This window comes from Microbacterium sp. NPDC059771, assembly GCF_042732495.1.
GTDB lineage: Bacteria > Actinomycetota > Actinomycetes > Actinomycetales > Microbacteriaceae > Microbacterium > Microbacterium sufflavum.
The window spans coordinates 1632562-1690232 of sequence record NZ_JBHWHK010000001.1; the positions used below are offsets into that span (position 1 = coordinate 1632562).

The 57671-nt window shown below is 71.1% G+C and carries 44 protein-coding genes and 1 tRNA gene (2 of these 45 only partly in view); 27 read left to right on the forward strand and 18 right to left on the reverse strand.

What is annotated here, in order from left to right; genetic code table 11:
* Positions 1 to 516: the start of a DEAD/DEAH box helicase gene (locus ACFV3I_RS07775; protein ID WP_247638580.1), read on the reverse strand. Its footprint begins 1008 nt before the window's first position; 516 of the gene's 1524 nt are visible here — the first part of the coding sequence; it begins with the start codon at positions 514 to 516; its stop codon lies off the left edge, out of view.
* Positions 517 to 711: 195 nt separating this feature from the next.
* Here ACFV3I_RS07775 and ACFV3I_RS07780 point away from each other — a divergent pair, with 195 nt between their 5' ends.
* Positions 712 to 1425: a ferritin-like fold-containing protein gene (locus ACFV3I_RS07780; protein ID WP_136029975.1), complete on the forward strand. Its 714-nt coding sequence runs from the start codon at positions 712 to 714 to the stop codon at positions 1423 to 1425.
* An 18-nt stretch (positions 1426 to 1443) separates the two neighbouring features.
* On the opposite strand, the gene ACFV3I_RS07785 is transcribed toward ACFV3I_RS07780, so the two are convergent.
* Together ACFV3I_RS07785 and ACFV3I_RS07790 are read right to left on the reverse strand one after the other, a co-directional pair.
* On the reverse strand, positions 1444 to 1731 hold the full coding sequence (locus tag ACFV3I_RS07785) for a hypothetical protein (protein WP_136029973.1): 288 nt from the start codon (positions 1729 to 1731) through the stop codon (positions 1444 to 1446).
* Between the two features lie 6 nt (positions 1732 to 1737).
* A complete protein-coding gene (locus tag ACFV3I_RS07790; protein ID WP_136029971.1) occupies positions 1738 to 1962 on the reverse strand; it encodes a DUF3107 domain-containing protein in 225 nt (74 codons plus the stop codon).
* 151 nt (positions 1963 to 2113) lie between these two features.
* Here ACFV3I_RS07790 and ACFV3I_RS07795 point away from each other — a divergent pair, with 151 nt between their 5' ends.
* Both ACFV3I_RS07795 and ACFV3I_RS07800 read left to right on the forward strand, forming a co-directional pair.
* Entirely contained in the window at positions 2114 to 5326 is a 3213-nt protein-coding gene (locus tag ACFV3I_RS07795) for an ATP-dependent helicase (RefSeq protein WP_378822658.1), read from the forward strand.
* Positions 5290 to 8814 carry a UvrD-helicase domain-containing protein gene (locus tag ACFV3I_RS07800; RefSeq protein ID WP_378822659.1) on the forward strand — a complete coding sequence of 1175 codons (3525 nt, stop codon included), beginning with the start codon at positions 5290 to 5292 and terminating at the stop codon, positions 8812 to 8814. Before ACFV3I_RS07795 ends, ACFV3I_RS07800 begins: the two co-directional genes overlap by 37 nt.
* Here ACFV3I_RS07800 and ACFV3I_RS07805 read toward each other — a convergent pair.
* A complete protein-coding gene (locus tag ACFV3I_RS07805) occupies positions 8760 to 10139 on the reverse strand; it encodes a hypothetical protein (protein WP_378822660.1) in 1380 nt (459 codons plus the stop codon). The two genes, ACFV3I_RS07800 and ACFV3I_RS07805, sit on opposite strands and share 55 nt — an antisense overlap.
* A 64-nt stretch (positions 10140 to 10203) precedes the next feature.
* Between ACFV3I_RS07805 and nudC the strand changes: the two genes are divergently transcribed.
* Positions 10204 to 11085, forward strand: coding sequence for an NAD(+) diphosphatase (nudC, locus tag ACFV3I_RS07810; RefSeq protein ID WP_378822661.1), 882 nt, complete (start codon positions 10204 to 10206; stop codon positions 11083 to 11085).
* The gene (locus tag ACFV3I_RS07815) at positions 11082 to 12803 is read left to right on the forward strand and encodes an ATP-dependent helicase (RefSeq protein ID WP_136035435.1); all 1722 of its coding nucleotides are present in this window, start codon (positions 11082 to 11084) and stop codon (positions 12801 to 12803) included. Before nudC ends, ACFV3I_RS07815 begins: the two co-directional genes overlap by 4 nt.
* Before the next feature lie 822 nt (positions 12804 to 13625).
* Here ACFV3I_RS07815 and ACFV3I_RS07820 read toward each other — a convergent pair.
* Positions 13626 to 15059: a zinc-dependent metalloprotease gene (locus ACFV3I_RS07820; RefSeq protein ID WP_378822662.1), complete on the reverse strand. Its 1434-nt coding sequence runs from the start codon at positions 15057 to 15059 to the stop codon at positions 13626 to 13628.
* Positions 15060 to 15177: 118 nt separating this feature from the next.
* On the opposite strand from ACFV3I_RS07820, the gene ACFV3I_RS07825 reads away from it, so the two are divergent.
* On the forward strand, positions 15178 to 16269 hold the full coding sequence (locus ACFV3I_RS07825; protein ID WP_136035596.1) for a PDZ domain-containing protein: 1092 nt from the start codon (positions 15178 to 15180) through the stop codon (positions 16267 to 16269).
* Between the two features lie 81 nt (positions 16270 to 16350).
* Positions 16351 to 19272: a UPF0182 family protein gene (locus ACFV3I_RS07830; protein WP_378822663.1), complete on the forward strand. Its 2922-nt coding sequence runs from the start codon at positions 16351 to 16353 to the stop codon at positions 19270 to 19272.
* 1255 nt (positions 19273 to 20527) lie between these two features.
* Here the strand turns inward: ACFV3I_RS07830 and ACFV3I_RS07835 are convergent.
* A tRNA-Met gene (locus ACFV3I_RS07835) sits at positions 20528 to 20601 on the reverse strand.
* A gap of 80 nt (positions 20602 to 20681) precedes the next feature.
* On the opposite strand from ACFV3I_RS07835, the gene ACFV3I_RS07840 reads away from it, so the two are divergent.
* Positions 20682 to 21488: a carbon-nitrogen hydrolase family protein gene (locus ACFV3I_RS07840; protein WP_136044825.1), complete on the forward strand. Its 807-nt coding sequence runs from the start codon at positions 20682 to 20684 to the stop codon at positions 21486 to 21488.
* Positions 21489 to 21497: 9 nt separating this feature from the next.
* Here the strand turns inward: ACFV3I_RS07840 and ACFV3I_RS07845 are convergent, their stop codons facing one another.
* Entirely contained in the window at positions 21498 to 22694 is a 1197-nt protein-coding gene (locus ACFV3I_RS07845) for an aminotransferase class I/II-fold pyridoxal phosphate-dependent enzyme (RefSeq protein ID WP_136035597.1), read from the reverse strand.
* Positions 22695 to 22791: 97 nt separating this feature from the next.
* Between ACFV3I_RS07845 and ACFV3I_RS07850 the strand changes: the two genes are divergently transcribed.
* From ACFV3I_RS07850 to ACFV3I_RS07860, 3 genes are read left to right on the forward strand one after another with little or no spacing between them, the layout of a single operon-like run.
* Entirely contained in the window at positions 22792 to 24333 is a 1542-nt protein-coding gene (locus tag ACFV3I_RS07850; RefSeq protein WP_378803568.1) for a trypsin-like peptidase domain-containing protein, read from the forward strand.
* A gap of 51 nt (positions 24334 to 24384) precedes the next feature.
* Positions 24385 to 25638, forward strand: coding sequence for a CDP-glycerol glycerophosphotransferase family protein (locus ACFV3I_RS07855; RefSeq protein ID WP_378822664.1), 1254 nt, complete (start codon positions 24385 to 24387; stop codon positions 25636 to 25638).
* Complete coding sequence (locus tag ACFV3I_RS07860) at positions 25635 to 27071, forward strand: CDP-glycerol glycerophosphotransferase family protein (protein ID WP_378822665.1); 1437 nt, start codon at positions 25635 to 25637, stop codon at positions 27069 to 27071. The genes ACFV3I_RS07855 and ACFV3I_RS07860 overlap by 4 nt, the downstream gene beginning before the upstream one ends.
* Before the next feature lie 12 nt (positions 27072 to 27083).
* Here the strand turns inward: ACFV3I_RS07860 and ACFV3I_RS07865 are convergent, their stop codons facing one another.
* Complete coding sequence (locus ACFV3I_RS07865) at positions 27084 to 28109, reverse strand: glycosyltransferase family 2 protein (RefSeq protein WP_378823213.1); 1026 nt, start codon at positions 28107 to 28109, stop codon at positions 27084 to 27086.
* Positions 28110 to 28257: 148 nt separating this feature from the next.
* Here ACFV3I_RS07865 and ACFV3I_RS07870 point away from each other — a divergent pair, with 148 nt between their 5' ends.
* The 6 genes from ACFV3I_RS07870 to ACFV3I_RS07895 all read left to right on the forward strand — a co-directional run bounded on the left by ACFV3I_RS07870 (position 28258) and on the right by ACFV3I_RS07895 (position 34150).
* Positions 28258 to 29541 (forward strand): CDP-glycerol glycerophosphotransferase family protein, encoded by a 1284-nt coding sequence (locus ACFV3I_RS07870; RefSeq protein WP_136035935.1) that lies wholly within the window; start codon positions 28258 to 28260, stop codon positions 29539 to 29541.
* Complete coding sequence (locus ACFV3I_RS07875) at positions 29538 to 30308, forward strand: biotin--[acetyl-CoA-carboxylase] ligase (RefSeq protein ID WP_378822666.1); 771 nt, start codon at positions 29538 to 29540, stop codon at positions 30306 to 30308. Before ACFV3I_RS07870 ends, ACFV3I_RS07875 begins: the two co-directional genes overlap by 4 nt.
* 58 nt (positions 30309 to 30366) lie before the next feature.
* Positions 30367 to 30921 (forward strand): PH domain-containing protein, encoded by a 555-nt coding sequence (locus tag ACFV3I_RS07880; RefSeq protein ID WP_378822667.1) that lies wholly within the window; start codon positions 30367 to 30369, stop codon positions 30919 to 30921.
* Between the two features lie 61 nt (positions 30922 to 30982).
* Complete coding sequence (locus tag ACFV3I_RS07885) at positions 30983 to 32107, forward strand: 5-(carboxyamino)imidazole ribonucleotide synthase (protein WP_378822668.1); 1125 nt, start codon at positions 30983 to 30985, stop codon at positions 32105 to 32107.
* A 124-nt stretch (positions 32108 to 32231) separates the two neighbouring features.
* Positions 32232 to 32699 carry a 5-(carboxyamino)imidazole ribonucleotide mutase gene (gene purE / locus ACFV3I_RS07890; protein WP_136029996.1) on the forward strand — a complete coding sequence of 156 codons (468 nt, stop codon included), beginning with the start codon at positions 32232 to 32234 and terminating at the stop codon, positions 32697 to 32699.
* Positions 32696 to 34150 (forward strand): LCP family protein, encoded by a 1455-nt coding sequence (locus ACFV3I_RS07895; RefSeq protein ID WP_136029939.1) that lies wholly within the window; start codon positions 32696 to 32698, stop codon positions 34148 to 34150. Before purE ends, ACFV3I_RS07895 begins: the two co-directional genes overlap by 4 nt.
* A gap of 166 nt (positions 34151 to 34316) precedes the next feature.
* On the opposite strand, the gene ACFV3I_RS07900 is transcribed toward ACFV3I_RS07895, so the two are convergent.
* Positions 34317 to 34901 (reverse strand): hypothetical protein, encoded by a 585-nt coding sequence (locus ACFV3I_RS07900; RefSeq protein ID WP_136029937.1) that lies wholly within the window; start codon positions 34899 to 34901, stop codon positions 34317 to 34319.
* Between the two features lie 143 nt (positions 34902 to 35044).
* Positions 35045 to 36808, reverse strand: coding sequence for a DUF4012 domain-containing protein (locus ACFV3I_RS07905; RefSeq protein ID WP_378822670.1), 1764 nt, complete (start codon positions 36806 to 36808; stop codon positions 35045 to 35047).
* Positions 36809 to 36950: 142 nt separating this feature from the next.
* On the opposite strand from ACFV3I_RS07905, the gene ACFV3I_RS07910 reads away from it, so the two are divergent.
* The 5 genes from ACFV3I_RS07910 to ACFV3I_RS07930 all read left to right on the forward strand — a co-directional run bounded on the left by ACFV3I_RS07910 (position 36951) and on the right by ACFV3I_RS07930 (position 44243).
* Positions 36951 to 38024 carry a glycosyltransferase gene (locus ACFV3I_RS07910; RefSeq protein WP_206251498.1) on the forward strand — a complete coding sequence of 358 codons (1074 nt, stop codon included), beginning with the start codon at positions 36951 to 36953 and terminating at the stop codon, positions 38022 to 38024.
* Between the two features lie 101 nt (positions 38025 to 38125).
* Entirely contained in the window at positions 38126 to 40567 is a 2442-nt protein-coding gene (locus ACFV3I_RS07915) for a VCBS repeat-containing protein (RefSeq protein ID WP_136029931.1), read from the forward strand.
* Between the two features lie 75 nt (positions 40568 to 40642).
* Positions 40643 to 41557 (forward strand): ABC transporter permease, encoded by a 915-nt coding sequence (locus ACFV3I_RS07920; RefSeq protein WP_378822671.1) that lies wholly within the window; start codon positions 40643 to 40645, stop codon positions 41555 to 41557.
* Positions 41554 to 42291 carry an ABC transporter ATP-binding protein gene (locus tag ACFV3I_RS07925; protein WP_136029927.1) on the forward strand — a complete coding sequence of 246 codons (738 nt, stop codon included), beginning with the start codon at positions 41554 to 41556 and terminating at the stop codon, positions 42289 to 42291. Before ACFV3I_RS07920 ends, ACFV3I_RS07925 begins: the two co-directional genes overlap by 4 nt.
* The gene (locus ACFV3I_RS07930) at positions 42288 to 44243 is read left to right on the forward strand and encodes a DUF6541 family protein (RefSeq protein ID WP_378822672.1); all 1956 of its coding nucleotides are present in this window, start codon (positions 42288 to 42290) and stop codon (positions 44241 to 44243) included. Before ACFV3I_RS07925 ends, ACFV3I_RS07930 begins: the two co-directional genes overlap by 4 nt.
* Here ACFV3I_RS07930 and ACFV3I_RS07935 read toward each other — a convergent pair.
* Both ACFV3I_RS07935 and ACFV3I_RS07940 read right to left on the reverse strand, forming a co-directional pair.
* Positions 44240 to 44620 (reverse strand): DUF2304 domain-containing protein, encoded by a 381-nt coding sequence (locus ACFV3I_RS07935; RefSeq protein ID WP_378822673.1) that lies wholly within the window; start codon positions 44618 to 44620, stop codon positions 44240 to 44242. The genes ACFV3I_RS07930 and ACFV3I_RS07935 overlap by 4 nt on opposite strands.
* A gap of 5 nt (positions 44621 to 44625) precedes the next feature.
* A complete protein-coding gene (locus ACFV3I_RS07940; RefSeq protein WP_378822674.1) occupies positions 44626 to 45312 on the reverse strand; it encodes a glycosyltransferase family 2 protein in 687 nt (228 codons plus the stop codon).
* Between the two features lie 80 nt (positions 45313 to 45392).
* Between ACFV3I_RS07940 and ACFV3I_RS07945 the strand changes: the two genes are divergently transcribed.
* The 4 genes from ACFV3I_RS07945 to ACFV3I_RS07960 are packed head-to-tail and all read left to right on the forward strand — an operon-like array spanning position 45393 to position 49900.
* On the forward strand, positions 45393 to 46004 hold the full coding sequence (locus ACFV3I_RS07945; RefSeq protein ID WP_136029919.1) for an acyltransferase: 612 nt from the start codon (positions 45393 to 45395) through the stop codon (positions 46002 to 46004).
* Positions 46001 to 47098, forward strand: a complete 1098-nt coding sequence (locus ACFV3I_RS07950) for a DegT/DnrJ/EryC1/StrS aminotransferase family protein (protein WP_136029917.1) — start codon at positions 46001 to 46003, stop codon at positions 47096 to 47098. Before ACFV3I_RS07945 ends, ACFV3I_RS07950 begins: the two co-directional genes overlap by 4 nt.
* Complete coding sequence (locus ACFV3I_RS07955) at positions 47098 to 48087, forward strand: Gfo/Idh/MocA family protein (RefSeq protein ID WP_136029915.1); 990 nt, start codon at positions 47098 to 47100, stop codon at positions 48085 to 48087. The genes ACFV3I_RS07950 and ACFV3I_RS07955 overlap by 1 nt, the downstream gene beginning before the upstream one ends.
* A gap of 10 nt (positions 48088 to 48097) precedes the next feature.
* Positions 48098 to 49900 (forward strand): ABC transporter ATP-binding protein, encoded by a 1803-nt coding sequence (locus tag ACFV3I_RS07960; protein WP_136029914.1) that lies wholly within the window; start codon positions 48098 to 48100, stop codon positions 49898 to 49900.
* Between the two features lie 22 nt (positions 49901 to 49922).
* On the opposite strand, the gene ACFV3I_RS07965 is transcribed toward ACFV3I_RS07960, so the two are convergent.
* Genes ACFV3I_RS07965 through ACFV3I_RS07975 form a run of 3 tightly spaced genes read right to left on the reverse strand, consistent with a single transcriptional unit; the run spans position 49923 to position 53171 of the window.
* Positions 49923 to 51008, reverse strand: a complete 1086-nt coding sequence (locus tag ACFV3I_RS07965; RefSeq protein ID WP_136029913.1) for a glycosyltransferase — start codon at positions 51006 to 51008, stop codon at positions 49923 to 49925.
* Positions 51005 to 52090 carry a glycosyltransferase gene (locus ACFV3I_RS07970; protein ID WP_136029911.1) on the reverse strand — a complete coding sequence of 362 codons (1086 nt, stop codon included), beginning with the start codon at positions 52088 to 52090 and terminating at the stop codon, positions 51005 to 51007. Before ACFV3I_RS07970 ends, ACFV3I_RS07965 begins: the two co-directional genes overlap by 4 nt.
* A gap of 25 nt (positions 52091 to 52115) precedes the next feature.
* A complete protein-coding gene (locus ACFV3I_RS07975) occupies positions 52116 to 53171 on the reverse strand; it encodes a glycosyltransferase family 2 protein (protein WP_378822675.1) in 1056 nt (351 codons plus the stop codon).
* A 100-nt stretch (positions 53172 to 53271) separates the two neighbouring features.
* Between ACFV3I_RS07975 and ACFV3I_RS07980 the strand changes: the two genes are divergently transcribed.
* Positions 53272 to 54420, forward strand: coding sequence for an acyltransferase family protein (locus ACFV3I_RS07980; protein WP_378822676.1), 1149 nt, complete (start codon positions 53272 to 53274; stop codon positions 54418 to 54420).
* On the opposite strand, the gene ACFV3I_RS07985 is transcribed toward ACFV3I_RS07980, so the two are convergent.
* The 3 genes in view from ACFV3I_RS07985 to ACFV3I_RS07995 are tightly spaced (at most 1 nt apart) and all read right to left on the reverse strand, a layout consistent with a single transcriptional unit that may run on beyond the window.
* Complete coding sequence (locus ACFV3I_RS07985; protein ID WP_378822677.1) at positions 54412 to 55632, reverse strand: hypothetical protein; 1221 nt, start codon at positions 55630 to 55632, stop codon at positions 54412 to 54414. The genes ACFV3I_RS07980 and ACFV3I_RS07985 overlap by 9 nt on opposite strands.
* Position 55633: 1 nt before the next feature.
* On the reverse strand, positions 55634 to 56836 hold the full coding sequence (locus tag ACFV3I_RS07990) for a glycosyltransferase (RefSeq protein WP_378822678.1): 1203 nt from the start codon (positions 56834 to 56836) through the stop codon (positions 55634 to 55636).
* On the reverse strand, positions 56833 to 57671 hold the 3' portion of the coding sequence (locus tag ACFV3I_RS07995) for a hypothetical protein (protein ID WP_247638597.1). 337 nt of this gene lie beyond the right edge of the window; 839 of the gene's 1176 nt are visible here — the last part of the coding sequence; its start codon lies beyond the right edge, outside the window; the stop codon is at positions 56833 to 56835. Before ACFV3I_RS07995 ends, ACFV3I_RS07990 begins: the two co-directional genes overlap by 4 nt.

The window sequence follows — 57671 nt, forward strand, 5'->3', positions numbered from 1 at the left end:
CTTCTGGAAGATCTTCTCGATGTCGGCGAGGAAGCCCAGATCGAGCATCTTGTCGGCCTCGTCGAGCACGACCTCGGTCGCGTTCGACAGGTCGAGCAGGCGCTGACCGGCCAGGTCGATCAGACGGCCGGGGGTGCCGACGACGATCTGCGCGCCCGCCTTGAGCTGGTCGATCTGACCCTCGTAGGCCTTGCCGCCGTAGATGGCGACGACGCTGGTCGAGCGGTTGCTGGTGAGCAGGTCGATGTCTTCGTACACCTGCACCGCGAGCTCGCGGGTGGGGACGACGATCAGCGCCTTGACGCCGTGCTCCGGGTCCTTCCCGAGCCGCTGCACGACGGGGATGCCGAAGCCGAAGGTCTTCCCGGTACCGGTCTTGGCCTGGCCGATGATGTCCTGGCCAGGCAGGCCGAGGGGGATGGTCTGCTCCTGGATCGGGAAGGCATCCACGATGCCCTTCGCGGCCAGTGCGTCGACGATGTCCTGATCGATGCCGAGATCGGCGAAAGTTGTCACTGTTTTCAGATTGCCTGTCCGGCGACCCGCGGGGATCGCCACGTAAACGGAGCCACGCCGTCTCTTGTGCCACAGGCGCGGGGCCCCGCTCCGACGGCGGGGACAGGGACAGCCTACCGGAGCCCCTCTCTCCGCCAGGAAGAAGCGCGGGCCCGAGTATTGTGAACGACGTGGTGGACTCGGGAGGACGGCCTCGTGGTTAAGTGGTTCTGGCAGCGCGACCGTGCGCCGCGGCGCGCCCTCGCACTGCGCAGTCGCGGCGAGCAGGGCGATGCGACCCGGGTCGATTTCGCCGAGCTGGCGCCCGAGCTTCCGCGCTTCCTCGGTCAGGCCGCCTACCTGCAGCTCGGCTACTTCGAGACGCTGACGCGACTCATCCGCGCGACACCCGAGCTGTCCGAGAAGGAGGCCCTGTCGCGCGCGGCGGGTGCCGCACTCACCAAGCACCGCGGCATCGTCGACCTGATCGCCGAGCGCGGAGACGACCCCACGCAGCTGATGCTCCCCTTCCGCGAACACCTCGACGCGTTCCGCCGCAAGACCATCGGCGCGCGCCCCCGGGAGACGCTCCTCGCCGTGTACATCACCGCGGGCATGCTCGACGACTTCTATCTCGCCCTCGCGTCCAGCTACGGAGAGCCGGGGCGGCGCGTCGCCGAGATCCTGCGCGAGGACGACGCCAGGCACGAGATCGTCGCGATCATCCAGGAGACGATCGAGAGCGACGAGGAGTGGCGGTCGCTGCTGTCGATGTGGGCGCGGCGCCTCGTGGGCGACACGATCCTCGTGTGCCGTGCCGCGCTGCGACCCGAACTGCTCGCCGTCGAGGAGGAGCGCATCGAGCCGGTCTACACCGAGCTCATGGGCGCGCATGCTCGACGCATGGACGCGATGGGCCTCGCCTCCTGAGCGGGCGGGCCCGCCGGGTCAGATCCCGAGCGCGGCCTTCGTCTCGGCGTCCGAGCGCCGGCGCAGGGCGGTGACCCCGACCGCGACCGCGGCCGAGACCACCACGGAGCCGAGGATGCTCGCGAGCCAGAGCCACGGGCTGTCCTCGCCGACGCCCGCCCACTGGAGCACGGTGTAGAGGAGCGCCGCGGTGGCGGTGGCGACGGCCGGAGCCAGGGCCACGCCCCGGAGCTCACGGCCGCCGACGACGTAGTGCACGGCGATGCCGAGCGCGCACGCCGCGATCAGGGCGAGGAGGATGTACATCGGCGGTCAGGCGACGAAGCCGACGCGGCGCGACTCCTCGGTGCCCAGCTCGATGAAGGCGAGGTTCGCGGTCGGCACGATGTAGGAGTTGCCCTTCACATCGGCGAAGCTCAGGTGGCTCGCGCTCTGCTCCAGCGCCGCGGAGACCTGGGTGCGGACCTCGTCCGCCGAGGCGGCGGTGTCGAAGCTCAGCTCGCGGCCGGTGTTGATGATGCCGATGCGGATTTCCACGCGTGCTCCTTGAAGTTCGTCGGACTCGCCAACTCTATCGCGCGGCACCGGGGCCGGATCGGCCGTCGCCGCCGGTTTCGCCAGCAGCGCACAGCGCGCCCGCGCGGGGCGGGCGACGCCCATGTCGGCCGCTCCCGTTAGCGTGGAGGACATGACTTCGGATGCCGCTCAACGTGCCGTGATCATGGCGCCGCCGACCGCGTCCGGCGTCATCATCGGTGCCCCGGGCACCGGCAAGACGACGGTGCTGGTCGACCGCATCGTGCGGCTCGTCGACGAGGAGGGGCTGCGGCCGGAAGAGGTGCTCGCGCTCACCCCGAGTCGACAGGCCGCGACGGCGCTGCGCGATCGCATCGGCGTGCGCGTGGGACAGGCGACCCCCGGCCCGCTCGCCCGCTCGCTCGGTTCGTTCGCCTTCCAGCTCGTCCGCGGGGCGATGGTGCGCGAGGGCGCCGAGCCGCCCGCGCTGCTGACGGGCGCCGACCAGGACCGCATCATCGCGGAGCTGCTCGCTGGAGACACGGAGGACGGCCGCATCGCCTGGCCCGAGTCGCTCAGCGCCTCCGTGCGGGCGTCGAGAGGATTCCGGTCGGAGCTGCGCGCGTTCCTGGCCGAGTGCACCGAGCTGGGCGTGCACCCCGAGGAACTGCGGTCGTCGGGCAACGAGGTGTGGGCGGCCGCTGCGGAGTTCCTGGTGGAGTACCGCACGGTGCTCGACGCCCTGCGGTCGGCCCACCGCGACGCGGCCGACCTGCTCAGCGAGGCGAGCGCGATCCTGCGCACGGCCGATGCCGCCACCCTCGGCCCGCTCGCGCCCGTGCGCGCGGTGCTGATCGACGATGCGCAGGAGCTCACGCGCGGGGGCATCGCGGTCGTCCGGGCCCTGCTCGACCGCGGGGTCGCGGTGCTGGCCTTCGGCGACCCCGACATCTCGTCCGGGGCGTTCCGTGGCGCGAGCCCCGAGCTCTTCTCGCAGCTGGCGGGGGCGCTCGGCGACGTGCACGTGCTCGACGGGGCGCACCGACAGCACGCCGCGCTCACCGCGCTCACCCGCACCGTGACGCAGGCGATCGGGGTGTCGGGGCGCGTGGAGCATCGGCGGGCGCCCGCGCCGCTCGCGGGGGAGGACGAGGCCGCCGTCGTGTCCACCTTCCTCGCGCCGTCGCCCTACGAGGAGTTCGACCGCATCGCGGGGGTGATGCGCGACTGGCACCTGAGCGACGGAGTGCCGTGGGATCGGATGGCGGTGATCGCCCACGACACCCGTCAGGTCACTGCCCTGGAGACCGAACTGGCGGCGCGGGAGATCCCCACGCGAGCCGCCGGGGTGCAGCGACCGCTCGGCAGCGAGGGGATCGTGCGCGACATCGTCGGGATCGTCCGTCTCGCGCTGACCCCCGACGAGGAGCGGACGGTACAGGCGTGGGAGGACGCACTGCGGACGCCGTTCGGGGGCATGGGTGCGATCGCCCTCCGCCGACTCAGGGCGCGGCTGCGGCATCTCGAACTCGCCGACGGGGGATCGACGCCCGCGCGCGAACTGCTGCGTCAGGCTCTGTCGCAGCCCGCGACCCTCACCCTCATCGACGCCCCCGAGTCGCGCACGGCGGAGCGCTTCGCGGAGACGGTCGAGGCGGTCGCCAGGGCCGCCGCGGAGGGCGAGACCATCCACGATCTGCTGTGGCGCGTGTGGGAGCAGGCCAGGGCGGTGGACGGTCGCCGGCTGTCGGTGGCGTGGCGGGAGATCTCGCTGCTGCCGACCGGGGCGGAGACCGCGCGCTCGCTCGACGCGCTGGTGGCCCTGTTCGACGCGGCCAAGCGGTTCGTGGAGCGCACGCCGAACGAGAAGCCCGAAGTGTTCGTGCGCGACATCCTCGACAGCGAGGTCCCGGAGGACACGCTGTCGACGCCGGAGCGTCCCGGCACGGTCACCCTGCTCACCCCCGCGACCGCATTGGGCACGGAGTTCGACGCGGTCGTTGTCGCCGGGGTGCAGGACGGCGTCTGGCCCAACGTACGGCTGCGCGGCGGGCTCCTGCAGACGTGGCGGCTGCCCGGGGCGCTCGCCGCCGCCCGCACCGGTGTGCCCGACGAGCCGCCCGGTGTGCTCGACCGCCGACGGGCGGCCCTGCACGACGAGCTCCGTCTGTTCGTGCGGGCGATCTCGCGCGCCCGCGGCCGACTGCTGATCACGGCGGTCGACGACGACGACCTCACCCCCAGCCCGTTCTTCGGCTTCCTTCCGCCCCCGGAGCCCCCGGAAAGGCATGCGTCCGCGGAGCACCCGCTCACCCTGCGGGGCCTGGTCGCGCGCCACCGGCGCACGCTCACCACGGTGACGGCCGAGCCGCTGCGGCGCGAAGCCGCAGCGCAATTGGCGGTGCTGGCGCGGGAGGGCGTGCCGGGAGCCGACCCGGCCGAGTGGTACGGCGTGCGGCCGGCATCCACGCGGGCTCCGCTGCGCGACCTCGCGACCTCGGGTGCCCGCGTGTCGCCGTCGGCGGTCGAGTCGTTCGAGGAGTGCGGCCTGAACTGGGTGGTCTCGGCCCTCGGCGGCGACACCGTCATGCCCCCGACGGCGGGAATCGGCACGATCGTGCACGAGGCCATGGAGCGCGTGCCCGACGGCGACCTCGAGCGCATGCGGGCGATCGTCGCCGAGCACTGGCCGGAACTCGACTTCGAGACGGAGTGGATCGGACGCAAGGAGCGTCGTCGTGCCGACCTCTTCGTCGACCGGCTGCACACGTATCTCGGCGATGTCGCGCGCGACGGAGGCCGGGTGCTCGGCAGCGAGGTCGAGTTCCGGTTCGCGGTCGATGCCCGGGAGGGCGCGGAGGAGCCGACCGTGCATCCGGTCGACGAGGAGCGGGCACACCGGGCGATCGTGCACGGGTACATCGATCGGGTGGAGTCGTATCCCACCGGTGCGGGTGACCACCCGCACGCGCGAGGACGGGGATGGGAGCGCATGACCGGCGACGCCGAGGGCACGACCGTGGTCGTCGACCTCAAGACGGGCAAGACCGACCCGGAGACCGACGGTGCGGTGCGGGAGCATGCGCAGCTCGCGGCGTACCAGATCGCCGTGCAACAGGGGCTGGTGCCGGGTGCGACCCCGGGGTCGCTCGGCGGCGCGCGACTCGTGATCGTCTCCAAGACCCTGGCGAAGAGCGACTACCGCATCGCCCATCAGCACGCGCTCGACGGCGATGCGCGGCGGCAGTTCCTGCAGCGCGTGGCGGAGGTGGCGCGGGGCATGTCGGCCGCGGGGTTCACGGCCCAGGTCGAGTCGCACTGCGCCGACACGCAGCGCCGCGTGCACCCGTGCCGCATCCACACGGTCCCGGCGGTGAGCTCGTGACCGTGGCGGCGTCCGAGGTGGTGCTCTCGGCGACCGACATCGCCGCGGCGCTCGGCCTGCCCACGCCGACTCCCGCCCAGCAGGAGGTGATCGAGGCCCCGCTCGAGCCGGCGCTCGTGGTGGCCGGGGCCGGCAGCGGCAAGACCGAGACGATGTCGGCGCGCGTGGTGTGGCTCGTGGCGACGGGTCGCGCGCGGCGCGACGAGATCCTCGGGCTGACCTTCACCCGCAAGGCCGCCGGCGAGCTGGCGGAGCGGATCGGTGCGCGTCTCGCGGTCGTCGACGAGTACGGCCGACGGGGACTGCTGCCGCACCTGCCCGCGATCGTCCGCAGCGACGCCCTCGACCGGGTGGCGGAGGCGGCGTCGGGACGGCAGCGCGACCTGGTGCGCGCCACGGTCCTCGACGACCTCGCCCGTCGGTTCGACACGGGTTGGGACCCGGCAGCGCCGCGGACGGCGGAAGACCTGATGATCCGACCGCGCGTGTCGACGTACAACGCGTTCGCGGACGGGATCGTGCGCGAGCATGCCGCCCGGATCGGCCGTGATCCCGATGTCGCCATGCTCAGCCAGGCGGCGTCCTGGATGCTGGCGCGGGAGGTGGTGCTCCGCAGCGACCTGCCGCAGCTGGAGGAGATCGACTACGCGCTCGGCACGGTCATCGACGCGGTGCAGCGCCTGGCCGGTGACGCGCTGGACCACCGGGTCGACCTCGCGCTGGCCGAGCGCATCGCGGTGGAGCAGGCGCGCGCGTTCGAGCCGTACCGGAGCAACGCGGACGTCGAGAAGGCGGCGATCAACCTGCTGAGCCTGCCCACGCTCACCGCCCTGGTGCGCGAGTACATCGCGGAGAAGCAGCGCCGGGGGGTGCTGGACTTCGCGGATCAGGTCGGCGGCGCCTACGACATCGTGGAGTCGGCCCCTGATGTGCGGGCCGAACTGCGCGAGCAGCACCGCGTCGTGCTCCTCGACGAGTACCAGGACACCTCGGTCATCCAGACCCGCTTCCTCGCCGAGCTGTTCCGCGATACGGCCGTCATGGCGGTGGGCGACCCGCATCAGTCGATCTACGGCTGGCGTGGAGCCAGCGCCGACAACCTCTACGCGTTCTCCCGGTCGTTCGCGAGCGCGGGGGCGGTGCGCACGTACAGCCTGATGACGAGCTGGCGCAACGATCGGGGCATCCTCGACATCGCGAACCGGGTGCTGGAGCCGCTGCAGCGCCCCGGACTGGACGTGCCGCCGCTGGAGGCGCGTCCCGGGGCGGGTGACGGCGGCGTGGAGGTGCGCTTCCCGCTCACGGTCGATGAGGAGGCGGCGGCGGTGGCGGACTGGTTCGTGCAGCGCCGCGCCGCACACGACGCGGGGGAGGGGGCACGGGCCGGATCCCCGCACACGGGCGCGATCCTGTTCCGCTCGAAGCGTCACATGCAGACGTTCGCAGGGGCGCTGGCGGCCCGAGGGGTGCCGCACCGCATTCTCGGGCTGGGCGGCCTGCTCGCCACGCCGGAGGTGGTCGACGTGGTGTCCACGCTGCGGGTCGTGCACGATCCCACTGCCGGTTCGGCCCTCATCCGGCTGCTGACCGGACCGCGTTTCGGCGTGGGAGTCGCCGACATGGCGGCGCTGTACGACCTCGGCCGCACGCTGGCCGAGCGCGACACGACGATGCTCCCGCTCCCGGACGAGGTGCGGGTGCGGCTGCGTTCGTCGCGCGGAGCGGACGAGGCCGTGTCGATCGTGGACGCGGTCGACGTGGTGCGCGCGGTGCGAGACGACTACCGCCTGCTCGAGGCCATCACCCCGGAGGGCAGGGCGCGGATCCGCGCCGCGGGGGAGATGCTGGAGCGGTTGCGCCGCGCGTCGTCGCAACCGATCCCCGAGCTGATCCGTCTGATCGAACTGGAGCTCCGCCTCGACATCGAGCTCGCCGCGAACGAGACCCGCGGACCGGCGCGGATCGCGGCGACGCAGTTGCGAGCCTTCGCCGACGAGGTACGTGCGTTCCTCGCCGCCGACGACCGCGGCACGATCGGCAGCCTCCTCGCGTGGCTCGACAAGGCGGAGAGCACGGACGAACTGATGCCGCGTCCCGAGCCGCCGGAGCCGGGCGTGGTGCAGCTGCTCACGATCCACGGCTCCAAGGGGCTCGAATGGGATGCGGTGGCGGTGGTGCGACTCGTGGTGGACGAACTGCCCGGTCGCATCGCCGACACGTCGGGCTGGTTCGGGTTCGGCGTGGTGCCGTTCGAGCTGCGCGGCGACCGTGACGCGCTGCCGAGGTTCACGTGGGACCCGGAGGACGCGGTGGGTGCCGAGACCGATCCGGTCAAGCGGCAGAAGCTCGCGCAGGCCTCGCTGTCGGGCGGCGCCACCCAGGCGAACCCTCAGGGCGGCGCACTCAAGCGCTTCAAGGACGCCTACCGCGAGTACCAGCGCCAGGAGGAGCGGCGCCTGGCGTATGTCGCGATCACCCGCGCCCGGAGCGACCTGCTGCTGACCGGGGCGCACTGGGCGGGGCAGAAGGCGCCGCGCACTCCGAGCCCGTATCTGCTGGAGGCGATCGAGGTGCGGGGCCTCGCGCCGATCGATGGCGTGGACCCCGACGAGAACCCGTACGACGGTCCGGGTGCGACCCTGCACTGGCCGCTCGACCCGCTCGGCGCACGGCGACCCGTGGTGATGCCTGCCGCGGCGGCGGTCGAGGAGGAGCTGCGATCGGGCACCGCGACCCCCACGCCCGAGCTGCAGCGAATGCTGGCGGAGCGCGAGGCCCGCCAGCGGGGCACTGCGGCGGACGCTCCGACCCGTGTCCCTGCGTCGCGCTTCAAGGACTACGTCACCGACTACGCGGGAACGCTCGCGTCGATCGTGCGCCCCATGCCGGAGCGTCCCTATCGGCAGACGCGCCTGGGCACGCTGTTCCACGCCTGGGTCGAGCAGCGCTCCGAACTGGTGGGGGTCGGCTCCCGCGTCGATGAGGCGCTGTGGGAGCAGGACGAGGACGAGCCGTTCGCCGACGCCGTGTTCGACGGCGCCGGCCCCGGCGCGGTGGCCGACGCCGCCGACCTCGCGGTGCTGCAGCGCACGTTCGAGCAAAGCGAGTGGGGGTCGTTGCAGCCCCTGGCGGTCGAGATCGAGATCGACTTCGCGCTCGGTGCGGGCGGGGAAGGGTACGAGGACGAGCGCGGACACATCGTGATCTGCAAACTCGATGCCGTGTACCGCCGCGCGGACCGTGGGGGCCGCCTCGAGATCGTCGACTGGAAGACCGGTCGCGCGCCCCGGACGGCCGAGGAGCGGGAGGAGCGGATGCTGCAGCTCGCGCTGTACCGCCTCGCGTACCACCGGCGCTTCGGGGTGCCGCTCGACGAGATCGACGTGGCGCTGTACTACGTCGCAGACGACCTCGTGATCCGCGGGGACCGGGTCTATTCGGAGGAGGAGCTCTTCCAGCGCTGGAGTGCCGCGCGCGCCGCCCGCTGAGCCTCTTCGGAGTCGTCCCCGTCGTCCGCGCCTCCGTCGTGGCCGCCCGGGGTGGGCGCCGCGTCGGCGTCACGCGAGCCGTGCGTCCCCGCGAACCCGGAGCGCACGCCGGAGAGGTCCTCGGTGTCGAGCTCGACGGCGCTGAAGCGCGGGGCGTCGCCCGCCGGAGCCTCGGCGTCGCTCCGCGTCGCACGGCTCCACGGCCTGGGCGCGTCCGCTTCTGCCGGAGTGGAGCCGGGCTCCGCGTCGTCCCGCGCCTCGGCGTCCGCGACCCACAGGTCGTCGGGGTTGTAGGCGTCGGTCTGCATGGACGTGTCGACCTCGGGCGCGCGGGCGACCGGGACCCGGTCGAGTGCCTCCATCGCGGAGTCCACGCCGCTGCGGCGCTCGGCGGTCGCGATCCCGCGGTCGTTCAGGCCCTCCGCGAGAGCGGTGAGCAGTGCGGCGGCGTCGTCGACGATGTCGGGGCGGTGCAGCGCGTCGCCGTGAACCAGCCAGCGCGCGAACTCGAGCTCGGCGAGCAGCCGGGCACGGGCGTCGAGCCCGGCGTCGGGGCCACGGTCGACGGTGCGGGCATAGGCGGCCTGCACATCGGTGGCGGCATCCGGCGCGGCCGACAGCCAGGAGAGGTCGACCGCGGGGTCGCCCACCGCGAGCCCGTGCCAGCCCACGAGCCCGGTGACCCGGGGGCCCTCGTGCGGGTCGTCGTCGAACAGGAAGGAGGTCGCCTGCACCCCGCCGAGGACGACGGTGGACTCGAAGCGCCACAGCTCGTCGTCCGCGATCGCGTCGCGCCAGCGCACGGTGAGCCGCGCGGGGACGCGGCCGGTGGCGGCGGCGGTGTCGACGAGTCGTTCGAGCTCGGCGCGGCTCTCGTCGGCGCTGCGCGTGGGGAGCCCCGCGCCGCGGACGACGGAGGTGGGCATGCCGTGCACGGCGGCGATCGCGGCACCCATCGACTCGGCGGCACCGCGGCCGGCGGGCACCATCGGCGCCTCGATCTGGAAGCCGGGCAGCAGCTCGGTCACCAGTGCGCGTCCGTCGCCCAGGCGCGTCTCGCCCACGTATGCCGGGGCGCGGAAGGGCAGCATGGCGCGGGCGCCGTCGGTGAGCGCGCGCAAGGCGATGGCCTCGGCCGCGAGCTCGCGCGCCGCATCGTCGTCGTCGGCCACGCGGATCGCCAGTTCCCTGCCGTCGGCGAGAGAGGCGACGGCGGAGTCGAAGCGGCCGTCGCCGTCGGCGGTGAGCGCTCGGGTGCCCGTGACCTCAGCGCCGGGAAGTGCGGCCGTCACCGCCGCGGCTAGAGTGAATGGAGAGCGTCCCATGCCCCCAGGGTAGGTGGGCTCAGGGGCGGTCCCGCCTCCGCCACGCCCGTGAAAGGGGGAGTCGATGAGCATTCCGCGTCCGTTCTTCGACCGCGCAGCGGAGCTCCGTGAGGAGCCCGGCGTGATCGACCGTCTGCGCGACGATCCCCGGTCACGGGTGATCGTGGTGCGCGAGGGCCGCGTGCGCGTGCTCGACTCCGCCCTCGTCCGCGTCGCTCCCGACGCCGTGGGGGAGGTGACCTGGGCGCTGCTCGGCCGCGACGCCGACGGCGCGGTGCTGCTCCTCGCCGCCGCGCCGCCGGAGACCGACGCCGTCGACGCCGCTCCGGACGAGATCTGGCTCGGGCTGCGCGACCTGGGGGGCCGCATCGACGCCGGGGAGTCGGAGGTGCTGGTGGGAGCCGTCGCGCTCGCCGGCTGGTTGCGCGACGCGCCGTTCTGCCCGACCTGCGGCGGCGGTACCGAGCTGCGTCAGGCCGGCTGGTCGCGCCGCTGCCTGGTGTGCGGGCGCGAGCACTTCCCCCGGACGGATCCCGCGGTGATCGTCGCGGTCGAGAGCGCCGACGGTGAGCGGCTGCTGCTCGGGGCGAACGCCAACTGGGGCGGCCGCATGTACTCGTGCTTCGCGGGCTTCACGGAGGCGGGCGAGTCGCTCGAGTCCACGGTGCACCGGGAGATCGAGGAGGAGTCGGGCGTGCGTCTCTCCGACGTGCGGTACGTCTCCTCGCAGGCGTGGCCGTTCCCCCGCTCGCTCATGGTCGGATTCCGGGCCGTCGTCGAGGACGAGGCGGCCGCCCGCGCGGACGGCGAGGAGATCATCGACGTGCGCTGGTTCACGCGCGAGGAGATCGGTTCCGCGCTCGCGGGGGAGGGGCCGGTCGGTCTCCCCGGCCCCGCGTCGATCGCGCGCGCCCTGGTCGTGCAGTGGTACGAGGAGCGCGCGTGAGCGCACTCGACGCCCTGGACGAGCGGCAGCGGGCAGCGGCCTCCGTCCTGCGGGGCCCCGTCGCCGTGCTCGCGGGGGCCGGGACGGGCAAGACCCGTGTGATCACGCACCGCATCGCCCACGGCGTCGACACCGGCGCGTACTCGCCGTCGCGCGTGATGGCGGTGACGTTCACGGCGAAGGCGGCCGGCGAGCTGCGCGGACGCCTTCGTGCCCTGGGCGTGGAGGGTGTCGCTGCTCGCACGTTCCATGCGGCGGCGCTCGCGCAGTTGAACTTCTTCTGGCCCACGCTGGCTGGCTCGCCCGCGCCGTCGATCATCGACAACAAGGTGCGCATGCTCGGGCAGGCGGCCGACGCGCTGCGCCTGCGACCGAGCACGGCGACCCTGCGCGACATCGCCTCCGAGATCGAGTGGCGCAAGGTGTCGATGCTGTCGATCGACCGGTACGCGGAGCTCGGCCGACCCGTCAGCGGGATCGACGCGGGACAGCTCGTCGAGCTGATGCGCGGCTACGAGGCGCTGAAGGACGAGCGGCATCAGCTCGACTTCGAGGATGTGCTGCTCGCGTGCGCCGGGATGCTCGAGGCGGAGCCGCGGGTCGCGGCCTCGGTGCACGAGCAGTACCGCCACTTCACGGTCGACGAGTTCCAGGACGTCTCCCCGTTGCAGAACCGACTGCTCGAGCTGTGGCTGGGCGACCGCCGCGATATCTGCGTGGTGGGCGACGCAAGCCAGACGATCTACTCCTTCGCGGGCGCCGAGCAGCGGTTCCTGCTCGAGTTCGAGCGCCGCCACCCGGATGCCACGGTTGTGCGACTGGAGACCAACTACCGCTCGCAGGAGCCCATCCTGACGGCGGCCAATGCGTTGATGCGGGGTCGACCCGGCGCACTCGAGCTCGTCCCGGCCCGCGAGCAGTTCACTGCGGACGCCCCGACCGTCACGGCGTACGACTCGGAGTCCGATGAGGCGGCGGGCATCGCGGCCGGTGTCGCTGCCCGGATCGCGGCCGGAGCCTCGCCCGCCGAGATCGCGGTGCTGTACCGCGCCCACGCCCAGTCGGCCGTGCTGCAGCAGGCGCTCGCCGCGGAGGGCATCGCCACCTCGGTGCTCGGCGGCACCCGGTTCTTCGCGATGCCGGAGGTGCGGCAGGCGATCCTCGCGCTGCGGGCCGCGGCCGTGGCCCCGACCGAGCATGGCTTCCTGCCCGGTGTCCGCCGCGTGCTGAAGGAGCTGGGTCTGACGGAGGAGCCGCCCGCCGCGGGTGGTGCGCAGCGCGACGGCTGGGAGGCGCGCCGGGCGATCCTGCGCCTGGCGGAGGAGGCGGGACCCGACGAGACGCTGCGGTCGTTCAGTGACGCGCTGATGGCGCGGGCGAAGGACCAGCACGAGCCGACGCTGCGCACCGTGACCCTGTCCACGCTGCATGCGGCGAAGGGCCTCGAGTGGCCGCACGTGTACCTCGCGGGCTGGGCGGAGGGCGCGCTGCCGATCTCCTACGCCACGACGTTCGAGGCGATCGACGAGGAGAGGCGGCTGGCGTATGTGGGCGTCACGCGGGCCGCGCGAACGCTGGAGATCTCCTGGTCGCGATCGGCAGGTCGAGGGGAGCGGGCACCGTCGCGGTTCCTGGCCGAGATGGGGACGACGGCTCGCGGCACAGGCATTCTGCGCGAAACGACACCGAACGCCACACGCGCCGCCCGTCGGCGCTGACCCGCACGAGCCGGGCGGGGTCGGACGAGGCGAGCAGGACGGCCGTGAGTCGAGCGGCTTCGCCGACTCGCGACGCGGGGATGCGCCCGGGGTCGCGCCCGATCAGCTGACTGTGCACGAGGGGCCACGCGGGGTCGCGCTCGGTGTCCTCGATGTCGCGGCAGCTGAGACACGGCGTCTCGCCAGGAATCACCAGCGGGCCCACGGTCACGCGTCCCGGCTCGAAGGCCAGGGGCAGGTGCGGGCGGTCCTCGCGCAGGTGCACGGCGAACTGCACGGCCGCTGCCGCTCCCGGTACCAGCACGACCGCGACGGCATCCGCCTGATCCGGAGCGCCCGCCGGAACGCCTTCGTCGGCCAGGGCCTCCCGCAGTCGTCCTTCGGCCCGCGGATCCGTGAGACCGAGGCTGCTCGTCCAGACGGCCCGGAGGGGGGACGGGTCGTCGGTGAGTGCGGGGTCGACGAGGGCGAGCAGCCGGCGGGCGTCGTCCCAGGGGGCGCCCGCCGCATGGGCGATCACGTCGAACGCGCTGCGCCGGAATCCGCGGCGCATACGGCTGAGGAGCGGCTCCACCCAGGACTGCTCCGCGGGAAGGCGGAGGGTCCCGTCGTCGCCGAGTTGCAGCGTGGTGGCGTCGCGCCACAACAGCGGTCGCGCCGGGTCGAGGCGGGTGAGGGTGGGAGGGGTGAGTGGCATCCGTCCGATTCTCGTGCGGACCGTCCCTGCGCGGAGAGCACGCGTGCGCATCGGTGGACAACTCGGGCGGGTGCCCGCGCTCGGGGAGGAGGAGTGCCGCGACGGTCGCGCCACGGCGGGCGGGCTCAGACCGGGCGGTCGCCCTCCGGTGCCGCATCGCCGTCCTGATCGCGGTCGTCGCGCTCCTCCGTGTCGTCGGCGGAGGTCGAGTCGCGCCCCTCCTCCTCGCCGGAGAAGTCGTCGCCGTCGAGCAGACGGGCGAGCGCCTCATCGAACTCGTCGGCCACGGGCTGCTCGCCGCGCTCGGCGGCCTGGAGCCGCGCGATGAGAGCCGTGGGGTCGTCGATGTCCTCGGCGCTCGGCATGAGGTCGGGGTAGTCCCACAGGGAGTCGCGCGCGGCCACGCCGACCGCGTCGGTCACGGCCTGCCACATCGCCGAGGCCTCCCTCATCCGCCGGGGGCGGAGCTTCAGCCCGACCAGGGCGCCGAGGGCGTCCTCCGCCGGGCCGCCGACCGCGCGGCGACGTCGCGCGGCCTCCGCGATCCGCGCGCCGTCCGGCAGCCGAGAGGTCGCCTGCGCGGTGACCACGTCGACCCATCCGTCGATCGTCGCGATGAGGTTCTCCAGCCGCGCGAGCGCCTCGCGCTGGGCCTCGGTCTGGGTGGGCAGCAGCGCGCCGCCCTCGATCGCGGCGCGCAGCTCCTCCGGGTCGGAGGGGTCGAGCCGGCTCGCCACGTCCTCCAGGGCGTCGACGTCCACCGTCACGCCGCGGGCGAAGTCGGTGATCTGCGCCATCACGTGCAGGTGCAGCCACTTGGCGTGCCGGTACAGCCGGGCGTACGCCAGCTCCCTCGTCGCGAGGTACAGCGCGATCTGGTCCTCCGGGATCTCCAGGCCCTCGCCGAACGCGGTCAGGTTCTGCGGGATCACGGCCGCGGTGCCGGCGGGGAGCACCGGGATCCCCACGTCACCGCCCGAGACGACCTCGAGCGACAGGTTGCCCAGCACCTGACCGAACTGCGCGGCGAACACCGAGCCGCCGAGTCCGCGCATCAGCCGCCCCGCGCCCTGCACCACGCCGCGCATCTCCTCCGGCACCTGCGTGTCCAGGGCCGAGGTCAGCGCGTCGGCGATGCTGGTCGACACGGGGCCGGCGATTTCCTTCCACACCGGCAACGTCTTCTCGACCCACTCGCCGCGGGTCATGGCGGTGGGCGCCTCGGCGAGCTCGGAGATCGTGGTCGCCTCGCCGAGCCAGAGGGTGGCGAGCGCGAAGGAGTCCGCGATCGAGGTGCGCGAGCCGTCGGAGATGCCCTGGCCCTCGCGGTTGGCGATGTGCAGCGCCTGCCGCAGGGCGTTCTCCCACGGGTCGCCGCCGAACGCACCCTGGAGCTGCGCCATGATCGTCTGCATCATCGCGGGGTCGAGCGTGAACCCGTCCATGCCCTGGAAGGCGTCCCGCAGCGCTTCCGGGTCGATGTCGCCGCCGCCCTGATTCGAGAGCATCCGGCGCAGGAACTCCTGGAAGTCCTCCGGGTTCGGGTCGTTGTCTGCCATGTCGCTCGCCCTCTCAGCACGTCTGTAGCCGTGGCATCTACGCTAGTCACAGGTTTCAGTGCGTGACCCCGGTGCGGGCAGATCGCTGTACGCCGCTCGCGAACGACGGAGGAATGCTGTGGAACGACCGCGCGCAGGAAAGCTCGGACTCGGTGTCTGGGCGCTGATCGTCGCGCTCGCCGCCCTGGCGGTGCTCACCTTCCTGCCGTCGCCGTACGTGATCCAGCGTCCCGGTCCCGTGTACGACACCCTCGGCACCGCCAAGAACGCCGACGGCGAGCAGGTGCCGCTGATCAGCGTGGAGGGTGCGGAGACGTACGAGACGGGTGGCACGCTCGACCTCACGACGGTGCAGGTGGTCGGCAACCGCGAGCGCACGCCCAGCTGGTTCGAGCTCGCGCTGGCCTGGCTCGACTCCTCGCGGGCGGTCGTCCCGCTCGACTCCGTGTTCCCGGAGGGGGTGACCACGGAGCAGCGCGACGAGCGCAACGCGACGCTCATGGTCGACTCGCAGCATGAGGCCACGGCTGCAGCGCTCAACGAGCTCGGCTACGACACCGGCGCGCAGGTGGTCGTCGTGGACGCGGTCGAGGACTCGCCGGCCGACGGACTGCTGGAACCCGACGATGTGATCACCGCGGTCGACGGCACGCCCGTCACCTCGGCCACCCGGTTGCGCGAGGCGATCCAGGATGCGGGTGGCGACCCCGTCGCCCTCACCGTGCAGCGCGATGGCGCGGAGCAGGTGGTGGAGGTGACGCCCGAGAAGCACGAGGAGGGCGGGACCACGACCTGGCTGGTCGGCATCACCCTGCGCACCGACTACGACTTCGAGATCGACGTGACCATCCAGCTCGACAACGTGGGCGGCCCGAGTGCCGGCATGATGTTTGCGCTGGGCATCATCGACACGCTCACGCCCGGCGAGCTCAACGGCGGCAAGGACGTCGCGGGAACGGGCACGATCGACGCGGAGGGCGACGTCGGCCCCATCGGCGGCATCCGGCAGAAGCTCTACGGTGCGCGCGACGCGGGTGCCGACTACTTCCTGGCGCCGGCGTCGAACTGCGACGAGGTGGTCGGGCACGTGCCCGATGGCCTGCAGGTGATCCGGACGGCGACGCTGGAGGAGTCGCTGGCGGCGTTGGACGTCATCGCGGACGGCGGGGACACGAGCGGACTCCCGACGTGCGAGATCCCGGCCACCTGAGCCGGGTGGCCTTCCGCGCCGTGACGTCGCCGTGACCGGCGTGACAGCCTGCGCACAGCCGCCCGTGCCTAGGATGGAGGGGTGACCTCGACCTCAGCCCCGAACCCGGCCACGCCACGAACCTCTCGACGAATCCTCGGCATCTCGCTGGTGATCATCGCCGCGCTGATCGCGGCGTTCTTCGTCTTCGCTTCGCTCTACACCGAATTCCTCTGGTTCGACCAGGTCGGGTTCACCGGCGTGCTGACCACGCAGTGGATCGCGACGGCGGTGATGTTCGTCGTCGGCTTCCTCGGCATGGCGGTCCCGCTGTTCGTCGTCATCCAGCTGGCCTACCGTCTGCGCCCGGTCTACGTGCGTCTGAGCTCGCAGCTCGACCGCTATCAGGAGGTCATCGAGCCGCTGCGCCGCCTGGCCATGTGGGGCATGCCCATCTTCTTCGGACTGTTCGCGGGCTTCGCGGCGGCGGGCAACTGGAAGACGGTGTGGCTCTGGGCGAACGGTGTCGCCACCGACACGGTCGACCCGCAGTTCGGCGTCGACACGGGCTTCTACATGTTCGCGATGCCGTTCTACTCGATCCTGCTCGCGTTCGTGTCGGCCGTGCTGCTGCTGTGCCTGCTGGTCACCGCGCTCGTGTCGTACCTGTACGGCTCCGTGCGCATCGGCCAGGGCGAGCTGCGCATCTCCAAGCCGGCGCGCATCCAGCTCGCCGTGATCGCCGGCCTCTATCTCCTGGTGCAGGCCGCGAGCCTCTGGCTCGACCGCTTCAAGACCCTCGTCACGCCGGACGACCGCATCACGGGTGCCGCGTACACCGGTGTGAACGCGACGATTCCCGGCCTGGCGATCCTCGCGATCATCGCCGCCGTGGTCGCGATCCTCTTCTTCGTCACGGCCGTCATCGGGCGCTGGCGGTTCCCGCTCGCCGCGACGGCGCTGCTCATCGTGGCCTCGCTGGTCGTGGGCGTCGGCTACCCCTGGGTGGTCACCACCTTCCAGGTGAAGCCGAACCAGAACGCGTACCAGGCGGAGTACTACCAGCGGAACATCGACGGCACGAAGGAGGCCTACGGGGTCGCGAACCTCGAGACCACCGCCTTCGAGGCCGAGACCGATGCGGCGGCCGGCCAGCTGCGGGCCGACGCCGAGACCACGGCGTCGATCCGCATCATGGACCCGAAGGTCATCCCGCCGACCGTGCGTCAGCTCGAGCAGTACCGTGGCTACTACCAGTTCCAGACCACGATGGACGTCGACCGCTATGAGATCGACGGCGTCATGCAGGACACGGTGGTCTCGGTGCGCGACCTCGACATGTCGGGCCTCGGCGACGGCGACAACTGGAACAACCGCGTCGCGGTCTACACCCACGGCTACGGCCTCGTGGCCGCGGCGGGCAACCAGCGCACGAGCGACGGTGAGCCGGTGTTCCTCGAGCGCGGCATCCCGAGCTCGGGCTTCCTGACCGACCGCGAGAACTTCGAGCCGCGCGTCTACTTCGGCGAGAACTCCCCGGAGTACTCCATCGTCGGCGCCCCGGAGGGCTCCGAGCCGGCGGAGATTGACTACCCGCGCGGCAAGGACGGCTCGAGCGAGACGAAGACGACCTTCGACGGCGACGGCGGTCCGAAGATCGGCGACACGTTCACGAAGCTGGTCTACGCGCTGAAGTTCCAGTCGGAGCAGATCCTGTTCTCGAACCTGGTGAACGACGAGTCGCAGATCCTGTACGACCGCGACCCGAAGACGCGCGTGCAGAAGGTCGCTCCGTACCTCGAGCTCGACAGCGACCCGTACCCGAGCGTCGTGGACGGTCGCATCGTCTGGATCGTGGACGGCTACACCACCAGCTCCACGTACCCCTACTCGACGAGCGTGAGCCTGTCCGACGCGATCGCCGACTCGAACGTCACCTCGCCCTCGCTCGCGATCGACGACATCAACTACATCCGCAACTCGGTCAAGGCCACCGTCGACGCCTACGACGGCTCGGTCACGCTCTACGCGTGGGACGAGGAGGACCCGGTGCTGCAGACGTGGCAGAAGGTGTACCCGTCGACGCTCAAGCCGATCAGCGACATGTCGGGCGAGCTCATGAGCCACGTGCGCTACCCGACCGACCTGTTCAAGGTGCAGCGCGACATCCTCGGCATCTACCACGTCGACAAGGCCGGCTCGTTCGCGCAGCAGGACAACCGCTGGCAGACGCCGAACGACCCGCGCAGCGAGGCGATGCTGCAGCCGCCGTACTACCTGACGATGCAGATGCCCGGTCAGGACCAGCCCCGGTTCTCGATGTTCTCGACCTTCATCCCGGCGTCGCAGGGCGCGGGAGGCAGCCGAGACGTGCTGATGGGCTACCTCGCGGTGGACTCGGACGCCGGGTCGGAGAAGGGCGTGAAGGCCGACGGGTACGGGCAGTTGCGCATGCTCGAGATCGACACCGACACCACGGTGCCCGGCCCCGGTCAGGTGCAGAACACCTACAACTCGGACACCGCCGTGGTGCCCCAACTGAACCTCCTCCAGCAGGGGGAGTCCGAGGTGATCTACGGCAACCTGCTCACGCTGCCCGTCGGCGGCGGTCTGCTCTACGTGCAGCCGGTGTACGTGCAGTCGTCGGAGGGCACGCAGCTGCCGCGTCTGCAGAAGGTGCTGGTCGCGTTCGGCGACCGGGTCGCGTTCGAGAACACGCTCACCGAGGCGCTCGACACGCTGTTCGGCGGCGACTCCGGCGCCACCGGTGGTGACGACGAGGTCGAGCCGACGGATCCGGGCACCGATCCGGGCACGACGGATCCGGACACGGGGGAGACCCCGACCGAGCCGACCGCGCCGACGGACGCCCAGGCCGACGCGCTGGCTGCTGCGCAGCAGGCCCTGCTCGACCGGCAGGCGGCGCTGGCCGAGGGTGACCTCGAGAAGTTCGGTGAGGCCGACAAGCGCCTCACGGCGGCCGTCGAGAAGCTTCTGGAGCTGGAGGGCGCCGCGGGGCAGTGATCCTGCGAGGCTGAGACGAATGGGCGTCCCTGCGGGGGCGCCCATTCGCGTATCCGCCGGACGGACAGAGGGCGGGCGAGGCCAGCGCGCGCAGGGAAAGGCGAAGGCCCCTGATCGGATTTCTCCTCATCAGGGGCCTTCTCTTGTTGCGGGGACAGGATTTGAACCTGCGACCTCCGGGAGCTGGGCGTACCAGAGATGAACTTTGCGGCAGCTTGCGGTAATTCTGACTGATCTGGGCTTCTCTTGTCGTCATCAGAACAACGCAAAACACCACAAACTGGCGATGACGACTGATTTCTGTCGAGCGAATCTGTCGAGTGCCGTCTAGGACTTGTGTCCTTCGACATAGTGGCGAGCGTGCCGGGCCTCGATGACGAGTCCCGGCGGGAAGAGTCGCGTCCCTCGCGGACTATCCTCTCGCCTCCTATGGCAATGTTTCGTTCGCCACCGGGACGGTCTATCTGCAGTGCGGTCCAATCGGACTTAAGTCCTATGGGTGGCATCACATGCAAAGCAATCATCAGTCGCAGTGGGAGGGGCGAGTGGTTCAGATGACCGGGCCACCCTACGGGACCCCAGGAACGCCCGCTTGGGACGACTTCATGGAGAGCTTCATCAAGCAGACACTTTGGGAACCGGGTGGAATCACGAAGGAGTACAGCGGGAAACGCTGCTACACCGCTATATTTGATGTCTACCGGCTGAGCTCCAACGGGACGCCCGTGTACCAATACACATTCAACCCGACAACTATTCTTTCCATGTCGAACAATCGAGTAATCTCGTCCTACCCGACGACCTCTCAGGACTGCACCCGACAGGCGCCGTGGTGGTAAGGAAAGTCGAGGTCGAACTTGGCGTGCCTTATACAGGATGGCCGCTCCGGGCGGGACCCGATTACGAGTTCGGGCAACAAACCCTTTCGCCTGCTCTCAAGGAAGCTCTAGTTGGTTGGGCTGCCGAGTTCAACAGAGAGTTCGACGATGAGACAGGCTGGTCCTCTGATGAGACGCGTCGTACGCATCAGGAAACAGGTGAGCGATTGCGCGATGAGATCCAGGACCTACTTGGAGACTCGTTTGCGGTAACCTTCAATCCGCTCGGAGCAGGGTCGCTCCCGCCGGAGGACGTACCTCCCAGGTCATAGTATCGTGAGCGGATCGCGGCATAACTGTCGACCGAATCTGTCGAATCGTACTCGATTCAAAAGGAAAAGGCCCCGAGATCGTGATGATCTCGGGGTCCTTCTTTGTTGCGGGGACAGGATTTGAACCTGCGACCTCCGGGTTATGAGCCCGGCGAGCTACCGAACTGCTCCACCCCGCGGCACAAGAAGTAACTTATCACGGATTCCGAGGGTCGTCGAATCGAGCGCGGGAGTCCCGGGGGTGCGAGAGGATGGGGCCATGTCCGAGACCGCCGTCGCCGTCGCCGTGTGCCAGTTCGCCCCGACCGCCTCCCGCGAGGACAACCGCGACACGATCGCGGCGCTCACCGCCGAGGCGGCGGCGCGTGGCGCGAAGCTCGTCGTGTTCCCCGAGTACGCGAGCTACTTCGTCGACCCGCTCGACGAGAGTCTCGCCACGCACGCGGAGACACTCGACGGCGACTTCGTGTCCACGCTCACCGCTCTCGCGGGGGAGTACGCGGTCGTGATCGTCGCCGGGCTCGTGGAGCGGGCGTCCACCGAGGGGCACGTGCGCAACGCCGTCGTGGCCGTGGACGGGAGCGGCGTGCTCGCGGTCTACCGGAAGCAGCACCTGTACGACGCCTTCGGTCAGACCGAGTCCGACTGGATCGAGGCCGGCGAGCTGACGGAGCCCGCGGTGTTCGAGGTCGCTGGGCTGCGCTTCGGGCTGCTCACCTGTTACGACCTCCGGTTCCCCGAGGTCGCCCGGCTCCTGGCGGTCGCGGGCGTCGACGCACTGGTCGTCCCGGCGGAGTGGGTGCGCGGTCCGCTCAAGGAGCATCACTGGACGACGCTGCTCGCGGCGCGCGCGATCGAGAACACGGTCTATGCGGTGGCGGCCGATCACCCGGCACCGATCGGAGTCGGGCATTCGCAGATCGTGGATCCGCAGGGGGTCGTCCTGGCCGGAGTGGGCAGCGCGCCCGGCATGGCGGTCGGCGTGGTGGAGCGCTCGGCCGTCGAGCGGGTGCGGCAGGTGAACCCGGCGCTGCGCCTGCGCCGCTACGACGTCGTGCCGCGCTGAGGACCCGCGTCAGGCGGAGGCGAGGCGGCGGGCGGCCTCCTCGAGCACCTCGGTGCGTTTGCAGGCGGCGAAACGCACGAGTCCGGCGTAGTCGGCCCGATGCTCGGCCGACACGAAGGCCGTGAGAGGAATCGCGACGACGCCCGCCCGCTCCGGGAGGGTGCGGCAGAACGCCGCGGCATCCGACCCGCCGAGTGCGCTGGCGTCGGCCACCGTGAAGTAGCCGCCCCGGGGCGCGTGCACCACGAAGCCCGCGGCGCGCAGGCCGTCTCCGAGGATCTCGTGCTTGTGGGCCAGCGTGGTGGTGGCGTCGCGGAAGAACGCGTCGTCGAGGCGGAGTCCCCGTGCCACAGCCGGCTGGAACGGTGAGCCGTTCACATACGTGAGGTATTGCTTCACGGTCAGGACGGCGGTGATGAGCGCCGCAGGTCCGTGCACCCAGCCGATCTTCCATCCCGTGGCCGAGAAGGTCTTGCCCGCGGACGAGATGGTCAGCGTGCGCTCGGCCGCGCCGGGCAGGGTCGCGATCGGCGTGTGCGGGCCGTCGAAGGTCAGATGCTCGTACACCTCGTCGGTGACGATGACGGCGTCGTGGAGCTCAGCCAGCCGGACGATCTCGGCCAGCACCTCGGGGCCGAACACCGCTCCGGTCGGATTGTGGGGGTCGTTGACGAGGATGAGGCGCGTGCGGTCGGTGACGGTCGCGGCGAGCTGTGCGAGATCGGGCTGGAAGTCCGGCGCGCGCAGGGGGACGGTCCGCAGCCGGGCCCCGGCCAGGGCGACCGCTGCGGCGTAGGAGTCGTAGTACGGCTCGAACACCACGACCTCGTCGTCGGGGCCGTCGATCAGTGCCAAGAGCGTCGCGGTGAGCGCCTCGGTCGCGCCGGCTGTGACGATGACCTCGGTGTCCGGGTCGACCTCGAGACCGTAGAACCGCCGCTGGTGCTCGGAGATCGCGGTGAGCAGGTCGGGGACGCCTCGTCCCGGCGGGTACTGATTGGCGCCGGAGGCGATCGCTGCCCTCGCTGCCTCGAGCACCTCCGCGGGCCCGTCCTCGTCGGGGAAGCCCTGGCCGAGGTTGATCGCGCCGGTTCTGGCCGCCGCGGCGGACATCTCTGCGAAGATGGTGGGCGCGACGGTCCCGTCTGCGGACAGCAGGCCCGCACCGGCCGCCGTGCGCTGCCATGCGCCGGGTATGACACTCATGAAGAACAGGCTAAGGCCATAGCCGAAACTCACGCTCGACATACGAAACGCACAGGCACACGCGCCATCCTGAAGGGGCGTCGAAGGAGCAGACACCATGAACGAAGACAACCCCCAGGACCACACCGCACCCGCGTCGAGCGATGCCGTGCCCACCCCGCCCGTCCCGCCGATCCCGTCCGGCGACGGCCACTCGACCGCCGCCGGCCCGACCGCACCGAACGCGAACCACACGTCGGGGCCCGCGCCCGCGCAGGGACACGAGGTGCCGTCGACGTTCGCGTCGCACGCCCCGGTCGCCCCGATCGTCGCGCCGGTTCCGCACGGCCTCGCCGCGCCGGGCTCGACCCCGAACGCTCCGGGCGCCGCATTCGGCGTCCCCGCCACCGCGCCCTCCGGCGCCCACGCGCCGTCCGACGGCAACGCCCCCGCGGCGACGAAGGAGAAGTCCCGCGGAGGAACGCGCATCGCCGCGTTCGTCGTGGCGGCCGCCCTCGTGGGAGGTGTCGCCGGGTTCGGCGGCGGTGCGCTTCTCACGGGCTTGCAGGATCGCCCGTCGTCCGGCACCGCGCAGGGCCCGCAGACCGTCACCGTGAACAACCCCGGATCGGTCAACGAGACCACGGCCGTCGCCACCGCCGCCCTCCCCTCCGTCGTCACGATCGAGGTCGCGGGATCGCAGGAGGCCGGCAGCGGCTCCGGCGTGATCATCAGCAAGGACGGCTACGTGCTCACCAACACGCACGTCGTGACGCTCGGCGGTGCCGTGGCCGACCCGACCATCCGGGTGACGGCATCGGACGGCCGCATCTACGACGCCACGGTCGTGGGCACCGACCCGATCTACGACCTCGCGGTCATCAAGCTCACCGACGCGAAGGACCTCACCCCGATCGAGTTCGCCGACTCGTCGAAGCTCAACGTCGGAGACACCGCGGTCGCGCTCGGCGCCCCGCTCGGCCTGGCGAACTCGGTCACGACCGGTATCGTGAGCGCGCTGAACCGCAGCATCCAGATCGCCTCGTCGGCGCTGCCGGACTCCTCGTCCGAGGATGCGCCGGAGCAGCAGTCGCCACAGGAGGGCCAGGGCCCGTTCCAGTTCGACATCCCGGGCAGCGGCGGCCAGCAGACGACGGACTCCATCTCGGTGGCCGTGATCCAGACGGACGCCGCGATCAACCACGGCAACTCCGGCGGTGCGCTCGTCAACAGCAAGGGCGAGCTGATCGGGATCAACGTCGCGATCGCCAGCTCGGGCAACTCCGAGGACTCGGGATCGATCGGCATCGGCTTCGCGATCCCCTCGAACATCGCCAAGCGCGTGTCCGAGGAGATCATCGCCGACGGTGCCGCCACGCACGGGCTGCTCGGCGCCTCGGTCCGCGACGCCTCGGGTGTTGAGGGAGCCACGGTGTCCGGGGCGTACATCGCCGACGTCACGCCCGGGGGCGCCGCGGCGGACGCCGGTCTGAAGGCCGATGACGTGGTCACCGAGTTCAACGGCGTCCCCATCACGGGCGCAACCGACCTCACCGCGCAGGTGCGCGCGGCGGCTGCGGGCAGCAAAGCCACCGTCACCTACGTGCGCGGCGGCAAGGAGTACGACGTCGACCTGACGCTCGGGACGCTCGCCGGCTGAGGCACCCTGCTCCGGACGGAGGGACGCCACCTCGCGCGATAGGCTCGCGGGGTGGCGTCCTTCTCTTTCGGCACCGGCAATGCGGCCAAGCTGCTCCGCATCCCGCTGTACGCCCTCGGACGCCTCGGCACACTGCTCGTCCCCCGGGGCCGGCGCTGGGTCTTCGGCTGCGGCGCCGGGATCGGCGACGGAGCTCTTGCGCTCCAACGTCACGCCGCCGCTCTCGGTCACGACACGCTCTGGCTCACGGCCGACGACCGCGAGGCGCGCGACGCCGGTGCGCTGGGCATCCGCACCGTTCCCCGCTCGGGGCTGCGCGGCTGGTGGGCGACCGCGCGGGCCGGAGTCGTCGTGGTCACGCACGGACTCGGTGATGTGAACCGGTACGCGAACGGCGGTGCGTTCGTGGTGCAGCTGTGGCACGGCATCCCGCTCAAGCGCATCGGGCTCGACTCGCCCGCGACGACACAGGTTCCGCCGGTTCCGGGTGCCCCGCTGCTGCGGCGCCTCATCGGGGTGCTCTACCGCGCAACGGCGCAGCGCATCCGTGTGCTGCCCGCGGCATCCGACCGGGCCCGCGGGCGCCTGGAGTCGGCATTCGGACTGGGCGACGACCGGGTCGTGGTGACCGGCGAGCCGCGCGTGGACGTGCTGTCCGCCGGCACCGAGGCGGAACGCCGCGCGGCGGCGCGCGCCGTGCTGGTCGGTGCCGCGGGGGAGTTGCCGCCCGCCGCTCGGGTGCTGCTGTACGCGCCGACGTGGCGTGACGGCGCTCCCGATCCGTCCGTCCCGACCGCTCAGGAGTGGATCGAGGTCGTGCGGCTGCTGGAGCGCCACGATGCTGTGCTCCTGGTCCGTTCGCACCCCCTGGGCGCCGGCTCCTACGCGCCGCCCCTGCCGACCGCCAGGGTCCGGATGCTGCCGAGCGCGGTGCTCCCCGATGTGACACCGGCTCTCGCCGCGGTCGACGTGCTGGTCACGGACTACTCGTCGCTGGCGTACGACGTCGGACTGCTGCGCATGCCGGTCGCGTTCCTGGCGCCCGACGCGGAGGAGTACGCCCGCACCCGCGGCTTCTATGGACGCTACGCGGATGTCGCCACGACCGGTGCGGCCGAGGGATGGCAGGCGCTGCTGTCGGAGCTCGACGCGCTCCTGGGGGATCCCGCCGCCTTCGCCGATGCCGCGACGCGGTCCGCTACGCTCAGCGCGGAGATGCACGCGTTCCGCGACGGGGAGAACACCCGTCGCGTCTACCGGGCGATCCGCTCGCGGGGTGTGCCCGCGCCGAAGGGAGCAGCATGACGACGGCCCGCATCGATGTCGAGGCGGAGGCGCTGATCATCGCCGGGCCCGGCCAGCGACCCGGTATCGCCGAGCTCGCAGGACCGCGGGCGCGGGTGTCTGCCCGCCTGACCGGTGGCGGCAAGACGTGGAAGGCGACGTTCCCGCTGCAGGCGTCGCGGTGGGGCGAGCCCGAGCTGCCGCTGCCGTCGGGCGAGTACGCGCTGTCGATCGAGGGCGTGGATGTGACAGAACTCCGCATCGCTCCCGTCGTCCTGCGTGGCGTGCGGATCGCGGTCGACGGCGCCACGGTGCGCATCGCGGCGCCGATCGATCCGGTGTACGACACCACGGAGGGGCGATCGACGCTCGAGGAGCGCTACGTGTCGCAGGCCGGCGGCACCGAGAACGCGGTGTTCTTCGAGAGCTTCTACGGCCGCAGCGTCGGCTGCAACCCGCGGGCCATCGACCGCGAGCTCGCGCAGCGGGCACCGGAGGTGCGGCGCTACTGGAGCGTGGTCGATCTGTCGGTCGCCGTGCCCGATGGTGCGATCGCGGTGGTGGAGGGCAGCCCGGAGTGGTGGCGTGCCCGCGGTGCCGCACGTCTGCTGATCGTGAACGACTGGCTGCGCCGACGGTTCGCGCGCAAGCCGGGACAGAAGGTGCTGCAGACGTGGCACGGCACCCCGCTCAAGCGGCTCGCCCTGCACCGCCCCGGCTTCGACCCGCGCCGCATGGCGGCCGTGGTGAAGGAGTCCAGGCGGTGGGACGTGCTGCTGGCGCAGAACACCTACGCCGAGCGCATCCTCCGCAAGGCCTACGCGTTCTTCGGTCGTCCGATCTGGGTCGACGGCTACCCCCGCAACGACGCGCTGATCACGGGCGACCCTGCGGCGGTGCGTGCGGCGCTCGGCATCGGCGACGAGGAGCGCGTGCTGCTGTACGCGCCCACCTGGCGTGACGACCGCGCGGAGATGGTCGACTTCGTCGACCCCGAGCTCCTCGCCCGTCAGGCGAACGCGGTGGTGCTCGTCCGCGGGCACTCCCGCACGCTCGAGCAGGGGAGGGACAGGGCAGGGGCCCGTGTGATCGATGTCACGGGCTACCCGGAGACATCCCAGTTGCTGCTCGCCGCCGACGCCCTCGTCACCGACTACTCGTCCGTGATGTTTGACTTCAGCGTGACCGGCAAGCCGCTCTACTTCCTGGTCCCCGACCTCGACCACTACCGCGGGCAGCTGCGCGGGTTCTACTTCGACCTCGCCGAGCGGGCTCCCGGTCCGCTGGTGCGCACGCAGGACGAGCTGGTGGCGGCGCTCGACGATCCCGAGCACGAGCAGAGGTACGCGGAGCGCTATGCGGCGTGGCGTCGGCAGTTCAACACGCGCGACGACGGGCACGCGGCGCGACGGGTCGTCGACCGCATCCTCGACCTGGGGTTCGTGACCCGCTGATCACCCCGTAGGTCAGGGCAGCGGCGTGTTGCGGCTGCCCAGGCGCGAGGCGTCCACCGTGTCTCTGGCACCGCGCAGCACGCCGGTCAGGAACCCGAGCCCCCAGGACAGGTGCATGGTGGGCAGCACCGCGAGAGTCCACAGCCGTTGCCGCAGGTCTCCGCCGCCGCGCGCACAGGCGACGGCCACCACGAGCAGGACGTACAGGACGATCGGCCCGTAGACGAGCACGGACGCCAGGATCGACGCCACCCCGCCGAGCACGCCCGTGAGCTGCAGCACGCCGACGACCACCGCCAGCACCACGAGCAGCACGAGGGCGGGCGGCGCGAAGTAGCGGAGGCCGTTGCTGCGGCCGAACCGCCGGACGAGCTCCCCACGCCACGCCCCGGTCGCCCGGAACTGTCGCGCCAGGCGCAGCCAGTTCTCGCGCGGCCAGTAGGTGACGGACAGCTCCGGGTCGAACCAGACCGCGTGGCCCGCCTGCCGGATGCGCAGGTTGAGCTCCCAGTCCTCGCCGCGGCGGATGGTCTCGTCGAACAGGCCGACCTCGTCGAGCACCGCGCGGCGCGTCACCCCGAGGTAGGCCGACTCGGCCTCGCCCTCGGTGCGGCCTCCGTGGTACGCGCCTCCGCCGAGTCCGACGGGGGAGTTGTAGAGCCGGGCGACGGCCTTCTGGAACGGCGTGCGGCCCTCCGCGTGCATGACGCCGCCCACGTTCGCCGCTCCCGTGCGTGCGAGCGTCTGCAGGGCGTGGGCCGCGTAGCCGGGGGCGAGTTCGGAGTGCGCGTCGACCCGGACGATCGTGGGGTAGCGGCTTGCGCGGATGGCGGCGTTGAGCCCGACCGGGATGTGGGCGGCGGGGTTCTCGACGAGCCGGATGCGGTCGTCGGCGGCGGCCAGACCGCGTGCCAGCTCGGTCGTGCCGTCGGAGGAGGGCCCGAGAGCGAGGACCAGCTCGGTCGGACCCCCGACCTCCTGCGCGAGGACGGACTCGACCGCGTGCCGAAGGTAGGCGCGCTCGTTGAGCACCGGCATCACGAACGACACTCCGGTCGCGGGGTCGGTCGTCTTCTCTGGGGGCACACGTCGATCATGTCACGGCGGCTCCCTCGCTGGCTGAGGGCTGTCCACCGCTCCCGTCCCTCCGCCGGGAGGGGCGCGAGCGACGAACTATCCTGGAGGGATGGGTGCACTGTCTGATGCGAAGAAGGCCTACCGTCTGCTGCGACGGGCACTCGAGTCCCGCTCTGCCGTGCAGCGCGTGCGCCGTCGGCTCGCCGAACGGGAACCCTATCCGCCCGAGCACTTCCAGATCGCGGTGTACTTCGCCGACGGTGCGGTCAACATGTACCAGATGCGCCAGTGGTACCGACCCCTCGCGGAGCTCTCGAAGCGCTGGCCCGTCGTGGTGCTCTCGCGCCAGGCGACGGGAGCCGAGAAGCTGCTCGACGAAGATGCGCCTCCCGTCGCGTTCGTCCCGAAGGTGCGCGATCTGGAGCGTTTCATCGCGACGCAGGACATCCGCATCGTGCTGTACGTCAACCAGAACACCCGGAACTTCCAGATGTTCCGCTACGGTCGCCGCTGGCACGTGTTCATCAACCACGGCGAGTCCGACAAGATGTACATGACCACGAACCAGTACAAGGCGTACGACTGGGCGTTCGTGGCAGGGCAGGCCGCCCGCGACCGGCTGTCGCGCACGCTGTGGGACTACGACGTGGACCGTCGCACGATCGAGATCGGCCGCCCGCAGGCCGACCACTACTCGGGCGTGCTGCCCTACGCACCCGACGACAGGATCGTGGTGCTCTACGCGCCGACGTGGGAGGGCGACCGGCCGAGCGCCCACTACGGGTCGATCGCCTCCCACGGCGAGGCGCTCGTGTCGGCGCTGCTCGCGAGCGGCCGTCATCGTGTGATCTACCGGCCCCATCCGCGCAGCGGTGTGGTGGACGAGGCCTACGGTGCCGCGCACCGCCGGATCCTCGCGGCGATCGCCGCCGCCAACGCGGCCGATCCCGCCGCGCAGCACGTGTATGATGACGGTCCCGAGCTGGGGTGGCAGCTCGCGGCGGCCGATGTCGCGGTGGTCGACATCTCCGCGATGGTCTACGACCGGCTCGCAGCCGGCAAGCCGCTGATGATCACCCGCCCCGTCGACCCGGAGGCCGCCGTCGACACCACCGGCTACCTCTCCGATTGCGAGTGGCTGACGGTCGAGGGTGCGACTGACATCGTCTCCGAGGTCGACCGGGTGCGGGCCGACGAGGCGGCCGTCGCGCGGCTGCGCATGTGGGTGCAGCACTACTTCGGCGACACCACCCCCGGAGTCGCGACCGCGAAGTTCCACGGGGCGATCGAACAGCTCATGCAGGAGTGGGATCGCTGGCGCGCCCACGAGGTGGGAACCGTGCGCGACGATCAGAACGACGACGACGAGGAAGCCGAGGACGAGGACGCATGAGCCTCGATCTGCCGCGCACCGCCGCAGTCGCCTCCCGGCTCGTGGTCGTCGAGGCCACCGGCTCGACGAATGCCGACCTGCGCGCTTCCGCGGCCGATCAGCGGGCCTGGCCGCACCTGTCCGTGCTCGTCACGGAGGATCAGACGGCGGGGCGCGGACGCCTGGATCGCACCTGGGTCGCGCCGGCCGGTACCGCGCTCGCGGTCTCGGTGCTCCTCCGTGACCTTCCCCGTGATCCGGCTGTTCGCGGCTGGATCCCGCTCGCCGCCGGGCTCGCACTGGCCGATGCGGTCGCCGCACAGCTGCCCGCCTGCGAGGTCGCCGTGAAGTGGCCCAATGACGTGCTGGTCGACGGTGCGAAGATCTCCGGGATCCTGGCGGAGGCGACGGCCGACGCCGTGGTGGTCGGCGCAGGGGTGAACACGCGCATGTCGCGGGAGCAGCTGCCGGTGCCGACAGCCACCTCGTTCGCAGCGCAGGACGCCGCCGTCGACGAGGACCTGCTGCTCGTCACCTACCTCACGGGGCTCGACCGGTGGCTGACGGCGCTCGCCGCGGGGGAGGACGGCCTCACCAGTGGCCTGCACGCCGCGGTGACGGCGCGCTGTGCGACCGTCGGCCAGGCGGTGCGCGTCTCGTTGCCCGACGGCAGCTCGCTCGAAGGAACCGCCGGCGCCCTCGACCCGGCCGGGCGGCTGCTCGTGGTCGCCGACGGCGCGACGCGCGCGGTCTCCGCGGGCGACGTGGTGCACGTGCGGCCCGCGTGACGCGGGGACACGCCGCCCGGCGACCGGCGTTGTCGGTCTCCCGGGGCACAATGGTGGGGTGACCCAGCCCGTGACGCTCGGCGGGCGGCCGCTGATGCCGCCGCCCGGGGCCCCCGCCGAAGAGCTGCTGATCGCGCGCTTCCGCAGCCACGCGCGACGCCTGTTCTGGTCCGCAGTGGTGCTCATCGCGACGTTCGGGCTCACTGCCTACCTGTACGACAACCTGCCGGCCGGGTTCGAGAACTGGATGCTGCTCGCCGCGGCCGGCGCCGTGGTCCTGCTCGCGGTCGTGGTCCCCTTCGTCGTCTGGTACTCGCGCACCACCACCATCACGACGCGACGGGTGATCGCGCATCAGGGCATCGGTTCCCGGCAGCGCAGGGAGATGTCGCACGCGCGTGGGTACACGATCGGGGTGCGCCGCGGACCGCTCCAGCGCCTGTGGGGGTGCGGCACCGTGACGCTGTCCAACGGCGTCGACGCTCCGCTGCGGCTGCCGAACGTCCCGAACGTGACCCTGGTGCACGAGACGCTGGCGGACCAGATCGAGGTCGGGCAGATCCTCGCGCACCGCGACGCACAGGCCACCGCCGACGACACCGACACCCTCTGACCCGCGGTCCCTCGCGCGCCCTCGAGTGCGGAAGAATGGGACCAACGAATGGAGGCGGCACATGGCGTTGCGCGTTGGCGTGATCGGCGGAGGACAGCTGGCACGGATGATGATCGCTCCGGCGGTCGAGCTCGGGATCGACCTGCGGGTGCTCGCGGAGGACGAGGGCATGTCCGCCGGGCTCGCGGCCACGGCCGTCGGCGACTACCGCGACCTCGCGACGGTCCGCGCGTTCGCCGAGGGCGTCGACGTCATCACCTTCGATCACGAGCACGTGCCGCAGGACGTGCTGCGGGCCCTCGTCGCCGACGGCGTCGCGGTGCACCCGGGGCCCGACGCGCTCCAGTTCGCCCAGGACAAGCTCGCGATGCGTGCCCGTCTCGCCGACCTCGGGGTGCCGCAGCCCGAGTGGGCAGCGGTGCGGAGCGTCGCCGAGCTGCAGTCCTTCCTCGACGCCCAGGGTGGCGCGGCCGTGGTCAAGACCCCGCGGGGCGGCTACGACGGCAAGGGCGTGCGCGTCGTCCGCTCCGCCGACGACGCACGGGACTGGCTGGACGCCCTCGGTGAGGGGGAGGCACTGCTCGCTGAACAGCTCGTGCCGTTCGTCCGCGAGCTCGCCCAGCAGGTCGCCCGGCGCAGCGGGGGAGAGATGATCGCGTACCCCGTGGTCGAGACCGTCCAGCGCGATGGGGTGTGCGCCGAGGTCATCGCGCCCGCCCCGGCCGCCGGCGATCGGCTGGTCGAGGTGGCGGAGGGGATCGGACGCACCATTGCGGAGGGTCTCGGCGTCACCGGCATGCTCGCGGTCGAGCTGTTCGAGACCGACGACGAGCGCATCCTCGTCAACGAACTGGCCATGCGTCCGCACAACAGCGGGCACTGGAGCCAGGACGGCGCCGTGACCGGACAGTTCGAGCAGCACCTGCGCGCGGTCGCCGACCTGCCGCTGGGCAGCACCGCTCCTCGCGCGTCGTGGTCGGTGATGGTGAACATCCTCGGCGGCCCGATCGGTGCCACGCTCGACGAGCGGTTCGCGTCGGCGATGGCGGAGCACCCCGGCGCCAAGATCCACACGTACGGCAAGGCGCCGCGTCCGGGTCGCAAGGTCGGACACGTCAACGTCGCCGGGGAGGACCTGGACGACGCGGTGTACGTCGCTCGGGCGGCCGCCGCGCACTTCGCGTGACGCGAGGCGGACGGGACCTGGGCGCAGCCGCGTGCCGCTGGGGTGTTCTCCCAGCGCGAGCCCGTAGCCTGTTCTGGTGACAGAGCCACTTCACTCCTCCGCTGCGCCCGTGGTCGGCGTCGTCATGGGGTCCGACTCCGACTGGCGCGTCATGAGTGACGCCTCGCAGGCCCTGACGGACTTCGGGATCCCGCACGAGGTCGAGGTGGTCTCGGCGCACCGCACCCCCGACAAGCTCATGTCGTATGCGCGGGAGGCCCGCGCGCGAGGGCTCCGCGTGATCATCGCGGGGGCCGGCGGAGCGGCCCATCTGCCCGGGATGCTCGCGTCGATGACGCCGCTGCCCGTGGTCGGTGTTCCCGTGCCGCTCGCGTACCTCGACGGCATGGACTCGTTGCTGTCGATCGTGCAGATGCCGGCGGGGATCCCCGTGGCGACCGTCTCGATCGGCGGGGCCCGCAACGCCGGCCTCCTGGCCGCCCGCATCCTCGGCGCCGCCGACGCGGAGCTCGCCGACCGGGTCGAGGCCTACGCGGCCGATCTCGAGTCGCAGGTCGCGGCGAAGAACGAACGGCTGAAGGACTCGCTGTGACCCTTGCGCCTCCGCGCGCACGACAGCGCCCGATCATCGAGACCCGGCCGCTGCGGCACCCGGACTCCACCGACCCCGGGATGATGTCGAAACGCGGGTGGTGGCTCATCGCGATGAACCTTCTTCTTCCGGGGTCCGCTCAGGTGCTGGCGGGCAACCGCCGTCTCGGTCGGTTCGGTCTCGGCGCCACGCTCACGGCCTGGCTGCTGGTGATCGTGACCGTCGGTCTCGCCCTGTTCGCCCGACCGGTCCTCCTGTGGCTCACGGTCGCCGGCGGGTTCTTCTCCGCCGTGGTGCTGACGATCGTCCAGGTGCTGCTGGTGGCGTACGTGGTGCTGTGGATCGTGCTGACCCTCGACACCCTGCGCCTCGTGCGGCTGGTCAAGGTCCCCAACCCCTCGCGGCTGGCGATCCCCGTGGTGGCGCTCGTGCTCCTCGGTCTGGTCGGCGGCGCCGCCGGTTACGCCGCGACATCGGTGGGATCCGTGCGGGGAACCGTCGGGGCGATCTTCGGGCAGAGCGGACCGAGCCTCCCGCCGAGCGACGGCTACTACAACATCCTCCTGCTCGGTGCGGACAGCGGGGACGGCCGCGACTCCATGCGTTTCGACAGCATCTCGGTCGTGTCGGTGAACGCCGAGACCGGTGCGGTCACGATCACGGGCATTCCGCGTGAGCTCCCGAATGCGCCGTTCAGCGACGGCAGTCCCATGCAGGCGCAGTACCCGAACGGATTCGAGGGGCACAGCTCGTCGACCTGCGGGTGGAACGGCTGGATGAACCACGTGCGTTACGCCGCAGAGGTGTGCCGGGACGACGGAGGAGCGGAGCTGTACCCGAAGGCGGTCGCCCAGGGCTCCGAGCCGGGCATCGAAGCGACGAAGGATGCCGCCGAGGGCGTCCTCGGGATCGAGATCCCGTACTACGTGTTCGTCGACATGCACGGCTTCGCCGACCTGGTCGACGCGCTGGGCGGGGTCGATATCAACGTCACCGAGCGTCTCCCGAAGGGCGGTCCGCCCGAGGGATGGACCGGGACGGACGTGAACGAGTGGGCGATCGGCTGGATCGAGCCGGGACAGCAGCACATGGACGGCGACACGGCGCAGTGGTACGCCCGCTCGCGCTACACGACCAGCGACTGGGACCGCATGAAGCGGCAGCGGGAACTTCAGGAGGCGATCCTGGCTCAGTTCACGCCGCAGACCGTGCTGACGCGGTTCAACGAGGTCGCCGCGGCGGGCACGGCGTTGATCAGCACCGATCTGCCCCAGGACAAGCTTCCGGAGTTCTTCGATCTGATGCTCAAGGCGAAGGAGCAGCAGGTCACGACGATCGAGCTGACCCCGGATTCGGGCGTGGACGAGCACAACCCCGACTACGGGTACATCCACCAGATGATCCAGCAGGCGCTGCACCCGCCGACGTCGACCCCCACGCCCAGCCCCTGACGGAGGGGGCCCGCTCCGCGTGGGCATGGCGCAGCCCACGGGCGACGCTCCCGAGGGTCGTCGCCCGTGGGCGTCCGGTGCAGCACCGGATTCGCCAGACGACGGTGATCGGAGGGGGAGGGATCACCGTCGTCCAGCCGACCACCGCGCGAGGCGGCAGCCAGGCTCAGGCGCGCTTGCGGCGAACGATCCCGGTGGCGACGAGCGCCCCACCGGCGACCAGGGCGGCAGCTCCACCGCCGAGCACCCACGGCGAGACCGAGCCGCCGGTGAGCGCGAGCTCCATGCCGCCGCCGGTCAGGGGCAGCTCGGTACCCGCGGGTGCGACGGCAGGGTCGTGATCGCAGCTGGACGCGGCGTCGTGGCCGTGCGACACGGTGATCGTGGCGGTGTACGGACGCGAGCCCCCGAAGGCGACGGCGTAGGAGCCCTCACCGTCGGCCGGCGGGCGGAACGTCAGCGTCATGCTGCCGTCGGCGCCGGCGGTGTTGCCGGAGGTCGCGGCCTTGCCCGCGTTCTTGCCGGAAACGGAGACCGCCACGTTCTCGGACGGCAGGAAGTACCCGGGGCCGAAGACGATGGTGGAGACCTCGCACACGTCGATGATCGGGTCGCCGACCTTCACACCGGGAGGCGAGGGGTACGAATCGCTGGATGCGTCCGGAATCGTCGGCGCAGCGGTTGCGATGGTCGGCGCGACGAGTACCAGCGCGCCAGCGGTAAGGCTGATGGCAGCCAGTTTCTTCAGCATGATCTCTCCCCAGAAATGTCACGCGGAATCGCCTCCGGACACACCCCTGCGTCCGACTGCGTGAGGTCTCCTGCCCCCACGGCAGGTTCACAGACCCCAGTTATTCCCCAGTGAGATGACAGTACCCCATTCGAGGGAGATTGTCACGAACCGCAGTGGAGTGTGTCCTTGGTCAGCTCCGGCCCCGTGATCAGGGGGGTGTGCAGCACCTCGGTGAGCCGCTGACCGGCACCCGTGCCCTGGAACTCGACGGTGATGGTGGTCGACTCGCCGGGCGCCAGCTGCACCTCGTGCTGCACGACGGACCGGTCGCCGAGCATCGCCGTCTGCACGCCGTCGTCCTCACCGTCCCTGTCCACGTGGGACGGGGTGGCGCCCTCGGGGCCGTACACCGCGATGAGCGTGCGCACGGTGCCGGGCGGCACGCCGTAGAACCCGTCGCCCGTCACGTACGGGGGCAGGGAGGTCGCCGCGTCGGCGGGTGCGGTGTTCGTCCAGGTGACGGTGATCTGCGTGGTCGGCTCTCCGTCGCAGCGCCCGACGGCGGTCGCGATCGTGGCGCGCGTGTAGTAGTCCATCTTCGCGCCGGTGCCGTCGTTGAACAGCACGCCCACGTGACTCGTGTCGGCCGAGTCCGGGGGGATCGTGCCGCCGAGGGCGCTCGCGGCGAGCAGGGTCTCCTCGTCCTCGTGCGCGCTCCAGATGCGGATCCGACCCTCGCCCGCGGCATCGGCCAGCGCGCCGATCAGAGCCTGGGGATCGCCGCCCGACAGGGCTGCTCCGAACAGGCCGCCGGCTGCAAGAGCGAAGATGTCATCCTGTGCCACGGGGTCGGGGACGGCCGCGTAGATCTCCGACAGAAGAATGCTCGTGATCGTGTCGGACGTCGCCGTGAAGGGCCCGAACGTCAGGTCGCCCGTAACCTCCATCAGATGCTCGGCGACCAGGGCGTCCACGGCGATCACCCCGTCGACCTGGCCGCCGAAACGCCCGACCCACCGTGCCGCGATCGTCTCGCCGGCCTCGCGGAAGTCGGGGATGCTGGTGATGTTCTGCAGGAACCGTCCTGGGCGATCCTCGAACAGCGCCGTGGTGGACTCGCTCACCGGGAGGGGGACATCGAGGGCGGGGAAGTCGCGCGTGGATGCCTGGCTCTGCAGGGTCACCCGCCCGTTCTCGGCGTGCAGCAGGGCGATCGAGCCGATGATGCCGCCCGAGGAGCGCAGTTCGGCGTTGTTCTGCATCGCGAGCACGTACGTGCGCGGCCCGTCGCCGCCCAGCATCGTGGGCAGGAGCACAGCAGCGCCGTGCAGCGAGCCCACGACCGTCGCCGCCTGCGTGACGGATCCTCGCATCTGACGGATGGCATCGGCGAGAGGGGGCAGCGTCGCATCGGCGTCGATGCGCTTGGCTCGGTCGTCGGCGGAGGTGAGCGACGCCGCGGCGGCGGCCAGGGGCTCCTCGACCTGGGCGAACGGCGCGAGGTTGATCGCGCCGTCGGTGAAGCCCAGGCTCGACAGGTCGAGATCGGCGCCGACTTGCAGCAGGGGTCGCAGCGCCTCGGTCGATACGTCATCCGCGATCTCGGCGATCTCGTTGACGGCCTGGAAGTTCGGACCGACCCACGGCAGGACGCCGAACGCGTGCCAGATCGGATCGGAGGTGAGGTCATGGGCGGAGGCCGCGTTGCGGGCGATGGCATCGGAGATGGGCTCCGCGCCATCGAGATCGCCCTCCGCGATCGCCTGCTTCAGCTGGGTCGCGCCCTTCGCGACCTGACGCAGATCGTCCACCGCGCCGATGCCGCGGACCGTGACCCAGCCGATGGCGATCACGAGCAGCGTCAGGAGGATGCCGATGGTCCATCCGATCCATCGGCGTCGGGCAGGAAGTCGGCCATCGCTCACTCGAGCATTCAAGCACGGTGGGTACGCGCGAGGCCATGGAGCGCGCACGTGAGGTCATGCGTTGCTGTGGGAACGCTGAAATTGCGGACCGGCGGGCGGTGCGCTCCACGGCTCCGCAGCATGCCGCGGTTAGCCTGAACCCATGGGTGCTCGGCTGCGTGTGGTTCTGGATCAACTGGTGCACGTCGTGGACCAGGACCAGGCCACGGCGGCACGTGAGCTGACGGCGGGGCTCGTCGCGACGGCCCCGTCCGGCTGCGCGGTCGACGCGATCGTACCGGCGGGCGCGCAGGTGGACGTCACCGGGGTCGACGAGGTGCGCACGCTCGGTCTCGGTCGCCGGGAACTGGCGGCCTCGTGGCAGCTGGGCATCGCTCCGGGTGTGGGCGGCGGGATGATCCATGCGCCCACGCTGATGGCGCCGCTCGTGCGCCACGACAGGGTGCACGACCACGATCAGACCACCGTGACGGTGTGGGACCTGTGCGCCTGGGACGACCCGGGCGCCCTGTCGAAGTCGGCCGTGGCCTGGCAGCGCGGCATGCTCCGCCGTGCCGCGCGGCACGCGGACGCCGTGGTCGTGCCGACCCACGCCGTGGGGGAGCGTCTGGCCGAGATCGCCCGACTCGGCGACCGGATCCGCGTCATCGCCGGCGCACCGCCGCACGATTTCGCCGTGCCTGCCGACGCCGAGTCCCGGCGGGGCGCGCTGTCCCTGCCGTCGGAGTACATCGTCCTGACCGGATCGGCGGACACCCTCGCGGCGGGGTTCCGTGGAGCCGTCGCCGCCGGCGTCGATGCCGTGGTGCTCGACGCCCCGGAGGGCTCGGAGCCGCGGCTGGCCGAGGTCGCCTCCGCCGCAGGCCTGCCCGAACGGCGCGCGCACGTGCGCGGTGCGCTGTCGGCAGCGGACCGCGCTGCCGTGCTCTCGGGGGCGTCCGCCTACGCGGCGACGAGGACGGTCGCGGGGTGGCCGTGGCGCGCCGTCGAGGCGCTCACCGTCGGGGTGCCCGTCGTGGCGAGCGATACCGGATGCCACCGTGACGTGATCGCGGACGGCGGGATGTTCGCCGCGCCGGACGACCTGCCCGACGCGCTCGCCGATGCGGCGGGCAACGGTTCTGCGCGCTTGCGGGTGCTCGCATCGGACCGCTCGCGCGCGTTCTCCTGGGCGGGCGCGGCGGAGAGGGTGTGGAGCCTGCACGCCGACCTGTGAACGGCTGAGAAGACGCTGCACAATCGGGCGACACGCCGAATTCCCCTGGTGGAAACGTCGCAACAGTGGCATCATCTCGCAACTTCCGTCACACTGGTCACATGTCTCGACGTGCCCCACGCTCGCGAAACACCCTGAGGACCTCCCGACTCCTCACCTGTTTCCTCGCCGTCTCCGCCCTCCTCGTCGGCACCGTCGTGCCGGCCACCGCCGCGACGGCCGCCGCTTCCGCCTCCGCGCCCGTCGCCCGCGCGGTCGGCGCCCCCGCGGCGTCGGGGATCGCGAAGAGCACGCTCGCCGGCTTCACGCCCGGCAACATCATCAGCGACGCCGTCTTCACCAACAAGGACACGATGACGGAGGCGCAGATCCAGGCCTTCTTCAACGCGCGCGTCTCGCGGTGCCTCGGCGGCACCGACGAGGACGGTCGTCCCATCGTGTGCATCAAGGACTTCAAGATGACCACGGTCACTCGGGCCGCCGACCAGTACTGCGACGGATACACCGGCGCCGCGAACGAGAGTGCCGCGCGCATCATCTACCGTGCAGCGCAGTCGTGCGGGATCAACCCGCAGGTGCTCATCGTGATGCTCCAGAAGGAGCAGAGCCTGGTCAACCACACGTGGCCCAGCGCCTGGCGCTACGACATCGCGCTCGGACAGGGCTGCCCGGACGACGCGCCCTGCGACCCGCAGTACGTCGGCTTCTTCCACCAGATCTACGGCGCCGCCCGCCAGATGCAGATCTACATGGAGGGCAAGTGGTTCCAGTACTACGCGCCCGGCCGCACCTGGAACATCCTCTTCAACCCGAACCGCGCGTGCGGCTCCTCGCCGGTGTACATCGCCAACAAGGCGACCTCGGCCCTCTACTACTACACGCCGTATCAGCCGAACGCCGCGGCGCTGCGCGCCGGATACGGCGACGGCGACACCTGCTCGGCCTACGGCAACCGCAACTTCTACAACTACTTCACCGACTGGTTCGGCTCCACCCAGGCGCCCCAGGTGCCCTCGCTCGCCTCGGTCAGCTCCTCGTCGTACATGGTCGGCGTCGACAGTGCCGGCGTGCTGTGGGGATACCCGTTCGCGAAGAACGTGTGGGGCAACCGCAAGCAGCTCGCGAGCGGCCTGACCGGGGTCAGCGCGGCCATGGTGGTCGGCGATCTCGACGGCAGCGGCACGCGCGACCTCATCATCCGCCAGGGCAACGGCGTCTCGGTGATGCGCGGCAGCGGCGCCAGCTTCTCGGCACCGCAGTCGCTGAACCTGGACTGGAGCGGCGTGGTGCTCTCCACCGCCGCGGGCGACCTCGACGGCGACGGCATCCCCGACGTGCTCACCACCGCCAAGAACGGCGACCTCATGCTGTGGCGCGGCAACGACAAGGGCGGCCTCCTGCCTGCGATCCGCGTCGGCTGGGGGTGGGCCGGCATGAACATGCTCGTCGGCAACATCGACCTCAACGGCGACGGCAACCCCGACCTCATCGGCAGGGACGCCGCCGGTCGACTGTTCGCCTACTACGGAGACGGCGGCGGCGGCTGGACCGGCTCCCGTCAGCTCGGGCAGGGCTGGGGCGGCATGACCGCGATCTTCGTGCCGGGCGACTTCACGGGCGACGGCGTCAACGACGTGGCGGCGCGCACCGCGAACGGCGACCTCTACATGTACCCCGGCGACGGACGGGGAGCGATCACGTCGAGCGGCAAGATCGGCAACGGCTGGCAGATCCTGTCGGCGCTGACCGGTTCGGGCGACCTCGTCACCAAGCCGCGGGCCATGCCATCGGGCGTGGGCGACGTCGACCGTGACGGCGGACCCGACGTGCTCGGGCTCACGGCACAGGGGAACCTCAACCTCTACCGCGGAAACGGCGCCGGTGCCTGGCGCGGCTCCCAGCAGATCGGCTCGGGGTGGACGGCGGGCGACCGACTGATCCCCATGGGCGACTTCAACGGCGACGGGTACCGCGACCTCGGTCGGGTGACCCCCGACGGACGGCTCTGGCTGATCCCCGGTGTCGCGGGCGGCTACGGGCAGCCCGTCGTGATCGGCAACGGCTGGCAGAACCACACGCTCCTCGTGGGCGGCATCGACTTCGACGGCGACCGCAACACCGACATGATCGCGCGCAACTCCGCCGGCCACCTCGTGTACTACCGCGGTGACGGCAGGGGCGGCTGGGCGAGCCAGGCCATCCAGATCGGCTACGGCTGGGGCGGCTTCGACATGGCCGTCAACGGCGGCGACTTCGACGGCGACGGTCGGGCGGACCTCATCATGCGCACGACCGACGCGCGCCTGTGGGTGTACCCGACCAACGGCACGGGCGGCTGGGGCACCCCGCGTCAGATCGGTGTCGGGTGGGGCGGCTTCAACGCCCTGTTCAGCCCCGGCGACTTCGACGGCGACGGCACCTCCGACCTCCTCGGGCGGCACACGAACGGCAACCTCTACCTGTTCCGCGGTGACGGCCGTGGCGGCTGGGGCGCGAGCGGCGTGATCGGGAACGGCTGGAACACGCTCACCGCCCTCGGCTGAGCGCGTGCCGTGAAGGCGTCCGGACGGGTGCCATAGGATACTGGAGTGCGCCGCGGCGACCGCCGCCGCAGCTGAATGAGTGGGGCCGTGACAGATACCCGAGATCTTTTCGCCGTCGTCCCGCGTTCCTCCTTCGACACCCCCGGCACGAGTCGCGGTCTGATCGATGTGGTGCGCTGGCGGTATCTGCTGTACCTGCTCGTGCGGACCGGCGTCACCACCCGCTACCGCAACTCGGTACTCGGCTGGACCTGGTCGTACGTGCGACCCGGGGCGCAGTTCCTGGTGTTCTGGGTGGTCCTCGGACTGTTCCTCAGCCTGAACAGGAACATCGAGAGCTACCCCGTCTACCTGTTCTCGGGCATCGTCGTCATCAACCTCTTCTCCGAGGCGTTCAAGAACGCGACGACGTCGATCGTGAACAACGCCCCGCTCGTGCGGAAGGTGTTCCTGCCGCGGCAGCTCTTCGCCGTCTCCGCCGTGCTGGTGGCGTTCATCCACTTCCTCCCGCAGCTGGCCCTGCTGCTGATCGTGTGCCTCTTCCTCGGCTGGATCCCCGGGATCACCGTGCTCTCGGTGCTCGCCGCGCTGGCGGGCATCGTCATCGTCACGCTGTTCGCGCTGGGGCTCGGCCTGTTCTTCGGCGCGATCAACGTGCGGTTCCGTGACGCGGAGAACATCGTCGAACTGCTGCTCCTGCTCGCGACCTGGGCCTCGCCCGTGCTCTACGCGTGGACGATGGTGCAGGAGGCCGTCCGCACGCTCGGCTGGCCGGACTGGATCCTCGAGCTCTACATGCTCAACCCGATCACGCAGGGCGTCGAGCTGTTCCACTACGCCTTCTGGCGTCCGGTCACCGATACGAGCATGCCGCTGCCGCCCGGCCTCGGCTGGAACACGCTGTGGACGTTCCTGATCGCCCTGGGCACGCTGCTGATCGGGCAGCTCGTCTTCCGCCGACTCGAGGGAAGGTTCGCGCAGGACCTATGAGTACCGCCATCGCCCCCCGCCCGAGCATCGTCGTCGACGGTGTGCGGAAGAACTTCACGCTGAACCACGCGCTGTCGCTCAAGGACACCGTGGTCGCCTGGATCCGACGTCGCAAGACCTCCAGCACCTTCGAGGCGCTCAAGGGGCTCGACCTCGTCATCAACGAGGGGGAGTCGGTCGCGATCCTCGGGCTCAACGGCTCGGGCAAGTCCACTCTCCTCAAGCTCATCTCGGGGGTCATGGAACCCGACGCGGGCGAGGTGCTCACGCGCGGCAGGGTCGCGGGTCTCATCGAGGTCGGTGCCGGCTTCCACCCCGAGCTGTCCGGGCGCGAGAACGTGTTCCTCAACGCGGCGATCCTGGGCATGCAGCGCAAGGAGATCGAGGAGCGCTACGACGAGATCGTCGCGTTCAGCGAGATCGAGCAGTTCATCGACCAGGAGGTCAAGCACTACTCCTCCGGCATGTTCATGCGGCTCGCGTTCTCCGTGGCGATCCACGTCGAGCTGGACGTGCTGCTCGTCGACGAGATCCTGTCGGTCGGCGACGCGCCCTTCCGGGAGAAGTGCCGGCAGAAGTTCGGCGAGCTGATCGCGCAGAAGAAGACCCTCGTCGTCGTGAGCCACGACATGGAGATGGTGCGTGAGCTCTGCACCCGAGGCGTGGTGATCAACAAGGGCGAGGTCGTGTACGACGGCGAGATCGAGGGCGCGATCGCGTTGGTCGACGAATGATCGGCGACTGGGTCGCGCAGTCGGGGCTGATCGCCCTGACGCTCCTCGTCTTCTTCGTCCCCGGTCTTCTGCTGGGCGCCGCTCTCCGTCTGCGCGGGTTGACGCTCTGGGCGTCGGCGCCGAGCCTCTCGGTCGGCACGCTCGCGGTGCTGGCCATCGTCTTCCCGTTCCTCGGGGTGCACTGGGGTCTCGCTTCTGTCGGCATCGCGGTCGCGGTCGTCGTGGCGGTGGTGTTCGCGGTGTCGCTGCTGCTTCGTCGCGGTCGCAGCGTGGCCGACGTGCCACGACGGCAGCCGCGGCACCTCGCGCTCCTGGCCGTCGGCCTCATCGTCGGCGGCGGCCTCAACGCGGCGCGCTTGATGGCGTACGTCGGCACGCCGACCGCGATCTCCCAGACGAACGACGCCGTCTTCCACCTGAACGCGCTGCGCTGGGCCGCCGAGTCCGGCACGGTCTCGTCGCTCGACCTCTCCGGCCTGCTGGGCGGATCCACCTTCTATCCCGCGGCCTGGCACGCCATGACCTCGCTGGTGGCTCTGGACATCGGCTCGATCCCGGTCGCGGCCAACATCGTCGCGCTGGTGATCGCCGCGGTGGTGTGGCCGCTGAGCGTGTCGCTGCTCGCCCACGTCGTCAGCCGCGGGGATGCACTGGTCACGGCGCTGGCGGCCGGGTTGTCGGCGGGCCTGATGGCGTTCCCGCAGCTCATGTTCGAGTGGGGTGTCCTGTACCCCTACGCCCTCTCGCTCGCCGTCGTCCCCGCCGCGGTCGCCCTCACGATCGTCGCGGTGCGGTCGTGGCGGGGCGCACGGCGCGGTGAACGCCTTCTGGCCGCTGCGGGTCCGGGCGTCGCCGCGCTCCTGGCGGTGACGGCGGCCACGCTGTCGCAGCCGTCGTCCGTGCTCACGTGGGGTGCGCTGGTGATGCTGTGGTTCTCCGGGAGCCTGCTGCTCGGCATCCGCCGCCCCGGCGCGCGCCCTGTGCTGCGGTGGAGCGTGATCGTGATCGGCTGGGCCGCGGTGGGCGTCGTGTGGCTCGTCCTGGCCTACCTCGCCGGACCGGTGCTGTGGCGGTCGTACCGCGGCGTGTTCGGCGCGATCGCCGACGTGCTGGTGAACAGCCACTCGCTGCTGCCCGCGGCGTGGGGGATGAGCGTGCTGCTGCTGGCCGGATTGATCGCCGCCGTGCGCGACCGGCGACTGCGGTGGCTGGCGGTGGGATGGGCCGGGTTCTCGCTGCTCTACATCGTGAGCGTCGGCACCGACCTCCCCTTCATCAAGAGGGCCCTCACCGGTCCCTGGTACGGCGACTCCTTCCGGCTCGCGGCGATGGTGCCGATCGTCGTCGTCCCCCTCGCCGCCTTCGGCCTCGCCATGATCGTGCGGATGGTGTCCGCCGCGGTCCCGAGGCTCACGGGAGCGCGTCGCGACGCGGTCGCGCTGGTCTCGCTGGCGGTCGTCGCCGTGGTCGGGATCGTCAACGTCGCGCTCTCCCCGGTGGTGCTACTGCGCGTCGCGGACGAGACGGACGAGCAGTCCCGCTACGCGATGAACGCCGACAGCTACCTCTCCGACGACGAGTACCGCCTGCTCACCGAGCTTCCCGACCTCGTGTCGCGGGATTCGCTGATCATCGCGAACCCCTCCACGGGAGCCGGCTTCGCCTACGTGCTCGGGGAGCGCGACATCGTCCCCCGCACGTGGGCGCCGCCGCAGTCCGCCGCGTGGGACGTGATCGCCGCGCACCTGCGTGACGCCGCGGAGGACCCGGCGGTGTGCGAGGCCCTCGCCGCCTACGGCGACCCGGACTACGTGCTCGACTTCGGCATCGGCGGCACCGGTCCCGGCGAGTACCTCATGCCCGGCATGACCGACTTCGAGGACCGGCCGGGCTTCGAGGAGGTCGCCTCGGAGGGTGACGCGAGCCTCTGGCGGATCACCGCCTGCGGCTAATCCTCGGGCTGGCCGTCGCCCGGGGCGGCACGACGCGCGCCGTCCTGCGGGTCCTGCGACGCCTGCAGCAGCGCGAGCTTGCGCGCGAGCAGGGTGAGGCTGCGCTGCTGCGCGGCGTTCTTCCTCGACTGCGTGTAGACGAAGACCATGAAGATGACCACCAGTGCGTACAGCAGCAGGTCGGTACCGCGCCCGACGCCCACGAGGTTCGCGACCCAGGTGAGCCACTGGGGGAACAGGATTGACACGATCGCCACGAGCACGAAGCCGCCGTACAGGAGACGGCGGATCGCCAGGTGGCTGTCCGCACCGGTCCGGCGCATGAACACGGCGCCGATGGCGATGACGGCCGCGATGAGAAGGATCTGGATCCACATGGCGTTCACCGCACGATCAGGTCGACGAGGATGTTGACGGAGTTGAGCACCGATTGGCCCTTCGATTTGGAGTAGTCGGTGTAGAGGAGCTCGACCGGGTGCTCGATCCACGGCAGCCCCGTGTCGCCGAGCTGCAGCACGATCTCGGTGGCGTGCGCCATCCGGTCCTGCTTGAGCTGCAGGCGCGCGGCGGCGTCGGCGCGGATGACGCGAAGGCCGTTGTGCGCGTCGGTGAGCTTGACGCTCGTGGTCATGTTGGTCACCCACACCGCGGTCTTCAGGATCACGCGCTTCATCCAGCCCGGGTTCGTCCGGTCGTCGAGGAAGCGCGAGCCGAACACGATCGCCGCGCCGCTGGCACGCGCCGCGGCGACCATCGCCACCGCGTCCTCGATGCGGTGCTGGCCGTCGGCATCGAAGGTCACGATGTACTCGCAGCCCGGCTGGGACAGGGCGTACTCGATGCCCGTCTGCAGGGCCGCACCCTGACCGAGGTTGATCGGGTGCTCGACGATGTGGGCTCCGGCGCGTCGAGCCACCTCCAGGGAGCCGTCGGTGGAGCCGTCGTCGATGCACACGATGTTCGGGAAGTGGGGGAGGACCCCCGCGATGACGCCGGCGATGACGCTTGCTTCGTTGTACAGCGGTACGACAACCCAGGTATGCGGGTCGGGAGTGGCTGGGTTGGTCACACCCCTATCCTCTCAGGAAACACCTGTGCGAGCAGATAGGATGACCGAGTCCCCTTCCCGAGCCGCGAGGAGAATCCCGCATGCCCTCACCGACCGACGTCCGGATCGTCGATTCGGCCGATGTGTCCCCCGAGGCGAAGATCGGAGCAGGGAGCTCGATCTGGCATCTGGCTCAGGTGAGGGAAGACGCGCAGCTCGGCGAGAACTGCATCGTCGGCCGCGGCGCCTACATCGGCACCGGTGTCGTCATGGGCGACAACTGCAAGGTGCAGAACTACGCGCTCGTGTACGAGCCCGCTCGACTCGGCGACGGCGTGTTCATCGGACCGGCCGTCGTGCTCACGAACGATACGTACCCGCGGGCGATCAACGCCGACGGCACGCAGAAGAGCGCGCACGACTGGGAGCCCGTCGGCGTCACGATCGAGCGTGGCGCCTCGATCGGTGCCAGGGCGACCTGCGTCGCGCCCGTGACCATCGGCGCCTGGGCGACGGTGGCGGCCGGGGCCGTCGTGGTGAAGGACGTCCCCTCCTATGCGCTCGTGGCCGGGGTGCCGGCGCGCCGCATCGGCTGGGTGGGCGAAGCGGGCGTTCCCCTCACGCGCGCCGACGACGACAAGACCTGGGTGTGCCCCGCGACCGGCGGACGGTACACCGAGACAGACGGAACACTGACCAAGGAGACCGTGTGAGCGAGTTCATTCCCCCCGCCAAGCCGATCATCGGCGACGAAGAGCGCGAGGCCGTCGACCGGGTGCTGCGCAGCGGCATGGTCGCGCAGGGCCCCGAGGTCGCCGCGTTCGAGCAGGAGTTCTCGGCGCACTTCGTGCCGGGGCGGCCCTCCGTGGCCGTGAACTCCGGCACCGCCGGTCTGCACCTGGGTCTGCTCGCCGCGGGCGTCGGTCCCGGCGACGAGGTCATCGTGCCGTCGTTCACGTTCGCGGCGACGGGCAACTCCGTGGCCCTCACCGGCGGCACCCCGGTGTTCGTCGACATCGAGCCGGAGACCTTCACGCTCGACCCCGAAGCCGTCGCGGCCGCGATCACGCCCAAGACCAAGGGCATCCTCCCGGTGCACCTGTACGGTCACCCCGCCCGCATGCGCGAGCTGGAGGCCCTGGCCGCCGAGCGCGGCGTGGCCCTGTACGAGGACGCGGCGCAGGCGCACGGCGCCTCGCTCGACGGTCGCCCGGTCGGCTCGTTCGGCGACTTCGCGATGTTCAGCCTCTACCCGACCAAGAACATGACCAGTGGCGAAGGCGGCATGGTCACCACGGCCACGGACGAGATCGCCCGTCAGGTCAAGCTCCTGCGCAACCAGGGCATGGAGCGGCAGTACGAGAACGAGATCATCGGCTTCAACGCCCGCATGACCGACATCCACGCCGCGATCGGCCGGGTGCAGCTGCACAAGGTCGACGCCTGGACGAAGACCCGTCAGCAGAACGCGGCCTTCCTGGACGCGAACCTGCGCGGCGTGGTCGTGCCCCCGGTCGCCGACGGTGCCGTGCACGTGTACCACCAGTACACGGTCCGGGTGCCGGAGGACCGCGACGGCTTCGTGGCGGCGCTCAAGAACGAGCACAACGTCGGCGCCGGCGTGTACTACCCGATTCCCAACCACCGGCTGCCCTCGCTCACGCGCTTCGCCCCGGGCCTCGACCTGCCCGAGACCGAGCGTGCCGCCCGCGAGGTCGCCTCGCTGCCGGTGCACCCGTCGCTCAGCCAGGACGACCTCGAGCGCATCGTCACCGCGGTGAACGCCGTCGCGGGGGCAGGCGCCTGATGGCGGCGAATCTGCGCGCCGGACTGCTCGGCGTCGGGATGATGGGCCGCAACCACGCCCGCGTGCTGCGTGACGTGGAGGGCATCGACCTTGTCGCGATCGCCGACCCGGGCGGTGACCCGCACAAGGTCGCGGGCGAGCTCGAGATCCTCCCCGACATCGAGGCGCTCATCGCCGCCGGCATCGACATCGCCGTGGTCGCCGTGCCGACCGCGTTCCACGAGGACGCGGCGCTCAAGCTGGCCGACGCCGGGGTGCACACCCTCGTCGAGAAGCCGATCGCGCACTCGCTCGAGGCGGGGCGCCGGATGACGGACGCCTTCGCCGCCCGGGGCCTGGTCGGAGCCGTCGGCCACGTCGAGCGCTTCAACCCCGCGCTGCAGGAGATGCGACGCCGCCTGGAGGCGGGGGAGCTCGGTGACGTGTACCAGATCGCGACCCGCCGCCAGAGCACGTTCCCCGCCCGCATCGCCGACGTGGGCGTGGCGAAGGACCTCGCGTCCCACGACATCGACCTCACGAGCTGGGTCGCGCAGAGCGAGTACACCACGGTGTTCGCGCAGACCGCGCACAAGAGCGGACGCGACTACGAGGACATGATCACGGTCACCGGCCGGCTGGCCAACGGCGTGATCGTCAACCACCTCGTCAACTGGCTCTCGCCCATGAAGGAGCGCATCACGGTCGTCACCGGCGACCGCGGCACCTTCATCGCCGACACCGCGACCGGCGACCTGACGTTCTACGCCAACGGCACCATCCCGCTCGAGTGGGAGTCGATGCTCGCGTTCCGCGGCGTGTCCGAGGGCGACATCACCCGGTTCTCCTTCGCCAAGCGCGAGCCGCTGCGGGTCGAGCACGAAGCCTTCCGCGACGCCGTCCTCGGCAAGCCGAACGACGTCGTCACGATGGAGCAGGGCCTGCGCACGCTCGAGGTCGTCGAGGGCGCTCTCTCCTCCGCCGCCAACGGCGCATCCGTCGCCCTCTGAACGCGAGAACATGAAACGCATCTGGCCGGTCCTCAAGGATCTCCTCCCGCTGCTGCCGACCGGCGCGCAGCGGTACTTCGTCGGGTACATGATCGCCACGACGCTCATCACCGCACTCGACGTGGTGGCGATGTCGCTGCTGGCCGTGATCATCGGCCCGGCACTGACCGGCGGGGCGCTGCGGCTCCCGCTGATCGGCGAGGTCTCACCCGACATGACGCCGCTTCTGGTGCTCGGCGCCTGCGCGCTCATCATCCTGAAGTCGGTGCTCTCGGTCACGCTGCACTGGTTCGCGACGCGCCGGTTCGCGCGCTACGAGCTCGAGATCGGCGACCGGATGTTCAAGGCGTACATCAACTCCAGCTGGGAGGAGCGCTCGAAGCGCACGGTCGCCGAGATCACGCGCATCGCGGACGGCGGCATCGCGAACACGATGTCGGGCTTCCTGCTGCCGCTCATGCGCGTCCCGAGCTCGATCTTCACGTTCGTGCTGATCATCGTCGTGCTGCTGGTGGTCGACCCGATCACCGCGCTCATCGCCATGGTGTACCTGATCCTCGTGGCGCTCATCGTGCACCAGGTAGTGACGAAGCGCTCGCTGGAGGCCGCCACCGTCAACCGCAACTACAGCTACCGCGTCGCGATCCTGATGACCGAGATGATGGAAGCGCTGAAGGAGCTCAGCCTCCGCAACCGGCTCGCCGACGTCGCACAGCTGGTGACGGACAGCCGCCACCACTCGGTCCGCGCCAGGGCGAACGCGTCGTTCCTCGGTGTCGTCCCGTCGTTCGCGTTCGAGTCCGCCCTCATCGGCGGCGTCGTGATCATCGGCGGCGTCTCGTACTGGCAGGGCGGTCTGGCGGCCGCGTTGTCGTCCGTCGCACTGTTCACCGCGACCGGCTTCCGCCTGATCCCGGCGATCAGCGGCATCCAGGGCGGCATCGTGCAGGGTGTCGCGAGCATCCCCTCGGCACAGGACGTCATCGGTGACCTCACCGCCGCGGAGAAGGACATGGAGGTGTCGCAGACGCCCGCCGACACCGCGGAGCTGGCGGAGAACCCTCGGCTGCTCAGCCTGTCGGACGTGCACTTCCGGTACCCGGGAGCCGACGAGGACGTCATCCGCGGGCTCTCGCTCGACATCCCCCTCGGCAGCTCGCTGGGCATCGTCGGGCCGTCCGGAGCCGGCAAGTCGACGCTGATCGACCTGCTCCTCGGCCTCAGCCAGGCCACGACCGGCGACATCGAGATCGACGGGCACCCGCTCTCGAGCGTGCTCCGTCAGTGGCGCGGGCGCGTCGGCTACGTGCCGCAGCGGGTGGCGCTGTTCGACGCCTCGATCGCGCAGAACGTCGCCCTGACCTGGACGGATGAGATCGACCGGGACCGCGTGGAGTACGCCCTGGAACGCGCGCAGCTCAGCTCGCTCGTCGCGTCGCGGGCGAACGGCATCGACGAGCGCATCGGCGAGCGGGGCGTGTCCCTGTCCGGCGGTCAGCAGCAGCGTCTGGGCATCGCCCGCGCGCTGTACACCGATCCGCTGGTGCTGGTGCTCGACGAGGCCACGAGCTCTCTCGACACGAAGACCGAGGACGAGGTCACCAAGGCGATCCGGTCGCTGCAGGGCGAGGTCACGCTGATCTCGGTGGCGCACCGCCTGTCGACCATCAAGGACTACGACCGGATCTGCTACATGGACGAGGGCGTGATCGCCGCGCAGGGCACCTTCGTGGAGGTCGCCTCCTCGCTGCCCGCGTTCGCCGAGCAGGTGCTGCTGGCCGGACTCTCCGGAGAGCTCGAGCGCCGGGCGTGACTCCGCCGCCCGACCGGGTCGGTCAGACGATCCGGTCGGTGCGGTTCGCGGCGTAGAACAGCCGCGCCATCGCCTGCGGGTGCAGGGAGAACAGCGGGTTGGGCGTGAGCAGCGCCCCCAGTGACCGCTGGTTCCAGCGGTCGTTCGCGAGGATGCGGATCCGCTCCACGTCGGGCGCCGCCGAGAAGGTCTCGTCGATGATGCGATGGTCGACCCGCGACAGCAGCCGCAGGGCCCCGGGGGCCAGGGCCACGAGTCGGTCCAGGGTCTCCCGCAGCTCGGCCTGGTGCGTGACCAGCTCCGGCGTCGTCGTCGCACGGACGCCGATCGCGCTGAGGAACTGGATGCGCAGCAGCTTGACGACCGCTGCGGTGCGGGCGCGGCGGCCGAGGGCGCGGAACCAGGGCGCGGCTTCGAGGCCGTCGAGGAAGGCGAAGTCCTCGCGCACCGGGCGTGCCGTGAACGTGACGCGGTCGCCCTCGTCCTCGTGCCCGACGTACGCGGGACCGTCGATGTCGACGGCGAGGTCGCGCCCGCGGAACCACAGCTCTCCGGTCAGGGCGATGTCCTCTCCGGACGACAGGCCCTCGGTGAAGCGCAGATGGCCGAACCGTTCGCGGTCGATGAGGCCGAGCGGCGCGCTGCGGTAGGAGAGGCGGTCCTTCGCGGCGTCGAGCCGCCGCGATCGACGTCCGTTCCGCACGGGAGGAAGCGGGTTGTTGTGGCGCCCGACGAGCGTGATCTTCGGGATCACCGCGCTCGCCCCGGTCTCGCGCTGGATGCGCAGCCAGGAGTCCAGCGCGCCGGGCGCGAACTCGTCGTCGGAGCCGAGCAGCGCGATGAACGGGGCGGTGGACGACGCGAAGCCGAGGTTCATCGGTCCGGCCGGCGAGCGGATGCCGTCCTGCAGCTCGAGCAGGACCACGCGCTCGTCCCCCGCGTACTCGCCGAGGTTGCCGCGGATCACGGCGGGGTCGATGTTGTGCGCGACCACCAGCACGCGCACCGGAGCGGCGGTGGCGTCGAGCACCGAGGCCACCGCACGACGGATCGGTCGGGTGGCGGAGTGGACGGCGATCGTGACGTCGACCAGGGGCGACGCGGTCACAGCTGCCCCACCCGCTGCGATCGGGCGCCCGCGGCGAGCGTGCGGAAGGGGGCGTGCCGGTGCAGCGCCAGGAATGGGTTCCGGGGGAGCTGAGCGGCGGGGGAGAGATAGATCCACCGACGACCGAGCAGCGCGCGAGTGCGCTCGGGATCGGGCGCCCCGCGGCGCAGCTCGTCCATGACCCGGCGGTCGGCGATCGACAGCACCGACAGCACTCCGGGGGCCCAGGCGCTGACGCGGTCGACCACGGCGAGGAGCTCGGCGGCGACCGCGGCGATGCCCGGGGTCTCCAGGCGCGCGGCCACGGCGTCGAAGAAGTGGATGCGGAGCAGCTTGACGGCCAGGGCGCGGCGGTCGGCGGTTGAGGCGGCCGCGAACCAGTCCGCCTCCTCGATCACGCGGAGGAACGCGAAGTCGGCCGCCACGTCGCGCGGAGCGGAGGTGACGCGGTCGTCCGCGTCGTCGTGGCCCACGTACGGGGGACCGTAGAGGTCGTAGGCGATGCTCGTCGCCGTGATCCACAGCTCGGAGGTGTACGGCAGGTCCTCGCCGGACGTGAGGCCCTCGGTGAAGCGCAGGTCGCCGAAGCGCTCGCGGTCGATGAGGCCGAGGGGCGCGCTGCGGTAGTGCAGGCGGTCGCGGTCGGCGCTCAGGCCGGTCGTGCGGCGTCCGCGGCGCACGGGCGGGTACGGGTCGGGGCCTCCGGTCACCAGGCGGATGCGACCGATCACGACGTCGGCATCCGTCGCGCGCTGCAGCGCCAGCCACGAGTCGATCGCGCCAGGGGCGAACTCGTCGTCGGAGCCGAGCAGGGTGTGGAAGCGTGCCGTCGCCGCCGCCATCCCGAGGTTCATCGGGCCGGCGGGCGACGGGATGCCGTCGCGGAGGGAGAGCAGCCGGACGGCCGGGTGTTCCGACCAGGTGCCGAGGTTCGTGCGGATGATCTCCTGGTCGATGTTGTGTGCCACCACGTTCACGCGCACCGGAGCGGTCGTGCCTTCGATGACCGAGGCGACGGCGCGCGCGATGGGCCGGGTGGCGGAGTGGACGGCGATCGTGACGTCGACAAGTGGGGATTCCATACCGGATCGATGCTACCGCGGAGGCCTACGCCATCATGTCGCGCAGGGTCCGGTACGGGGCGTGCCGGTGCAGGGCGAGGAACGGGTTCGCCGTGAGCCGCGCATCGAGCCCGCCGCCCCAGCGGGCCGAGAGGAGGGCGCGGATCCGGTCGGCCGACGGCGCGCTCGTTTCGAGCTCGCGGAGCACCTTCCGGTCCGCGCGGCACAGCAGCGCGGTTGCGCCGGGGGACATCCGCTCGATCGCCGCGGCGGTGTCGAGCAGTTCGGCGCGGTAGGCGGCGATCCCGCCCGGGGCGTCCAGCCGGGAGGCGACGGCATCCATGAGGTGCACGCGGAGGTTCTTCACGCCGAACCCCCGGCGCGCCGAGCGCGAGGCAGCCCGGTACCAGGGCTTGGCGGCGACGATGTCGAGGAACGCGAAGTCGGCCGACAGGGGTCGGACGGTGCGGGTCACACGGTCGACCGCATCGTCGTGGCCGACGTACGCCGGGCCCGTACGGTCGTAGGCGATGTGCGCGCCGGTGAACCACAGTTCCGCGGTGAACTCCAGGTCCTCGCCCGACTCGAGGCCCGGGGTGAAGCGCAGGTCGGGGAAGCGCATCCGGTCGATGAGGCCGAGCGGCATGCAGCGGTAGCTGAGGCGGTCCTTATCGACGTCGAGCTCCCGCACCCGTCCGCGACGTCGCGGCGGTGTCGGCTCGGCCGCCTCGTCCACGCGCACGCGCGGGATGACGGTGGTCGCGCCGGTCGAGCGGGCGACCGCGAGCCAGGAGTCGAGTGCCCCCGGCTCCAGCTCGTCGTCCGAGCCCATGACCGAGAAGTACGGGGCCTCGGCCAGCGCGATGCCGTGGTTCATCGGCCCGGCGGGGGAGGGGATGCCGTCCTGCAGGGACACGACGCGCACCTCGGGCCGCGTGCCCAGTTCGCCGAGGTTGGCGGAGATCGCCTCGGGATCGGTGTTGTGCGCGACCACGGTGACCCGCACGGCGGCGGTCGTGTCGAGCACGGAGGAGACCGCGCGGCGGATGGGACGAGCGGGCGTGTGCACGGGGATGACCACGTCCACGTCGGGCGACGGCATGTCGTCGATCCTATCGCGGGTGCTGCGGACGGACGGGGCGCGGGGAGCGGCACTGTATCCTTTCGTAAGCCCTTTCCGCCGTTCAGGGAGCCTCATCCGCGTGCCCTCCTCGCCCGTCCTCGCCCAGCCCACCCAGCGGCTGGACTCGCTCACCGGTCTGCGCTGGTGGGCCGCGTTCGCGGTCTTCCTGTACCACATGAACAACTTCGCCCCGCTGCCGGGCGCGACACAGGCGATCCTGCTGAACGGCTATCTGGGCGTGACGTTCTTCTTCGTGCTGTCCGGGTTCGTGCTCACCTGGTCGGCGCGGCCGAACGTGCCGACGTCGACGTTCTACTGGCGACGGTTCGCGCGCATATGGCCCTCGCACATCGTGGCGCTCCTGATCGCGATCCCGGTGTTCTACACGATCGCGCCCGTCCCGGAAGGCAGTTTCCTCAAGCCGTTCGACCTCGGCATCCTTCTGCTGTCGGTCATCGTGATCCAGGCCTGGTGGTCCAACCCCGCGATCCTCTTCTCGGGAAACCCCGCGGCCTGGACCCTCACGTGCGAGGCGTTCTTCTACGCGCTGCACCCGTGGATCTCGCGCGTGCTGGTGCCGATGGCGAAGCGCGGGGCGCTGCTGCTGGCGGCGGGTGTCGTGGTCTACGCGTTCGCGTACCGGGTGACCGTACTCTTCGTTCCCGGGCTCGGACTCGACGTCGTTCCGGTGCCCGTGCAGAGGCTCCCGGAGTTCGTGCTGGGCATGGCACTCGCCTGGGCTCTCCGCTCCGGATGGCGACCGCGCATCCATCCGCTCATCGGTGTCGCCGTGCCGCTGGTGCTGATCCTGGTGCACTTCTTCTCGGAGCGGCTGTTCCCGACCGCGCGCCTGACCTGGATGATCGACGCGACGATGAACGAGCTGTTCACGGTCGCGTGCGGCATCGCGATCGTCTCGCTGGCCGTGCACGTGCTGCGCGGCGGACGCCTGTGGTTCGCCTCGCCGTGGCAGGTGCGGCTGGGCGAGTGGTCGTTCGCCTTCTACCTCATCCACGCGACGTTCATCTACCTGGCACTGCGCATCTTCGGCTTCCAGCCCGCATCGTGGAGCAACCTGCTCTGGTTCGCCGCCCTGTTCGTGGTCGACCTGGTGGCCGCCTGGGCGCTGCACACGTTCGTCGAGCGCACGCTGGAGAAGCGCATGCGCCGCTGGAAGGACGACCGGGACGCGCGCCGCCGCACGCGAGAGGCGGTCGCGTCAGCCTGAGGTGCGGATCCAGCCGTCGAGCAGGACCGCGGCGCTCCGGCGCCCGGAGTGCACGGCCTCGACGAACACCGGCCCCGCGGCGGCCGCGGCGGCCGCTGCCTCACGGTCGGAGATCAGCCCGGCGACCACCTCACCGAGGGTGTCCGGCGTGGCCTCGACGATCGGCAGCGGCAGTCCCACCTCCGCCTCGATGGCGCGGCGTACGTCGGGCAGCACGTGTCCGACCACCACGCGACCCGTCGCCATGGCCTCGCAGGCCGCGACTCCGTAGGAGCCGGCGCGGAACTGGTCGAGCACGATGTCGGCGTCGCTCAGCACCTCGGGCATCCGGTCGGCGGCGACGCCGGTCACGAGCTCGTACTCGATGTCGCCGCTCGCGATGAGGGAGGCGAGGGCGGGCTCGATCAGGTGACTGCCCTTCTGCACCACGGAGGTGGAGGAGTGGATCACCCGCACCCGGTCGCGGTCCATGGCGGGGCGCCGCGCCCGGAACCGCGCGGTGTCGACGACCACGGGACACCACGTCGCCCACGGAACATCGTGCAGCAGGTCGGGTGTGGACACGAACGTCGGGCGACGCAGCTCCGTCAGCAGTGCGAGGTTGGCGTCCGCATCGGCCTGCAGCACGGCGGTGCGCGGATCGTCGGGGTACGGCGACCACGGGGTGCGCAGCGCATGGTCGCGGGGGCTGCGGATGTCGGTGCCGTGGCACAGGTACGCGACGGACACCCCCGCCTCCTCCAGCGCCGCAACCTCCGCGCGGACCTGCCGGTCGAACAGGCGGCCGAACAGCGGGCGCTCCGCCTCGATCAGCACGTGCGAGAACCGGCTGACGGCCTCCCACTCGGACTGCTGCCATTCGGTGGACGAGGTGGAGGAGATCGGGACCGGGACGTCCGCGGGGAAGGAGAGCCCGCCGGGCAGGACCTCCTCCATGTTGCGCGCGGCGATCTCCGGGTCCGCCTGCTCCAGGGCGCGCGCCCAGCGATACCCCTGGCCCGAGTAGTTCGTCGGGCCGATGAAGACCCGCACCCCGGCATCCGGCACGTCGGCCACCGGGGCGTCGCCGCCGCCGAGCGCGCGATGCGCCAGCCGACCGATCAGGCCGTCCGGGTCGCGCGCCGCCGAGTCGAGGGCGCGGTTGACCCAGCGGGGCAGTCGGGAGCGGTGCCGGATGATCCAGCCGGCGATCGCGTTCAGCCGCGCGCGCATTTCAGCGTCCGTCCCTCGTCTGGCCGACCGACTCGATCACGTCGACGACGCGGCCGGCGACCGCGGCCATCGAGTGCCGTTCCGCCGTCCAGTCGGCGACGCTCCGCCGCTCCGCCGCGCTCAGCGGGCGGGCCGCGAGGGCGGCCATGGCCACCGCGACCGACTCGGCGGCGTAGCCGCTGACGATGCCGCCGCGCACCTCCAGGTTCGCCTGGTCGAGGTAGGCGCCGGTGGGTCCGTTCGGCGGACCGGCGAAGATGACGGGGCATCCGGCGGCCATCGACGAGTACGCCTTCGTGGCGAACGCGTACTCGTAGCCGGTGCCGGGGCGCTGGGTGGCGATGGTCGCGACGGCGCGGTGCAGATGCGGGACCAGCTCGCTGCTGGGCATGGTCTCGACGAACTCCACGGAGTCGGCGACCCCGAGCTCGCGGGCCCGCTGCTCCAGGAAGGCGCGCTCGCTGCCGTTGCCGATGAAGCGCAGGGTGTACCCGGGGGTGCTGCGGCTGAACGCGGCGAACCCGTCGACGGCGATGTCGGCGCCGTGCCAGTGCGAGTAGGTGCCGGCGTACAGGAACACGGGTTCGGTCGGCGCCTCCGCCTCGGCGTCGGCCGGGGGGAGGAAGGCACCGGTGTCCGCCCCGAACCCGGTCACGACGGCCGGTCGGTCCACGCCGAGCGCGGCGATCCGGTCGAGCACGCCCTGGGAGATCGTGACGATGCGCCGCGCTCCCCGCATCGCGAAACGCTCGGTCGCGCGCAGCACGCGGATCACCAGGCGCGACGAGGTCACCTGCTCCGCGGCATCGGACCAGACGTCGGCGGCGTCGTACACGTAGGGGATGCGCCGCAGCGCGCACACGAGCCGCACCACGAACCCCGTGGTGGGCGGCGGCTCCATGAACACCACGTCGGGGCGCCGCAGGAACAGGAGTCGGAAGAACAGCGGCACGTCGAAGCTGGCGTACGGGAGGTAGCCGCGCACGTAGCCGCTGCGGTCGCGCAGCACCGGGGCCATGCGCACGTCTTCGACGGGTGTCCCCTCGTCGAGGCCGTGCGGCGGACGCACGGTGAGCACGGTGACGCGGTGCCCGCGGGCGACCGCCTCGTCGGCGACGGCGCCGAGGAACGACGACGCGGCCGAGGGCTCGGGGCGGTAGATGCGCGAGACGATCGCGAGGCGCATGCTCATGCTCATGCTCATGCGGAGAGGAAGTGCGTCATCAGCTGCGCGCGGGAGAAGTCGCCGTTGTGCACGCGTCGGACGAACTCCCTCCCGGTCGCGGCGATCGCGCGGTAGTGGTCCCGTCGCACGGCGATGTCGCGCAGCATGTGTTCGAGCGTGTCCGGGGTGGTCTCCGGGATCGGCAGGGTCATGCCCGCGTGCCCCTCCACCTCGCGCCGGGCCTGCTCCGTGACGTGGGCCAGCACCACCCGCCCGGCGGTCATGCTCTCGCACGCCGCGACACCGTAGTCGCCGACCCGGAACTGGTCGAGCACGACGTCGGCGGACGCGACCACGGCCGGCATCTCGTGGTTGGGGACGCGGTCCAGCTGGATGAACTCGATGAGCCCCTCGTCGTGCAGCTTCTGCGCTACGGGGACGATGAGCGGCGTGCCCTTGACGTGCGCGTTGGTGGGCGCGTGGATGACGCGGATGCGCTCGCGCTCCAGGAGCGGCTCGTCGTTGATCCACTGCTCCTGGTCGATCACCACGCCGAGGAAGTGCGCGCGGGGAAGGTCGACGAGCAGGCCGGCGGTCGAGACGAACGTGGGCACGTCGAGGTCGGCGATCGCCGCGAGGTTGTCGGCCACGGCCTTCTCCGCGAGGTCGAAGGGCACCCAGTCCTCGCTGTCGACGAACAGCGACCACGGCGTCGACTCCAGGTGGGTCGACGGCAGTCGCACGTCGGTGCCGTGTCCGACGATGCCCACGCGCACACCGCGCTCCTGCAGCAGTGCGGTCTGACGGCGCAGGTCGCCGGAGAACATCCCGCCGAGGATGGGGAAGCACGCCTCGATGAGCACGTGCGTGTAGT

What these genes read in the sequence shown, in the direction of transcription:
- ACFV3I_RS07860 (WP_378822665.1), top strand. Translation starts at nt 25,635, where the DNA reads ATGACGACGGCCCGCATCGATGTCGAGGCGGAGGCGCTGATCATCGCC.
- ACFV3I_RS07920 (WP_378822671.1), top strand. Translation starts at nt 40,643, where the DNA reads ATGAGTGGGGCCGTGACAGATACCCGAGATCTTTTCGCCGTCGTCCCG.
- nudC (WP_378822661.1), top strand. Translation starts at nt 10,204, where the DNA reads ATGAGCATTCCGCGTCCGTTCTTCGACCGCGCAGCGGAGCTCCGTGAG.
- ACFV3I_RS07925 (WP_136029927.1), top strand. Translation starts at nt 41,554, where the DNA reads ATGAGTACCGCCATCGCCCCCCGCCCGAGCATCGTCGTCGACGGTGTG.
- ACFV3I_RS07900 (WP_136029937.1), bottom strand. Translation starts at nt 34,901, where the DNA reads ATGCTGAAGAAACTGGCTGCCATCAGCCTTACCGCTGGCGCGCTGGTA.
- ACFV3I_RS07850 (WP_378803568.1), top strand. Translation starts at nt 22,792, where the DNA reads ATGAACGAAGACAACCCCCAGGACCACACCGCACCCGCGTCGAGCGAT.
- ACFV3I_RS07930 (WP_378822672.1), top strand. Translation starts at nt 42,288, where the DNA reads ATGATCGGCGACTGGGTCGCGCAGTCGGGGCTGATCGCCCTGACGCTC.
- ACFV3I_RS07820 (WP_378822662.1), bottom strand. Translation starts at nt 15,059, where the DNA reads ATGGCAGACAACGACCCGAACCCGGAGGACTTCCAGGAGTTCCTGCGC.
- ACFV3I_RS07840 (WP_136044825.1), top strand. Translation starts at nt 20,682, where the DNA reads ATGTCCGAGACCGCCGTCGCCGTCGCCGTGTGCCAGTTCGCCCCGACC.
- ACFV3I_RS07985 (WP_378822677.1), bottom strand. Translation starts at nt 55,632, where the DNA reads ATGCGCGCGCGGCTGAACGCGATCGCCGGCTGGATCATCCGGCACCGC.
- ACFV3I_RS07865 (WP_378823213.1), bottom strand. Translation starts at nt 28,109, where the DNA reads ATGCCGGTGCTCAACGAGCGCGCCTACCTTCGGCACGCGGTCGAGTCC.
- ACFV3I_RS07975 (WP_378822675.1), bottom strand. Translation starts at nt 53,171, where the DNA reads ATGCCGTCGCCCGACGTGGACGTGGTCATCCCCGTGCACACGCCCGCT.
- ACFV3I_RS07875 (WP_378822666.1), top strand. Translation starts at nt 29,538, where the DNA reads ATGAGCCTCGATCTGCCGCGCACCGCCGCAGTCGCCTCCCGGCTCGTG.
- ACFV3I_RS07845 (WP_136035597.1), bottom strand. Translation starts at nt 22,694, where the DNA reads ATGAGTGTCATACCCGGCGCATGGCAGCGCACGGCGGCCGGTGCGGGC.
- ACFV3I_RS07915 (WP_136029931.1), top strand. Translation starts at nt 38,126, where the DNA reads ATGTCTCGACGTGCCCCACGCTCGCGAAACACCCTGAGGACCTCCCGA.
- ACFV3I_RS07910 (WP_206251498.1), top strand. Translation starts at nt 36,951, where the DNA reads ATGGGTGCTCGGCTGCGTGTGGTTCTGGATCAACTGGTGCACGTCGTG.
- ACFV3I_RS07945 (WP_136029919.1), top strand. Translation starts at nt 45,393, where the DNA reads ATGCCCTCACCGACCGACGTCCGGATCGTCGATTCGGCCGATGTGTCC.
- ACFV3I_RS07955 (WP_136029915.1), top strand. Translation starts at nt 47,098, where the DNA reads ATGGCGGCGAATCTGCGCGCCGGACTGCTCGGCGTCGGGATGATGGGC.
- ACFV3I_RS07970 (WP_136029911.1), bottom strand. Translation starts at nt 52,090, where the DNA reads ATGGAATCCCCACTTGTCGACGTCACGATCGCCGTCCACTCCGCCACC.
- ACFV3I_RS07960 (WP_136029914.1), top strand. Translation starts at nt 48,098, where the DNA reads ATGAAACGCATCTGGCCGGTCCTCAAGGATCTCCTCCCGCTGCTGCCG.
- ACFV3I_RS07935 (WP_378822673.1), bottom strand. Translation starts at nt 44,620, where the DNA reads ATGTGGATCCAGATCCTTCTCATCGCGGCCGTCATCGCCATCGGCGCC.
- ACFV3I_RS07885 (WP_378822668.1), top strand. Translation starts at nt 30,983, where the DNA reads ATGGCGTTGCGCGTTGGCGTGATCGGCGGAGGACAGCTGGCACGGATG.
- ACFV3I_RS07870 (WP_136035935.1), top strand. Translation starts at nt 28,258, where the DNA reads ATGGGTGCACTGTCTGATGCGAAGAAGGCCTACCGTCTGCTGCGACGG.
- ACFV3I_RS07990 (WP_378822678.1), bottom strand. Translation starts at nt 56,836, where the DNA reads ATGAGCATGAGCATGAGCATGCGCCTCGCGATCGTCTCGCGCATCTAC.
- ACFV3I_RS07795 (WP_378822658.1), top strand. Translation starts at nt 2,114, where the DNA reads ATGACTTCGGATGCCGCTCAACGTGCCGTGATCATGGCGCCGCCGACC.
- ACFV3I_RS07805 (WP_378822660.1), bottom strand. Translation starts at nt 10,139, where the DNA reads ATGGGACGCTCTCCATTCACTCTAGCCGCGGCGGTGACGGCCGCACTT.
- ACFV3I_RS07785 (WP_136029973.1), bottom strand. Translation starts at nt 1,731, where the DNA reads ATGTACATCCTCCTCGCCCTGATCGCGGCGTGCGCGCTCGGCATCGCC.
- purE (WP_136029996.1), top strand. Translation starts at nt 32,232, where the DNA reads ATGGGGTCCGACTCCGACTGGCGCGTCATGAGTGACGCCTCGCAGGCC.